The 55217-nt window shown below is 67.1% G+C and carries 56 protein-coding genes, 1 pseudogene and 1 riboswitch (1 of these 58 cut by a window edge); of the genes and pseudogenes, 27 read left to right on the top strand and 30 right to left on the bottom strand.

Annotated features, from left to right (window positions below):
- Window positions 1-14: 14 nt before the first annotated feature.
- Window positions 15-617, bottom strand: coding sequence for a lysophospholipid acyltransferase family protein (locus FQS62_RS01035; protein WP_049447249.1), 603 nt, complete (start codon window positions 615-617; stop codon window positions 15-17).
- Window positions 618-621: 4 nt separating this feature from the next.
- A complete protein-coding gene (gene arfB, locus FQS62_RS01030) occupies window positions 622-1053 on the bottom strand; it encodes an alternative ribosome rescue aminoacyl-tRNA hydrolase ArfB (RefSeq protein ID WP_032130467.1) in 432 nt (143 codons plus the stop codon).
- 133 nt (window positions 1054-1186) lie between these two features.
- On the opposite strand from arfB, the gene FQS62_RS01025 reads away from it, so the two are divergent.
- Window positions 1187-1714 carry a DUF2059 domain-containing protein gene (locus FQS62_RS01025; RefSeq protein WP_057499624.1) on the top strand — a complete coding sequence of 176 codons (528 nt, stop codon included), beginning with the start codon at window positions 1187-1189 and terminating at the stop codon, window positions 1712-1714.
- A gap of 81 nt (window positions 1715-1795) precedes the next feature.
- Here FQS62_RS01025 and FQS62_RS01020 read toward each other — a convergent pair whose 3' ends face one another.
- The 4 genes from FQS62_RS01020 to FQS62_RS01005 all read right to left on the bottom strand — a co-directional run bounded on the left by FQS62_RS01020 (window position 1796) and on the right by FQS62_RS01005 (window position 5517).
- Window positions 1796-2536, bottom strand: coding sequence for a pseudouridine synthase (locus FQS62_RS01020; protein ID WP_049447245.1), 741 nt, complete (start codon window positions 2534-2536; stop codon window positions 1796-1798).
- Window positions 2537-2645: 109 nt separating this feature from the next.
- Complete coding sequence (locus FQS62_RS01015; RefSeq protein WP_049447243.1) at window positions 2646-3224, bottom strand: O-methyltransferase; 579 nt, start codon at window positions 3222-3224, stop codon at window positions 2646-2648.
- A gap of 5 nt (window positions 3225-3229) precedes the next feature.
- On the bottom strand, window positions 3230-4885 hold the full coding sequence (gene ubiB, locus FQS62_RS01010; protein WP_049447241.1) for a ubiquinone biosynthesis regulatory protein kinase UbiB: 1656 nt from the start codon (window positions 4883-4885) through the stop codon (window positions 3230-3232).
- On the bottom strand, window positions 4882-5517 hold the full coding sequence (locus tag FQS62_RS01005) for a ubiquinone biosynthesis accessory factor UbiJ (protein ID WP_049447239.1): 636 nt from the start codon (window positions 5515-5517) through the stop codon (window positions 4882-4884). The genes ubiB and FQS62_RS01005 overlap by 4 nt, the downstream gene beginning before the upstream one ends.
- Before the next feature lie 457 nt (window positions 5518-5974).
- Between FQS62_RS01005 and ddlA the strand changes: the two genes are divergently transcribed.
- A complete protein-coding gene (gene ddlA, locus FQS62_RS01000; protein WP_226053498.1) occupies window positions 5975-7069 on the top strand; it encodes a D-alanine--D-alanine ligase in 1095 nt (364 codons plus the stop codon).
- Between the two features lie 177 nt (window positions 7070-7246).
- Here the strand turns inward: ddlA and FQS62_RS00995 are convergent, their stop codons facing one another.
- From FQS62_RS00995 to oleC, 3 genes are all read right to left on the bottom strand, one after another.
- Complete coding sequence (locus FQS62_RS00995; protein WP_005407633.1) at window positions 7247-7402, bottom strand: DUF1328 domain-containing protein; 156 nt, start codon at window positions 7400-7402, stop codon at window positions 7247-7249.
- A gap of 81 nt (window positions 7403-7483) precedes the next feature.
- A complete protein-coding gene (gene oleD, locus FQS62_RS00990; protein WP_154348328.1) occupies window positions 7484-8476 on the bottom strand; it encodes a 2-alkyl-3-oxoalkanoate reductase in 993 nt (330 codons plus the stop codon).
- Complete coding sequence (oleC, locus tag FQS62_RS00985; protein WP_049446168.1) at window positions 8473-10131, bottom strand: olefin beta-lactone synthetase; 1659 nt, start codon at window positions 10129-10131, stop codon at window positions 8473-8475. Before oleC ends, oleD begins: the two co-directional genes overlap by 4 nt.
- Before the next feature lie 104 nt (window positions 10132-10235).
- Here oleC and FQS62_RS00980 point away from each other — a divergent pair, with 104 nt between their 5' ends.
- Entirely contained in the window at window positions 10236-10667 is a 432-nt protein-coding gene (locus tag FQS62_RS00980; protein WP_029380125.1) for a YkgJ family cysteine cluster protein, read from the top strand.
- Between the two features lie 115 nt (window positions 10668-10782).
- On the opposite strand, the gene FQS62_RS00975 is transcribed toward FQS62_RS00980, so the two are convergent.
- The 4 genes from FQS62_RS00975 to FQS62_RS00960 form a co-directional block, all read right to left on the bottom strand.
- Complete coding sequence (locus FQS62_RS00975) at window positions 10783-11673, bottom strand: alpha/beta fold hydrolase (RefSeq protein WP_208043962.1); 891 nt, start codon at window positions 11671-11673, stop codon at window positions 10783-10785.
- A 127-nt stretch (window positions 11674-11800) separates the two neighbouring features.
- Complete coding sequence (locus FQS62_RS00970) at window positions 11801-12817, bottom strand: 3-oxoacyl-ACP synthase III (RefSeq protein WP_004135358.1); 1017 nt, start codon at window positions 12815-12817, stop codon at window positions 11801-11803.
- 103 nt (window positions 12818-12920) lie between these two features.
- On the bottom strand, window positions 12921-13238 hold the full coding sequence (locus tag FQS62_RS00965) for a DUF4156 domain-containing protein (RefSeq protein ID WP_005407628.1): 318 nt from the start codon (window positions 13236-13238) through the stop codon (window positions 12921-12923).
- A 139-nt stretch (window positions 13239-13377) separates the two neighbouring features.
- The gene (locus FQS62_RS00960; protein ID WP_088480027.1) at window positions 13378-16227 is read right to left on the bottom strand and encodes a M16 family metallopeptidase; all 2850 of its coding nucleotides are present in this window, start codon (window positions 16225-16227) and stop codon (window positions 13378-13380) included.
- A 416-nt stretch (window positions 16228-16643) separates the two neighbouring features.
- Here FQS62_RS00960 and FQS62_RS00955 point away from each other — a divergent pair, with 416 nt between their 5' ends.
- Both FQS62_RS00955 and FQS62_RS00950 read left to right on the top strand, forming a co-directional pair.
- Window positions 16644-17120, top strand: a complete 477-nt coding sequence (locus tag FQS62_RS00955) for an XAC0231 family protein (RefSeq protein WP_049446162.1) — start codon at window positions 16644-16646, stop codon at window positions 17118-17120.
- A 69-nt stretch (window positions 17121-17189) separates the two neighbouring features.
- The gene (locus FQS62_RS00950) at window positions 17190-17669 is read left to right on the top strand and encodes a tRNA (cytidine(34)-2'-O)-methyltransferase (RefSeq protein WP_005407625.1); all 480 of its coding nucleotides are present in this window, start codon (window positions 17190-17192) and stop codon (window positions 17667-17669) included.
- A 190-nt stretch (window positions 17670-17859) separates the two neighbouring features.
- Here FQS62_RS00950 and FQS62_RS00945 read toward each other — a convergent pair whose 3' ends face one another.
- Window positions 17860-19023: an acyl-CoA dehydrogenase family protein gene (locus FQS62_RS00945; protein WP_049446160.1), complete on the bottom strand. Its 1164-nt coding sequence runs from the start codon at window positions 19021-19023 to the stop codon at window positions 17860-17862.
- Between the two features lie 257 nt (window positions 19024-19280).
- On the opposite strand from FQS62_RS00945, the gene FQS62_RS00940 reads away from it, so the two are divergent.
- Together FQS62_RS00940 and FQS62_RS00935 are read left to right on the top strand one after the other, a co-directional pair.
- Window positions 19281-20957 carry an electron transfer flavoprotein-ubiquinone oxidoreductase gene (locus tag FQS62_RS00940; protein ID WP_049446158.1) on the top strand — a complete coding sequence of 559 codons (1677 nt, stop codon included), beginning with the start codon at window positions 19281-19283 and terminating at the stop codon, window positions 20955-20957.
- A gap of 65 nt (window positions 20958-21022) precedes the next feature.
- The gene (locus FQS62_RS00935; RefSeq protein ID WP_049446178.1) at window positions 21023-21424 is read left to right on the top strand and encodes a c-type cytochrome; all 402 of its coding nucleotides are present in this window, start codon (window positions 21023-21025) and stop codon (window positions 21422-21424) included.
- Here FQS62_RS00935 and FQS62_RS00930 read toward each other — a convergent pair.
- Window positions 21418-25017: an ATP-binding protein gene (locus tag FQS62_RS00930; protein WP_208043803.1), complete on the bottom strand. Its 3600-nt coding sequence runs from the start codon at window positions 25015-25017 to the stop codon at window positions 21418-21420. The two genes, FQS62_RS00935 and FQS62_RS00930, sit on opposite strands and share 7 nt — an antisense overlap.
- A gap of 75 nt (window positions 25018-25092) precedes the next feature.
- On the opposite strand from FQS62_RS00930, the gene FQS62_RS00925 reads away from it, so the two are divergent.
- The 7 genes and pseudogenes from FQS62_RS00925 to pnuC all read left to right on the top strand — a co-directional run bounded on the left by FQS62_RS00925 (window position 25093) and on the right by pnuC (window position 33861).
- Window positions 25093-25731: a response regulator gene (locus FQS62_RS00925; protein WP_049446154.1), complete on the top strand. Its 639-nt coding sequence runs from the start codon at window positions 25093-25095 to the stop codon at window positions 25729-25731.
- 376 nt (window positions 25732-26107) lie between these two features.
- Window positions 26108-26878, top strand: a complete 771-nt coding sequence (locus FQS62_RS00920; RefSeq protein WP_129550594.1) for a hypothetical protein — start codon at window positions 26108-26110, stop codon at window positions 26876-26878.
- 111 nt (window positions 26879-26989) lie between these two features.
- Window positions 26990-28981 carry a peptidoglycan-binding protein gene (locus FQS62_RS00915; RefSeq protein ID WP_154349910.1) on the top strand — a complete coding sequence of 664 codons (1992 nt, stop codon included), beginning with the start codon at window positions 26990-26992 and terminating at the stop codon, window positions 28979-28981.
- Window positions 28982-29227: 246 nt separating this feature from the next.
- A complete protein-coding gene (locus FQS62_RS00910; RefSeq protein ID WP_049446151.1) occupies window positions 29228-29635 on the top strand; it encodes a glycine zipper 2TM domain-containing protein in 408 nt (135 codons plus the stop codon).
- 125 nt (window positions 29636-29760) lie between these two features.
- A pseudogene (locus FQS62_RS00905) lies at window positions 29761-30884 on the top strand (phosphotransferase).
- A 43-nt stretch (window positions 30885-30927) separates the two neighbouring features.
- A riboswitch (TPP riboswitch) is annotated at window positions 30928-31023 on the top strand.
- 70 nt (window positions 31024-31093) lie between these two features.
- Entirely contained in the window at window positions 31094-33283 is a 2190-nt protein-coding gene (locus tag FQS62_RS00900) for a TonB-dependent receptor (protein WP_208043805.1), read from the top strand.
- An 8-nt stretch (window positions 33284-33291) separates the two neighbouring features.
- The gene (pnuC, locus tag FQS62_RS00895) at window positions 33292-33861 is read left to right on the top strand and encodes a nicotinamide riboside transporter PnuC (RefSeq protein WP_208043806.1); all 570 of its coding nucleotides are present in this window, start codon (window positions 33292-33294) and stop codon (window positions 33859-33861) included.
- 59 nt (window positions 33862-33920) lie between these two features.
- Here the strand turns inward: pnuC and FQS62_RS00890 are convergent, their stop codons facing one another.
- Both FQS62_RS00890 and FQS62_RS00885 read right to left on the bottom strand, forming a co-directional pair.
- The gene (locus FQS62_RS00890) at window positions 33921-34337 is read right to left on the bottom strand and encodes a hypothetical protein (RefSeq protein ID WP_208043807.1); all 417 of its coding nucleotides are present in this window, start codon (window positions 34335-34337) and stop codon (window positions 33921-33923) included.
- Window positions 34338-34518: 181 nt separating this feature from the next.
- Entirely contained in the window at window positions 34519-35493 is a 975-nt protein-coding gene (locus FQS62_RS00885; protein ID WP_208043808.1) for a Dyp-type peroxidase, read from the bottom strand.
- Window positions 35494-35696: 203 nt separating this feature from the next.
- Here FQS62_RS00885 and FQS62_RS00880 point away from each other — a divergent pair, with 203 nt between their 5' ends.
- On the top strand, window positions 35697-36629 hold the full coding sequence (locus tag FQS62_RS00880) for a DUF6624 domain-containing protein (protein WP_208043809.1): 933 nt from the start codon (window positions 35697-35699) through the stop codon (window positions 36627-36629).
- Between the two features lie 21 nt (window positions 36630-36650).
- Here the strand turns inward: FQS62_RS00880 and FQS62_RS00875 are convergent, their stop codons facing one another.
- From FQS62_RS00875 to FQS62_RS00860, 4 genes are all read right to left on the bottom strand, one after another.
- A complete protein-coding gene (locus FQS62_RS00875; protein WP_088480019.1) occupies window positions 36651-36977 on the bottom strand; it encodes a hypothetical protein in 327 nt (108 codons plus the stop codon).
- A 59-nt stretch (window positions 36978-37036) separates the two neighbouring features.
- The gene (locus FQS62_RS00870) at window positions 37037-37405 is read right to left on the bottom strand and encodes a VOC family protein (protein ID WP_088480018.1); all 369 of its coding nucleotides are present in this window, start codon (window positions 37403-37405) and stop codon (window positions 37037-37039) included.
- A gap of 67 nt (window positions 37406-37472) precedes the next feature.
- Entirely contained in the window at window positions 37473-38240 is a 768-nt protein-coding gene (locus FQS62_RS00865; RefSeq protein WP_154348319.1) for a helix-turn-helix transcriptional regulator, read from the bottom strand.
- A 123-nt stretch (window positions 38241-38363) separates the two neighbouring features.
- Window positions 38364-38939, bottom strand: a complete 576-nt coding sequence (locus tag FQS62_RS00860; RefSeq protein WP_004153562.1) for an OmpO family porin — start codon at window positions 38937-38939, stop codon at window positions 38364-38366.
- 323 nt (window positions 38940-39262) lie between these two features.
- Here FQS62_RS00860 and FQS62_RS00855 point away from each other — a divergent pair, with 323 nt between their 5' ends.
- The 3 genes from FQS62_RS00855 to FQS62_RS00845 all read left to right on the top strand — a co-directional run bounded on the left by FQS62_RS00855 (window position 39263) and on the right by FQS62_RS00845 (window position 41051).
- Window positions 39263-39610 (top strand): hypothetical protein, encoded by a 348-nt coding sequence (locus tag FQS62_RS00855; RefSeq protein WP_208043810.1) that lies wholly within the window; start codon window positions 39263-39265, stop codon window positions 39608-39610.
- A gap of 310 nt (window positions 39611-39920) precedes the next feature.
- Window positions 39921-40193: a hypothetical protein gene (locus tag FQS62_RS00850; protein WP_010487149.1), complete on the top strand. Its 273-nt coding sequence runs from the start codon at window positions 39921-39923 to the stop codon at window positions 40191-40193.
- Window positions 40194-40358: 165 nt separating this feature from the next.
- A complete protein-coding gene (locus FQS62_RS00845) occupies window positions 40359-41051 on the top strand; it encodes a L,D-transpeptidase family protein (RefSeq protein WP_208043811.1) in 693 nt (230 codons plus the stop codon).
- A gap of 34 nt (window positions 41052-41085) precedes the next feature.
- On the opposite strand, the gene arsH is transcribed toward FQS62_RS00845, so the two are convergent.
- Window positions 41086-41826 (bottom strand): arsenical resistance protein ArsH, encoded by a 741-nt coding sequence (gene arsH, locus FQS62_RS00840; protein WP_208043812.1) that lies wholly within the window; start codon window positions 41824-41826, stop codon window positions 41086-41088.
- Window positions 41827-41843: 17 nt separating this feature from the next.
- Between arsH and FQS62_RS00835 the strand changes: the two genes are divergently transcribed.
- The 4 genes from FQS62_RS00835 to FQS62_RS00820 all read left to right on the top strand — a co-directional run bounded on the left by FQS62_RS00835 (window position 41844) and on the right by FQS62_RS00820 (window position 44617).
- Window positions 41844-42173, top strand: a complete 330-nt coding sequence (locus FQS62_RS00835; protein ID WP_057501315.1) for an ArsR/SmtB family transcription factor — start codon at window positions 41844-41846, stop codon at window positions 42171-42173.
- A gap of 37 nt (window positions 42174-42210) precedes the next feature.
- Window positions 42211-42714: an arsenate reductase ArsC gene (locus tag FQS62_RS00830; protein WP_208043813.1), complete on the top strand. Its 504-nt coding sequence runs from the start codon at window positions 42211-42213 to the stop codon at window positions 42712-42714.
- 8 nt (window positions 42715-42722) lie between these two features.
- On the top strand, window positions 42723-43754 hold the full coding sequence (gene arsB / locus FQS62_RS00825) for an ACR3 family arsenite efflux transporter (RefSeq protein ID WP_057501317.1): 1032 nt from the start codon (window positions 42723-42725) through the stop codon (window positions 43752-43754).
- A gap of 488 nt (window positions 43755-44242) precedes the next feature.
- Window positions 44243-44617 (top strand): hypothetical protein, encoded by a 375-nt coding sequence (locus FQS62_RS00820; protein WP_208043814.1) that lies wholly within the window; start codon window positions 44243-44245, stop codon window positions 44615-44617.
- Between the two features lie 60 nt (window positions 44618-44677).
- On the opposite strand, the gene FQS62_RS00815 is transcribed toward FQS62_RS00820, so the two are convergent.
- Window positions 44678-45313: an Ivy family c-type lysozyme inhibitor gene (locus FQS62_RS00815; RefSeq protein ID WP_208043815.1), complete on the bottom strand. Its 636-nt coding sequence runs from the start codon at window positions 45311-45313 to the stop codon at window positions 44678-44680.
- A gap of 114 nt (window positions 45314-45427) precedes the next feature.
- On the opposite strand from FQS62_RS00815, the gene FQS62_RS00810 reads away from it, so the two are divergent.
- Window positions 45428-45901, top strand: a complete 474-nt coding sequence (locus tag FQS62_RS00810) for a YybH family protein (protein ID WP_226053497.1) — start codon at window positions 45428-45430, stop codon at window positions 45899-45901.
- 145 nt (window positions 45902-46046) lie between these two features.
- On the opposite strand, the gene FQS62_RS00805 is transcribed toward FQS62_RS00810, so the two are convergent.
- From FQS62_RS00805 to FQS62_RS00785, 5 genes are all read right to left on the bottom strand, one after another.
- Window positions 46047-47072, bottom strand: coding sequence for an NAD(P)H-dependent glycerol-3-phosphate dehydrogenase (locus tag FQS62_RS00805; protein WP_021204061.1), 1026 nt, complete (start codon window positions 47070-47072; stop codon window positions 46047-46049).
- A gap of 20 nt (window positions 47073-47092) precedes the next feature.
- Window positions 47093-47611: a protein-export chaperone SecB gene (gene secB / locus FQS62_RS00800; protein WP_005407596.1), complete on the bottom strand. Its 519-nt coding sequence runs from the start codon at window positions 47609-47611 to the stop codon at window positions 47093-47095.
- A 100-nt stretch (window positions 47612-47711) separates the two neighbouring features.
- Window positions 47712-48149, bottom strand: coding sequence for a rhodanese-like domain-containing protein (locus tag FQS62_RS00795; protein WP_004134671.1), 438 nt, complete (start codon window positions 48147-48149; stop codon window positions 47712-47714).
- 57 nt (window positions 48150-48206) lie between these two features.
- Window positions 48207-48632: a hypothetical protein gene (locus FQS62_RS00790; protein ID WP_014035526.1), complete on the bottom strand. Its 426-nt coding sequence runs from the start codon at window positions 48630-48632 to the stop codon at window positions 48207-48209.
- A gap of 32 nt (window positions 48633-48664) precedes the next feature.
- Window positions 48665-49132 (bottom strand): YiiD C-terminal domain-containing protein, encoded by a 468-nt coding sequence (locus tag FQS62_RS00785; RefSeq protein ID WP_008266702.1) that lies wholly within the window; start codon window positions 49130-49132, stop codon window positions 48665-48667.
- 34 nt (window positions 49133-49166) lie between these two features.
- Here FQS62_RS00785 and FQS62_RS00780 point away from each other — a divergent pair, with 34 nt between their 5' ends.
- The 3 genes from FQS62_RS00780 to FQS62_RS00770 all read left to right on the top strand — a co-directional run bounded on the left by FQS62_RS00780 (window position 49167) and on the right by FQS62_RS00770 (window position 52359).
- Window positions 49167-49976, top strand: coding sequence for a uroporphyrinogen-III synthase (locus FQS62_RS00780; protein ID WP_049446118.1), 810 nt, complete (start codon window positions 49167-49169; stop codon window positions 49974-49976).
- 103 nt (window positions 49977-50079) lie between these two features.
- Window positions 50080-51057: a uroporphyrinogen-III C-methyltransferase gene (locus tag FQS62_RS00775; RefSeq protein WP_049446117.1), complete on the top strand. Its 978-nt coding sequence runs from the start codon at window positions 50080-50082 to the stop codon at window positions 51055-51057.
- Window positions 51058-51063: 6 nt separating this feature from the next.
- Complete coding sequence (locus FQS62_RS00770) at window positions 51064-52359, top strand: heme biosynthesis HemY N-terminal domain-containing protein (RefSeq protein ID WP_049446115.1); 1296 nt, start codon at window positions 51064-51066, stop codon at window positions 52357-52359.
- A 172-nt stretch (window positions 52360-52531) separates the two neighbouring features.
- Here the strand turns inward: FQS62_RS00770 and FQS62_RS00765 are convergent, their stop codons facing one another.
- Window positions 52532-53827, bottom strand: coding sequence for an acetyl-CoA C-acetyltransferase (locus FQS62_RS00765; protein WP_012478738.1), 1296 nt, complete (start codon window positions 53825-53827; stop codon window positions 52532-52534).
- Between the two features lie 93 nt (window positions 53828-53920).
- Between FQS62_RS00765 and FQS62_RS00760 the strand changes: the two genes are divergently transcribed.
- Window positions 53921-54808, top strand: a complete 888-nt coding sequence (locus tag FQS62_RS00760; protein WP_049446113.1) for a hypothetical protein — start codon at window positions 53921-53923, stop codon at window positions 54806-54808.
- 214 nt (window positions 54809-55022) lie between these two features.
- Here FQS62_RS00760 and FQS62_RS00755 read toward each other — a convergent pair whose 3' ends face one another.
- On the bottom strand, window positions 55023-55217 hold the 3' end of the coding sequence (locus tag FQS62_RS00755) for a superoxide dismutase family protein (RefSeq protein ID WP_208043594.1). 414 nt of this gene lie beyond the right edge of the window; the window shows 195 of its 609 coding nt (coding positions 415-609); its start codon lies beyond the right edge, outside the window; it ends in the stop codon at window positions 55023-55025.

Here is a 55217-nt window from a genome sequence, read left to right as displayed (position 1 = left end):
GGCCTGTGGCAGGCTCAAACCGTACCGCGGGTCTTGCCGATCCAGGGCCGGTAGAACTCGCGGATGGCGGCCATGTCGGCGGCGTCATCGCCGCTGGGCGTGAACAGCGGGCCGATGCCGATGGTCTTTTCCGGGTAGTGGAAATACGCGGCCAGGATCGGTACGTCGGCCATCCGGGCGATCTTCAGGAAGCCGGCCTTCCAGTCCTTCACCGCCTTGCGGGTGCCCTCGGGCGTGATCGCGAACCACATCTTCTCGTTGTTGCGCAGCAGGTCCACCGCCTGCCCCACCGTGCCCTGCGGCGAACTGCGATCGAGCGGGATCACGCCCAGCTTGTGCAGCAGCGGGCCCAGCGGCCACCAGAACAGCGATGCCTTGCCCAGCACCTTGACCTTCATGCCCAGCGCGATCTTGGCCGCCATGCCCCACAGGCCATCCCAGTTGGACGAATGCGGGGCGATGATGAAGACCAGCCTGGGGATGTCAGGCAGGGTACCGGTCACCTTCCAGCCGCCCATGCGCAGGGTGCAGCGCGCCAGCCAGCGCAGGAAGGCGTTGGGTTTGACCTGCGGCATCTGCGGCGGCACGGCCGGCAGCAACGAAGTCGGGTTGTTCAAGCAATCACTCCCAGTCACGTGATGAGCGCCCGCGCTTGATCTGCGCGCGCCCGCGTTTGGCGTCCAGACGACGCAGTTTCGACCCGAGGGTCGGCTTGGTGGCCTTGCGCGGTTTGGGCACGCTCAGCCCGGCCTGGATGAAGGCCGCCAGCCGATCGCGCGCATCCTCGCGATTGCGATCCTGGGTCCGGAAACGTTGCGCGTCGATGACCAGCACGCCTTCGCCGGTCATGCGCCGGTCACGCCGCGCCAGCAGGCGCGCGCGCAACGGTTCGGGCAACGAGGGCGAGTTGGCCACGTCGAAACGTAGTTCCACCGCGGTGGAGACCTTGTTGACGTTCTGGCCACCGGCACCACTGGCACGCACGAACCGCTCGACGATCTCGCCGTCGGGGATTTCAAGTTGCGCGCTGATGGTGACCGGTCCACTGCCCATCCGCGCATTGTAGCGGCAGCCACGTGCCGGAGTGCGGCATCGCGCACCGTATGCCGCCGATCAGGTACCGAACACGCCGCCTTCGCCTTGGCTGCGGGTATGCTGGCCGTCCCATGTACCGCAGGAAGCCCGCATGACCCGCTTCGTACCCGCCCTGCCGCCCCTGCTGCGCCGCGCCGCCCTGCTGCTGGCGCTGGCCGTGGCCAGCGTTCCGGCCCTGGCCGCGCCACCGACCGATGGCGACATCAACCGCCTGCTGTCCGCGTCGCGGGCGCAGAGCATGATCGACACCATGCTGCCGCAGATCGAGGCAATGCAGCAGCAGCAGTTCCAGCAGGTGGCCGCACAGCGCCAGCTCAATGCCCAGCAGCAGGAACAGCTGAAGCGGATCCAGGCGCGGACCAGCCAGACCCTTCGCCAGGCCCTGTCGTGGCAGCAGCTGCGGCCGATGTACGTGGACCTGTACAAGAAGACCTTCAGCAAGGAAGACGTGCTGGCGATGGCCGAGTTCTACGAGAGCGCGGCCGGCCAGAGCCTGCTGGACAAGACCCCGGCCCTGATGCAGAACGTGATGGTGGCCATCCAGGCCCGCATGCAGCCGCTGTTCGCGGACCTGCAGAAGGACCTGGAAGCGATCGTCAACGAGCCGGAAAAGAAGTGACCGGGATTTCCGTAGCGCCCGAGCCCATGCTCGGGCGGCGGCGCGCAGCGCCGTGAAGCGCAGCCGAGCGTGGGCTCGGCTCTACAGGTCCTGGTGCCAGCCGAACAGGTCCAGCGCCTTCTGGAACTCGCGGTCCAGCGGCGCACGTACATCCACCATGCCACCATCGGGATGCGGGAAGCGCAGGCGCTCGGCATGCAGCAGCATGCGGTGCACGCCCTGCATGCGGAAGATGCGGTTGTGGCGGCCATCACCGTGGCTGGTGTCGCCGATCATGTGATGCGAAAGATGCTTCAGGTGCCGGCGGATCTGCCGGAAGCGCCCGGTCTGGGGCTGGCAGCGCAGCAGCGCGTAACGCGAGCTGGTGAATTCACCGACCGGCACCGACAGCTCGCCGGTGGCCAGGCGCTGGAAGTCGGTGACCGCCGGCTTCTTCACCGGCTTGCCCGGGCCGCCATCCAGATCATGGTCGACCTGCCAGGCGAGTTCGGCCGGCCAGCCACGGCAGACGGTCAGGTAGTCCTTCAGCACTTCGCCGCCCATCAGCGCCTTGCCCAGCGCGCTGGCGGTCTCGCGGTCGAACGCCAGCAGCAGGCAGCCGCTGGTCGCCCGGTCCAGGCGATGCACGAGGAAGATCGGTCGGCCCAGCTGCTCGCGCAGGCGGTCGGCCAGGAAGTCGTCTTCGCCACGGGCCAGCTTGCTGTCGTGGACCATCAGCCCGGCAGGCTTGTTGACCACGGCAAGGCGCTCATCCAGGTGCAGCAGCTGCAGGGGCGCGGTGTCGGTCTCGACCGCGGCGAGGGTATCGGGTTCGGTGCTCACCGCGGGATTATAAGGGCCTGCTTACTGTAGAGCCGAGCCCATGCTCGGCTGCTCTGCGCGACCGGCAACAGCGTGCCAACCAAGGTTGGCACCTACCGATGTAGAGCGGTCAGGCGCTGCGTACGGCCAACAGCTCGCCATTGCCCACCGGCACCAGGCTGGTGCTGAAGTCCGGATCAGCGTCCAGCAGCACACGCAGCGGTTCCATCTCTTCCGCATGCGAGGTGGCGTTGTCCACCACCAGCAGGCCCCCCGGGCGCAGCACGCGGCGCAGCTGCGGCCACCAGCCGGCGTATTGCCCGCGGTCCGAATCGAGGAACAGCAGGTCAATGCTGGCATCGGCGGCCTGTGCCAGCCATGGCCCGGCATCGTCGTGGACCAGCGTGATGCGATCGGCCAGGCCGCTGCGCGCGAAGGTGCCACGCGCCATCGCCGCCTTGTCCTCGGCGTATTCCAGCGTGGTCACGTGGCCGTCGATGGCGGCGGCAGCCTCGGCCAGCCACAGCGTCGAATAGCCGTTGGAGGTGCCGATCTCCAGCACCCGGCGCGCAGCGCCGAAGCGGACCAGCACGGACAGGAATTCCCCCGTCTCCGGCGTGATGTTGAGCATGCGGCGGCCACGCGCGCTTTCGCGGGCGTCGTTGTCGGCGCCGAAGCGGGCCAGTTTCTCCTTGAGTGCCTGCAGCATGGGGCCTACTTCCACCACGCGCGCAGCAGCGCCACTGCGCCGACCGCACCGGACAGCCAGCTCCACGCCGGCACGTCGCCCCAGTACCAGCCCGGCGGCTGCAGCACATACATCAGTGCGGCGATGGCCAGCAGGCCGACACCGGTGATGGCACCCACCGCGCGCGTCTGCAGGCGCTGCACGCTGGCATCCAGTGCGGCCAGGTCGCGCGAACGCATCGACAGTTCGTGGCGGCCTTCCACCTGCTGGGTCAGCCAGGCGTGCACCAGGCGCGGCATGTCCGGCGCGTGGGTCATGATTTCCGGCAGGCGCTTGCCGATCTCGCGCACGACCCGGCGCGGGCTGTAACGCTCGCGCAGGATCTTCGCCAGCACCGGCTTGGCCACCGCCCAGATGTCGATCTGCGGATCGAGCTGGCGGCCGACGCCTTCGATGTTCAGCAGGGTCTTCTGCAGCAGGATCAGCTGCGGCTGCAGGGTCAGCTGGTAACGCTGGGCCACGCGGAACAGCTTCATCAGCACTTCGGCCAGCGAGATCTGCGACAGCGGGCGGGTGAAGTACGGCTCGCACACCGAACGCACGGCCGCTTCCAGATCGTCGATGCGCACGTTGTCCGGCATCCAGCGCGCCTGCACATGCAGTTCAGCGATGCGGCGGTAGTCGCGGTTGAAGATGGCCATGAAGTTCTCGGCCAGGTAGTACTGATCTTCCTGCGACAGCTGACCCATGATGCCGAAGTCCAGCGCGATGAAGCGCGGGTTGGCGCGACGCGACGGATCGGTGTCGACCCAGATGTTGCCGGCGTGCGCATCGGCATGGAAGAAGTTGTCGCGGAACACCTGGGTGTAGAACACCCGCACGCCCTTGGCGGCCAGCGCCTTGCGGTCGATGCCGGCCTTGTCCAGTGCAGCGATGTCATCGGACGGAATGCCCCACACCCGCTCCAGGGTCAGCGCGCGCTCGGCGGTGTGGCTCCAGATCACTTCCGGCACGTACAGGTCGTCGGAGTTTTGCCAGAAGCGGCGCAGCACGCTGGCATTGGCGCCTTCGCGCTGCAGGTCCAGCTCGGCGGCCAGGGTGTTTTCGACCTCGGCCACCACTTCGCGCGGACGGATCTTGTCGGCGCGCGGATGGGTGCGCTCGACCAGGGCGGCCAGCGAATTGAGCAACGCGATGTCGGCATCGATCTGCTTCTCGATGCCCGGGCGCAACACCTTGACCACGACCTGGCGGCCATCGGCCAGCGTGGCCGCATGCACCTGCGCGATCGAAGCCGAGGCCAGCGGTTCGGTATCGAAGCTGGCGAACGCCTCGCTGACCGGCAGGCCAAGTGCTTCCTCGACGATGCGGCGCGCGGTCTCGCCATCGAACGGCTTGACCCTGTCCTGCAGCAGGGTCAGCTCATTGGCCACATCCGGCGGCACCAGGTCGCGGCGGGTGGACAGGATCTGGCCGAACTTGACGAAGATCGGGCCGAGATCCTGCAGCGCCAGGCGCAGGCGCGCACCGCGCGACTGTGCGGCGATGTCGGCCGAGGCGCGCGGCACGAACGGCTTGGCCAGGCGCAGCCAGCGTTCGGCCGGTGTGCCCTGCAGCAGGTCGTCGAGACGGTAACGCAGGATCACCCGGCCGATGCGGCTTGCCCGCAGCACCGCCTTCATGCGGCACCCCGCAGGCGCTGCACGCGGGCACCGAGCCGCTCGACGTCATCACGCAGCACGTCCACGTCGTCGTGGAAGGCATCCAGTTCAGCGCGCGGCACTACATCACGCGATTCCTCGGTGAGGAACTCGGCGGCGCTGTGGGCCAGGTCGACCGCGCCCTGGCGCGCGTGCTGCAGGGCACTGCGCAGGGTATTGGCGACCTGCACGCCCAGTACCTCGCCGAACACGCTGACGAACGGTTGCTGCCAGTCGGGATCGAAGCCCTTGGCCAGCTGCTGCAGGCGGCGCGCCAGTTCGGCATCGCCGGCCACGCGCACGCGGCCCTTGCCGTTGTTGTCACCGCGCCGTGCGTTGGCCAGCAGCGGCAGCTGCGCGAGCACGCCGGCCAGGCTGCTGCGCACGGCCAGGTCGGCTTCCTGCGCATCCACCGGGCCGACCCGCAGCTGGTCGCCGTCGACGCTGATGCGCATGGCCAGCGACGGCGCTTCCAGGGTCAGGTCGATATGCCGGCCGTCGAGGCTGGCCAGTGCATGGCGGGTATCCGGATCCAGCGCCAGCGCGCGGTTCAGGGCGATCTGCAGGGCGCGGCCAGCGACCGGCTTGAGGGACTTGAGCAGGGAGAGAGCCATGTGTGCATTCTACCTGCGTGGGTGGGGGGCTTGGGCCGGGCTGCTGCCCGGCACCCGCAGAGGCCACTGCCAGAGCAACATCAAAGGCTGGCTTCCTGTGGGAGGCGGGGTGGGGCCGGTTGCGGGGGACGCTGCAAGTACGTCCATGTAAGCTCGGTCGCCGCATCCATGCGGCTCACGCCCCCGCAACCGGACCCACCCCGCCTTCGACAGGTTCCTGCGATCTGTCAGGCTATCCGGGGTCGGATCCCGTTGCTGCGCAACGGGCTCTGACCCCAATGCTGATGGCATCTCGCGTTGGTAGATGCCGACCTTGGTCGGCGCTGGATTTCCGGGAGCCAACCAAGGTTGGCCGCTACTTGAGCCGGCCGCCAGGCGGTTCATCTGTGCCTCACCTGAGCGGCAATGGAAGGTTCATGCTGTACGGCCACGCAACGCACAGGACATCGCACTCCCCATGGCACGGACCCGGGTCGGCATCATCTTCGGGGGCAAGTCCTCCGAGCACGAAGTTTCGCTGCAGTCGGCGAAGAACATCCTCGATGCGCTTGATCGCGAGCGCTTCGAGCCGGTGCTGGTCGGTATCGACAAGCAGGGCCAGTGGCATCTGAGCCAGCCGGATACCTTCCTCATCAATGCCGATGATCCCTCGCGCATCGCGCTGCATGGGTCCGGCACGTCGCTGGCGGTGCGCCCGGGTGCGGAACAGGCGCAGCTGCAGCCGTCCGATGCGGCCAGTGCACTGGGCCAGATCGATGTGGTGCTGCCGATCGTGCACGGGCCGCTGGGCGAGGACGGTGCGCTGCAGGGGCTGCTGCGCATGGCCAACCTGCCCTTCGTCGGCTCGCCGGTGCTGGGCTCGGCGGTAGCCATGGACAAGGATGTGACCAAACGCCTGCTGCGTGATGCGGGCCTGCAGGTGGCTCCGTGGATGTGCATCCGTCGCCATGAAGCCGATACGGTCGATGTCTCAGCGCTGATCGCTGCACTTGGCCTGCCGCTGTTCGTGAAGCCGGCCAACCAGGGTTCGTCGGTGGGTGTGAGCAAGGTAAAGGATGCAGGCGGTTTCGCCGAGGCACTGGCATTGGCGCTGCGCTACGACCACAAGGTGCTGGTGGAATCGGCCGTGGTCGGCCGCGAGATCGAGTGTGCGGTGCTGGGCAACGCGCATCCGCAGGCCAGTCTGTGTGGCGAGGTGGTGGTGCACGACGAGTTCTACGCCTACGACACCAAATACATCAACGAGGATGGCGCAGAAGTAGTGGTGCCGGCGGACATTGATGCTGCAACCCAGGCGCGCATCCAGCAGATCGCGCTGCAGGCCTACCAGGCGCTGGAGTGTGCGGGCATGGCGCGCGTGGATGTGTTCCTCACCGCAGAGGGCGAGATCGTCATCAACGAGGTCAATACGCTGCCGGGCTTCACCCGCATCAGCATGTACCCGAAGCTGTGGGGTGCCAGCGGTGTCGACTACACGACGTTGATCACGCGCCTGATCGAACTGGCGCTGGAGCGTCACCAAGCCGATCGCGGATTGCAAAGCGCAGTGTAGGGCCTCTCTGTGTAGAGTCGAGCCATGCTCGAAGATCCTCTGTAGAGTCGAGCCAAGCTCGACTCATGAGAAGCAGTCGAGCATGGCTCGACTCTACTAAAGAGGCGTGCCGACCAACGGTCGGCACCCACCGGAAAGAACAGTGCCGGCCACCGGCCGGCACCACCCTGCGGTCTTCTATCCGCGCTTGCGGAACATCGAAATCACCGCAAGGATCAGGAACACCACGAACAGGATCCAGGCGATGTTCGTTGCGGCACCGGCGATGCCGGAGAAGCCCAGAACGGCGGCGATGATGGCGATGACAAAGAAAATGATGGCGTAATGCAGCATGGCGCTCCTCGCGGGTGGTCGAGCCTTGGATGGCGTGGGTCCATCCTCCCGATCCTGCGGTGTGCAACCAGTGATGGCGATCTATGCAGCAGATGAAGCCTTCAGCCTTCTCAGCCCTTCTTCAATGCTGACCTGCGGCACGTAGCCGAAGTCACGGCGCGCCGGCGCCATGCTGTACCAGTGCGGCGTGCACAGCTGCTCGGCCAGGAAGCGGGTCAGCGGCGGCTCGCCACGCAGGCGAAGCAGCGGCCACAACCGCTCGCAGACAGCGCCGATGCGGTAGGCGGTCTTGAAGCTGATCGCCTTGTCCACGGTGGGTGCGCCAACAGCGGCCAGCAGCTTGTTGACCAGCTCGCGCATCGGCAGCGGTTCGCCGTTGGAAATGAAGTAGGCCTTGCCCGCACACGCGGCGCCCGGCGCCAATGCCTCGAAAGCGAGGAAGTGCGCGAGCGCGGCGTTGTCGATGTACGTGGTATCCACCTTGTTGGTGCCATCGCCCACCAGGCGCAGGCGGCCCTGCCGCGCACGTTCGGCCAAGCGTGGCACCAGCTGCTGGTCGCCCGGGCCCCAGATCAGGCGCGGACGCAGCGCCACCGTCGCCAACGAGGCGTCATTGGCTGCCAGCACGCGTTGTTCGGCAATCGCCTTGGTCGCCGCATACGGTGCCTGGAAATCCTCGCCGTAAGGCACTTCGTCGGCGCCGAGGCCTTCCACCGGGTGGGTGGCGCGATGCGTCACGCTGGGCGTGGAGGTGTAGACCAGCCGGCCGATACCGTGCGCACGGCAGGCGGCGATCACGTTGTCGGTGCCGACCACGTTGGCCTGGTGGTAGCTGTCATAGCTGCCCCACGCCCCGGCCTTGGCACCGTTATGGAATACCGCGTCAACGCCGGCCACCGCGTGCAGCACCGCCTGCGCATCGGCCAGGTCGCCACGGATCTGGCCCACGCCCATCGCCTGCAGCTCCGGGTAATGGCTGCGGTTGAACGCCAGGACCTGGTGGCCACGTTCGACCAGCCCGCGGCACAGCGCCTGGCCAAGGAAACCACCACCACCGGTGACCAGGATCTTCATGCGCGCTTCTCCAGTTCAGCGCTGGCCCAGACGGCGAGCTTCTCGCGGCCGATCTTGGCGTTGTGACGGATATCGACGGGGAACGATGGATGCACCAGGAAGTGCTGCAGACCGGCGTCTGCCACACGGGCTGCGGCATGCGCACGCAGCGCTTCCTGCAGTGCCGGGCTGTCGGACTGGCCACGCTGCAGTTCCACGCACAGCACCGGTACCTGCGCACCCGGGGCACCAACGCCGACCAGTGCGGTACGTGCCACGCCTGCGACGGTGTTGAACACCGGCTCGACCTGTTCGGTGTACAGGGGGCCGTGCGCGGTTTCCACGCGCTGCGTCTTGCGCCCGCAGAACCACAGGCGGCCCTGCGCATCGAAGTAACCGACGTCGCCCATGCGATGCACCACGCGCGTGCTGCCATCGGCCAGCGTCTCGCGGATCTTCGCCGCGGCCGTGGCCTGCGGGCGGTTGAAGTAGCTGTCGGTGGCGGTCGGTCCGGCCACGGTGATCTCGCCCACTTCGCCGGTGGCCAGCACGCGCACCTGCGACCAGTCCGGCAGCGGTGCGTCATCGATGGCGATGATGCGCACCTCGTTCGGCTCGACCACGCTGCCCACGCAGGTCCCGGCGCCGGCTTCGGTAGCGGCACGGGTGCGCTCCAGCTCGCGGCCCTCCACCACTGCCACCGGCAGGCACTCGGTGGCGCCATAGGGCGTCCAGAACTGTGCGTCGGCGGGCAGCAGGCTGCGGATGGTGGCGACCACGTCCGGCGGCACCGGCGCACCGGCCGACGTCACCCGGGTCACCGTCGGCAGCGGCCGGCCATGCTTCGCCAGCACCCGCATCAGCGCGGGCGAACCGAACAGCTGGGTCACGCCAAAACGCTGGATGGCATCGTGCAGGCGTGCCGGGTCGGCCTGCGCCGGCCGCGTCGGGTCCATGTCCGGGATCACCGAGGTCAGGCCCAGCGCCGGGTCGAACAAGGCAAACGGCGGGAAGGTCGGCAGGTCCACCCCGCCCGCTTCCATGCCGAAGGCACTGCCCAGCAGCTGGATCTGGCCGACGAAATGGCGGTGGCGGTAGACCACGCCCTTGGGCACGCCGGTGGAGCCGCTGGTGAACAGGACCGCGGCCATGTCCTCGCCGTCGGTGGCGGCCAGCATCGGCCCCCCATTGGCGCCGGCGCGCTCCAGCGCGGCCAGGGTGGTTCCGCCCCAGCCGAGGCGGCGGCCGACGGTCACCAGGCGAGTCGCCGAGGGCGCCCAGCGCAGCACCAGCCGTGCCACATGGGCCAGCGGAATGCCGATGAAGGCTTCCGGCTGCGCCTCGTCCAGGCACTGCTTCAGCGCGCGCCTGTCGATGCCCGGGTCGACCAGCACCGGCACCGCGCCCAGCTTGAACAGCGCGAACATCAACAGGAAGAACTCCGGCGAGGGCCGCACCATCACCACCGTGCGCACCCCGCGGCCGATCCCGTAGCCGGCCAGGCCGGCGGCCATGGCGTCGCTGCGGGCATCCAGCTGGCGGTAATCCAGGGTGACGTCGTAGGCGGCCATGCCGTTGCCGGCGCCCCGGCGGCCGGGGCAGCGGATGGCGATCTGGTCGGGGCGTTCACGCGCCAGTTCAGGCAAACGGGCCGCAATATTGCAGGGTCGGTTCATCCGTTCATTGTCGCCGCTTACGGAATTTCTTGCGCGGCGGCCCACTTCGTGGAAAATCCGCACCCTCGTTCCTGATTCCGACTGCCGCCCGAGGCGGCTTGCCCATGCAACATCCCTGCATGACCTGCGGCGCCTGCTGCACCCAATACCGCGTGGCCTTCCACTGGATGGAATCAGACGAGGTCACCCCCGGCGGCGTGCCGCACCAGCTGACCGAGGTGCTGGACCCGCACCGCCTGTGCATGCGCGGCACCCATTCCAAACCGGTGCGCTGCGTGGCACTGGATGCGCAGATCGGCGTGTATTCACGCTGCACCATCCATCCCAACCGGCCCAGCGTGTGCCGCGAGGTGGATGCATCGTGGGAGTACGGAAAGGCCAGCCCGCAGTGCGACAAGGCGCGCATCGCCTATGGCCTGGATCCGTTGACGCTGGCCGACTGGCGCTGGCGCGATGACGCCGACAATGATGACGACCATCCCGATGACAACGGCAACAGCCCGTCTTCGCCGCCGCAGGCACCGGTCGCAGCGTAGTGGTCGTGCCGACCGCTGGCCGGCAACCTCATGAACCCGGCCGGTGTGCCGACCAACGGTCGGCACCTACCCATTACCTCTTCCGGTGGGTGCCGACCGTTGGTCGGCACACCGCTCAGATCGGGTTCTTGTCCAGGAACGCGCGGATCTCCGGCACCAGCACCTCGTGCTTGTCTTCCAGCACGTAATGCCCGGCATCCTCGAAGACATGCACCTGCGCCTTCGGCAACGCGGCCTGGAAACCCTTCAGGAAGTGGTGGTCGAACACGAAGTCGCGCAGACCCCAGCCGAGGAAGGCCGGGCGGTCGGCGAACGACGGCAGCGCCTTGCCGGCGCGTTCCAGCAGCGACCAGGCCTTGTCGGCCGGCGACAGCGGAATGTCCTGCATGAAGCGGATGGTGCTGATGCGGTTGGCGTAGCTGTTGTACGGCGACACGTAGGCGCGGCGCACATCGGCCGGCATCTTGCGCTCCACGCCCAGCCACGACGCACCGGACGAGAACGCATTGAAGGTGCGGATGATCCACTCGCCGATCTTCCAGTGACGGCCCAGCGCGATCTGCCACGGCATCTTCTTCGCCGCCGGCATCGGGAACGCGGCCGTGTTGAGCACCACCAGGCGCTTGACCTGGTCATGGTGCGACAGCGCCCAGCCGAAGCCGATCATGCCGCCCCAGTCGTGCACGGCCAGGGTCACCGGGCCGGTGATGCCCAGGTGCTTGAGCAACGCGTCCAGATCATCCACGCGCGACTGCAGCGTGTACTCGTAGCGGCTGTCATCGGGTTTGTCCGACAGGCCCATACCGATATGGTCCGGCACGATGCAGCGGTATGTGTCCGACAGGCCGGCCACCAGCGTGCGCCAGTAATAGCTCCACGACGGGTTGCCGTGCACCATCACCACCACCTCGCCGTCGCGCGGGCCTTCGTCGAGATAGTTCATCGACAGGCCCGGGCGAACCTCGAAGCGCTGCGGGTGGGCGGGGTAACCGGGAAGATCGCGCATGCGGAGTACCTGGAGAGAATCGCGGCGCGGTGTAGAGCCGAGCCGATGCTCGGCTGTTCTCCGGTCCGCTGCGGAAGAGCCGCGCTGCGCGCGTGAGCCGAGCATGGGCTCGGCTCTACAGGGGGTCTTACCAGACCACTTCGGCCATCGAGCAGTTCAGGCCGGAACCAATGCCCAGAAGCGCGATGCGATCGCCCTTCTTCAGCTTGCCCAGCTGCTTGAGCTTGCTCAGCACGATCGGCACCGAGGCCGGGCCGATGTTGCCGTGCTCACCGAAGATGGTCATGACCTTCTTCGGGTCGATGCCGAAGTTCTTGATGAACGCAGCCGTGTGCGGCTGGCTGACCTGGTGGATCACGAACTGGTCCAGCTCTTCCACGGCCCAGCCCAGGGCGATCTTGGCGGCGGTGAAGGTCTTCTGCGCCAGCTTGATGCCTTCGATCAGCAGCAGGCGGGTGTCGGTGACCATGCGGTCCAGGTTGCCCAGGCACAGCTGGTTCCACTCGGTGGCCGAACGGGTGACACCGCCCTTGTAGCGCGGCGCGTCCGGCACCAGCTCAGAGCGCGCCATCACCATCGCCGCAGCACCCGAACCGGTGGTCAGCGCCGCCAGTTCGTTGCGGAAGTCGTCGGCGGTGACGTCCGGGGCAGTCATGCGCTCCAGGGTCTTCTCGTACACCAGGTTGGCGGTCTCGCCATCCACCACCAGCGCGTAGTCGATGTCGCCGCGCTCGATCATGCGCGCCGCGATGTCCATGCCGTTGATGAAGGCCAGGCAGGCATTGGCGACGTCGAAGGTCATGCACTCGTCGCTGACGCCGAGGTTGCCCGACACGATGGAGGCGGTGGACGGCTCCAGGTAGTCGCGGCTGACCGAGGTGTTGACCAGCAGGCCGACCTGCGTCGCATTGATGCCCGCGTCTTCCAGCGCCTTGCGGCCGGCCATGGTGGCGGCATCGGACGCCAGCACGCCGTTGTCCCACAGGCGGCGGGCATGGATGCCGGCGATATCGCCGAGCACGTCGGTGCGGATACCGAGGCGATCCAACGTCGGCTGCAGCCGCTCGTTGATTTCCTTGGTCGTCAGCGTATGCGGCGCATCAACGTGTGCCAGGCCGGCGATCGAGACATTCTTGAAGAGCATCGAGGTTAGCGCCAAGGCTCAGGCAAAAGGGGGCGCTATTCTATAACCCCCGGGGCCTTCACCGCATCTTTACGAATTCAGGCTTGGCCGTATGGTGAAGCGTTCAGCGCGGCGGGCACTGGAAAGCGGCAAAGCGCTGGCTGCCATCGGCGGGGGCTGCGGCGGCCTGCACGGCATTGGCGCCGGCGCTCGGGGCCTCGTTGCGGGCCAGGGTTTCCAGCTCTTCCTGCACGCGCAGCGGGTTGCGGTTGTAGAAGCCGACCTTGCTCTTCACGGTGACCACTACCTCGCCCTTGGCGATGCAGCCGGCCGGAACCGGACCTGCCGGCAGCACGCGGGTCGCCTTGCCGGCCGGTTCGATCGGCACCCAGGTACAAGCGGTGACGGTGAGCAGCAGGGAGGAAAGCAGCAGAACGCGCATGGGCAGATCCTGGAAGGGTATGGGGAGATTCTGCCTGAACAGCCTGAATCGAGGGTAGCCGGGTAGGGATCACGGAGTTGCCGGCCAGCGGCCGGCACTACCGGGGAGGCCTGCCCGCCGGGGCGGGCAGGCACATCCCTTATTTCTTGACCGGGTTGCCTTCGGCGTCGATCACCGTCACCTCGCCCAGGTTCAGCGCACGCACGGCCGCTTCGGTCTGCTTGAGGTCACCCACCACCACCCAGGTCAGCGCCTGCGGCTTGATCTCGGCGGCGGCCTGCTGCACCTGCGCCGGGGTCATCGCCTCGATCTCGGCCTTGCGACGCAGCACGTAGTCGTCAGGCCGCTTGAACTGCACGATCGAGCCGATGGTCGATGCCACCGCGCTGGCGGTCTCGTAGGCACCGGGCAGGCTCAGGGTCTGGATGTTGCGGATGCGGTTGACCTCGGCGGCGGTGGCCGGCTTGCTGCCGTCGGCGAACGCGGCGATTTCCTTGCGCATTTCCGCCAGCGCCGGGCCGGTCTTGTCGATCTGCACCGGCGCGCTGGCCATCCACGGGCGCTGACCCACCGAATTGACCGCGCTGCTGCGCGCACCGTACGACCAGTGCTTGTCCTCACGCAGGTTCATGTTCAGGCGCGAGGTGAAGTCGCCGCCGATCACGCCGTTGGCGATATCGAAGCGGGTCGAGCTGGTAGCGCTGGACGGCGCCACCACCTGGCCGGCGAACAGGTTGGCCTGCACCGCGCCCGGCTGGTCGATCAGGAACACGCGCGGGCCCTTCGGCAATGCGACGTCGGTGGCCGCCTTCACCTGCGGGGCATCGCCGGCAGCCTTCCAGTCGCCCAGCTGCTTGTCCAGCAACGGCACGATCTCGGCCAGGGTGGTGTCACCGACCACGATCAGGGTGCCGTTCTGCGGGCGCAGCCAATCGTGGTGGAAGTCGACCAGGTCCTCGCGGGTCAGGCCGTTGATCGCTGCTTCGTCACCGCTGCCGGTGAACGGGATGGCATACGGGTGGCCCTTGCCGTACAGCAGCGGCGGCAGCACGCGCATCGCCACCGCACCCGGGTTGACCTTTTCCTGCTGGATGCCGGCGATCCAGGTCGCCTTGACCCGGTCGATCTCGCCCTGTTCGAAGCGCGGCTCGCGCAGCAGGTCGCGGTACAGCGCCAGCGACGGTGCCAGGTTTTCCTTCAGTGCCGACAGGTCCACGCTCATCGAATCCAGGCCGGCCGAAGCATCCAGGCTGGCACCCAGTGCGTCGGCGGCATCGGCGAAGGCCAGCGAGCCGAGCTTGCCGGCGCCTTCGGTCATCAGGCTCATGGTGAAGTTGGCGGTGCCCGGCTTGCGGCCCTGGTCGGCGCTGAAGCCGCCCGGGAACTGGTAGCTGAACTGCACCACCGGAATTTCATGGCGTTCGGCCAGGATCACCTGGGTGCCGTTCTTCAGCGTGGCGCGCTGCAACGCCGGGAACTTCAGCTGCGGGAACTCGCGGGTCTGCGGCACGCCCGCCTTGCGGTCGACCTGCTCCGGCAGGGTGCTGTACTTGGGGTCCACTGCCGGCACGGTGAAGGGCTTCGGCGACTGGCTCGGGTCTTCCTTCAGCGCCACGCGCTCACCCGGTGCGATCACCAGGGTGTGGCTGCCCTTGTCCAGCCACTGTGCGCCCAGGCGGCTCAGGTCGGCGGCACTGGCCTTCTCGATATTGGCCAGCGAGGTGCGGAAGCAGCCCGGGTCGCCAGTGAACACCGCGCACTCGGCCAGCGCATCGGCCTTGCCGCCAAAGCCTCCGATGCGCTCGATGCCACGGATGAAGCCGGCGCGGGCGCCGGTCTTGGCGCGTTCCAGCTCGGCCGCGGTCGGGCCCTGCTTGATCAGGCGATCCAGTTCCTCGTCGATGATCTTCTCGACCTTGGCCGGGTCCTGGCCCTGCTTCACGGTCGCCACGATCACGAAGTTGGAGCCCAGCTGCGAGGTCGACAGGCCCGAGCCGATGCTGTCCACCAGCTTGTCCTGGTGCTGCAGGCGCTGGCTCAGGCGCGAGGATTTGGCGCCGCCCAGCACTTCGGCGAACAGCTGCAGCTGGTCGATGTCAGTGGTGCCGACCTGCGGCACGTTCCAGGCGCGGTAGATGCGTGCCTGCGGCACCTTGTCGGTCATCGTCTCGCGGGTATCGGCACTGCGCTTGGCCACGTTCACCGCCGGCTGCGCCATGGTCGGGCCAGCGGGGATGCTGCCGAAGTAGCGGGCGACCTTCTCCTTGGCGGTCGCAAGGTCGATGTCACCGGCCAGCACCAGCACCGCGTTGTTCGGGCCGTACCAGGTGCGGAACCAGGTCTTCACGTCGTCCAGCGAGGCCGCGTTGAGATCGTTCATCGAGCCGATCACGCCGTGGTGGTACGGGTGGCCAACCGGATACAGCGCCTTGTTGATCTGGTCCCAGGCCTGGCCGTAGGGCTGGTTCTCGCCCTGGCGCTTCTCGTTCTGCACCACGCCGCGCTGCTCGTCCAGCGCGGCCTGGTCGATCGCACCCACCAGATGGCCCATGCGGTCCGACTCCATCCACAGCGCCATGTCCAGCGCGGTGGTCGGCACGTTCTCGAAGTAGTTGGTGCGGTCGGTGTTGGTGGTGCCGTTCTGGCCGGTGGCACCGACCTGCTTGAACGGCTCGAAGTACTCGCCGTCGTGGTTTTCGCTGCTCTGGAACATCAAGTGCTCGAACAGGTGCGCGAAGCCGGTGCGGCCAGCCGGCTCATCCTTGCTGCCTACGTGGTACCAGACATTGACCGCAACGATCGGCGCCTTGCGATCGGTATGCACGATCACGCGCAGGCCATTGGGCAGGGTGAACTGCTCGAACGGGATATCGACCTTGGCCGGTGCCGCCTGCCTGGCGGCCAGTGCAGAGGTGGGCGCGAGCGTGCCCAGGGCGGTGCTGAGGGCGACAGCCAGCAGTGCAGCGCGCGGGCGAAGGGCGAGAGACATTTCCGGATCCTTGGTCACATAGGTGAACCCCGATCCTAGCCTGCGCGCGCAACGGCAGGAATCGGCCAGCAGTCACTGGGGGTGTTTTGCCCCGAGGCCCATCCGGCCGGGCTCCAACGGGGCTCCTGAACCGTCACATGCGTCGGCTGAAGGCGTCCGGACAGTGTCCGCAGCGCGAGGAATGGACAGGTGTCCGCCCACCGGACACTTTCGAATCGAAATAAAAGCCTTGTAAATCAACAACTAAAAGTTGGCACGGGGATTGCTTGGTACTTCCTGCGCCAAGAAGGGCTTCAGACGAAAGCTGACTGAAGACTGAACAAATGCAGGAAATCGAAAATTTTCCTTGCAAGCCCAGAATTGGTGTACTACATTACTACCACACCACCGCTCACCAACACTAAACAGGCCCCGTCATGAACGCCAAGACCATTGCCATCGCCATCGCCCTGATCGCCGGCACCGCGGTTGTTTCGTCGGTGCAGGCCTCCGAATCCATCAAGACCCTGTCCACCGTGCAGGTTCGCCCGGCCGCCGACCAGCTGGCCCAGCAGGCCTGGGAACAGGCCAGCGGCATCCCGACCCTGGCCACCGTGGAAGTGCGCCCGAGCGCCGACCAGCTGGCCGAGCGCAGCGGCTACGTCGCCGCCCCGGTCGCCGCCGCACTGCCGATCACCACCCTGGCCTCGGTGGAAGTGCGCCCGAGCCTGGAACAGCGCGTCGCCCTGGCCGCCGAGCTGGAAGCCCAGCGCTACGCCGCCACCCTGGCCGCAGCCGCCACCAGCGTCGCAAACCAGGTCATCACCAACCTGCCGGCCCTGCAGGTGCGTCCGAGCGCTGCAGACCTGCAGGCCCTGGCCACCGAAACCGCCCAGGTCCTGCTGCGCCCGTAAGCGGTGCCGCCCTGCCCAGCGCAGGGCGTGCGCCGTAAAGGCGGCGGCCGTCGCAGGTACACTGCGCCGATGAATGCCGCGCCCCAGTTCCACGTGATCCTGTTCCAACCGGAAATCCCGCCCAACACGGGCAATGTGATCCGGCTCTGCGCCAACACCGGCGCGCAGCTGCACCTGGTCGAGCCGCTCGGCTTCGCACTGGAAGACAAGCAGCTCAAGCGCGCCGGCCTGGACTACCACGAGTACTCGCGCCTGCAGGTGCACCCCGACCTGGACACCGCGCTGGCGCGGATCGCACCGAAGCGATTGTTCGCCCTGAGTACGCGTGCCAGCGTCCGCTATGACAGCGTGGCGTTCGAAGACGGTGATGCCTTCCTGTTCGGCCCCGAAAGCCGTGGCCTGCCGCAGGACGTGCTCGATGCGCTGCCCGATGGCCGCCGCCTGCGCCTGCCGATGCGGCCGGACAACCGCAGCCTCAATCTTTCCAACACCGTTGCGGTGGTGATGTACGAGGCGTGGCGCCAGCACGGGTTTGCCGGCGGGGCGTAAACCGCTTCTGGTGGGTGCGGACCTTGGTCCGCACCGATGCCCGGTCGCGCGCTGAAGAAATGTGCCAACCAAGGTTGGCACCTACCACAGGCAGGTCGGAGCACCCACCCGGTAGATCCACGCCATGCGTGGATGCCTTTCGCGTGCGCCCGAAGTGCCAACCAAGGTTGGCACCCACCGGAACCAGGTTTCAGAACGCGTTGATGCCGGTCAGTTCGCGGCCGATCACCAGCTGGTGCACGGTCTCGGTGCCTTCATAGGTGATCACCGATTCCAGGTTCAGTGCATGCCGGATCGCCACGTGTTCGGTGGTGATGCCGGCCCCGCCCAGCAGGTCGCGACACTCGCGGGCGATGTCGATGGCCATGCGGCAGTTGTTCCACTTGGCCAGGCTGACCTGCTGCGGCTGCAACTGACCGGCTTCCTTCAGGCGGCCCAGCTGCAGCGCCAGCAGCTGCGCGGTGGTGATGCGGCGGGCCATTTCGGCCAGCTTGATCTGCGCGCTCTGCGTGGCCGCCAGCGGGCGGCCGAACAGCACGCGCTCCTTGGCATAGCCCAGCGCTTCATCCAGGCAGGCGATGGCCGCACCGATCGGCCCCCAGCTGATGCCATAGCGGGCCTGGGTCAGGCAGCCCAGCGGGCCCTTCAGGCCCTTCACGTTCGGCAGGCGATGGCTGTCGGGCACGCGCACGTCATCGAAGAACAGCGCACCGGTCAGCGACGCGCGCAGGCTCATCTTGTGCTTGATTTCCTGCGTGGTGAAACCGGCCATGCCCTTTTCCAGCACGAAGCCCTGGATGCCGTCCTCGGTCTGTGCCCAGACGATGGCCAGGTCGGCCACCGGGCCGCTGGTGATCCACATCTTGCTGCCGGTGATGCGCCAGTCGCTGCCATCGCGCACCGCGCGGGTCTTCATGCTGGCCGGGTCGGAACCACCATGCGCCTCGGTCAGGCCGAAGCAGCCGATCAGCTCGCCGCGCGCCATCGCCGGCAACCACTGCTGGCGCTGTTCCTCGCTGCCATAGGCGTAGATCGGGTACATGCACAGCGAGCTCTGCACCGAGACGAAACTGCGCAGGCCCGAATCGCCGCGCTCCAGCTCCTGGCAGATCAGGCCGTAGCTGACTGCGCCGAGGCCACCGCCGCCGTACTCGGTCGGCAGGGTCGCACCGAGCAGGCCCAGTGACGCGATCTCCGGCACCAGTTCATCGGGGAAGCGGGCCTGGTCGAAGGCATCGCCGATGATCGGCAGCACGCGCTCGTTGGTGAAGCGGGCGACGCTCTCCTGCACCGCGCGCTCTTCCTCGTTGAGCAGGGAACGGACATCGAACAGATCGTACGGATGCAAAGCCATGGCACTCACGCGCAGTCAGGACCTGAGCATTGTCGGTCATCCGGACAGAGCGTGCCGACCAAGGTCGGCACCCACCAGAGCTGCGGCCCTACGCTGCATCGCAGCAATCCGGGTGTGAACATCGGCGATCTAGCTCGATCACGCGCGGCCCGGTACCCTGACACATTCAAACAACCGTTTCGCCCGTGGCCGCACGCGCGATTCCCAGGCACCGCCGGTGGCCCCGATGCCGGCACTACCCACGAGTCATGCAATCGATGAGTGCTGAAGCCAACGCCCTGCCCCCGCGTGAAGTCATGGAATTCGACGTGGTCATCGTCGGTGCCGGCCCCGCCGGCCTGGCCACCGCGATCCGCCTGCGCCAGCGCGCGATCGAAGCCGGCCGTGAACTGTCGGTCTGCGTACTGGAAAAGGGCTCCGAGCCGGGTGCGCACGTCCTGTCCGGCGCGGTGATGGACCCGCGCGCACTGACCGAACTGTTCCCGGACTGGGCCGAGCGCGGCGCACCGCTGAAGCAGAAGGTCACCCGCGACGAATTCCTGTTCCTCAGCGAAACCGGCGCACGCAGCACGCCCAACGCGCTGCTGCCGGAGTGCTTCCACAACGAAGGCAACTACATCATCAGCCTGGGTGAAGTGACCCGCTGGCTGGCGCAGCAGGCCGAGGCGCTGGAGGTGGCGATCTTCCCCGGCTTCGCCGCCGCCGAAGTGCTGTTCGGCGACAACGGTGAAGTGATCGGCGTGGCCACCGGCGACATGGGCATCGAGAAGGACGGCAGCATCGGCCCGGCCTTCGAGCGCGGCATGGCGCTGCAGGCCAGGTACACGATCTTCGCCGAAGGCGCGCGCGGCCACCTCGGCCGCCAGCTGATCGCCCGCTACACGCTGGACGAAGGCAAGGACCCGCAGGCCTACGGCATCGGCATCAAGGAACTGTGGCAGATCGACCCGGCCAAGCATGAGCCGGGCCTGGTGGTGCATGCCGCCGGCTGGCCGCTGGACAGCGACACCTACGGCGGCGCGTTCCTGTACCACGCCGACGGCGGCAAGGTCGCCATCGGCTACGTGGTCGGCCTGGACTACAGGAATCCCTGGCTGAGCCCGTTCGAGGAATTCCAGCGCTTCAAGACCCATCCCTCCATCCGCAAGCATCTGGAGGGTGGCACCCGCATCGGTTACGGCGCGCGTGCGATCACCGCCGGTGGCCTGCTGTCGTTGCCGAAGACGGTGTTCCCCGGTGGCGCCCTGGTCGGCTGCGAGGCCGGCTACCTCAACGCCAGCCGCATCAAGGGCAGCCACGCCGCGATCAAGACCGGCATGCTGTGCGCCGACGCCGCGTTCGACGCGCTGGCTGCCGATCGCCAGCACGATGAACTGAGCGCCTACCCGAAGGCCTTCGAAGCCAGCTGGCTGTTCACCGAACTGCAGCAGGCCAAGAACTTCAAGCAGTGGTTCAAGAAGGGCCAGACCGTGGCCACGCTGATGACCGGTGTGGAACAGTGGCTGCTGCCAAAGCTGGGCGTGCGCAATCCGCCGTGGACCCTGCACCGCACGCAGCCGGATCATGTCTGCCTGGAACCGGCAGCCAAGCACACCCGCATCGCCTACCCGAAGCCGGATGGCGTGCTGACCTTCGACCGTCTCAGCTCGGTGTTCCTCAGCAGCACCAACCACGACGAGAACCAGCCCAGCCACCTGACGCTGAAGGACCCCAGCATTCCGGTGAAGGTGAACCTGGCCGAGTACGCCGGTCCCGAAGCCCGCTACTGCCCGGCCGGTGTGTACGAGTTCGTCGGTGAAGCCGACAACGCACGGCTGCAGATCAACGCGCAGAACTGCGTGCACTGCAAGACCTGCGACATCAAGGACCCGACCCAGAACATCGTCTGGGTGACCCCACAGGGCGGCGGCGGCCCGAACTACTCCGGCATGTGATCGCCGCGGGCTGCGACCGCGTGTCGCAGCCCGTCCGCTCCACCGCGCCGCTATCCTGCCCGCCCATGCGTGCTCTCCGCCTGCTCATCGCCGTTGCCGTGGCCCTGGCGGCCACGGCCTGCCAGCGTCCGCCTGCAGCACCGGCCACGCCGGAACAGGCGCACCAGCAGGCGATGCAGCGCGCGTTTGAACTGTGTGCCGGCTGCCATACCGTGCAACCCGGGGGCATCCACCGCTTCGGGCCGAACCTGCACGGCGTGATCGGTCGTCGCGCCGGCAGCCTGCCCGACTACGGCTACTCCGATGGCATGCGCCGCGCCGACATCACCTGGACCGCGCAGACGCTGGATGCGTTCCTGCAGTCGCCCACCCACATGGTGCCCGGCACGCGCATGTACAACGCCTTCCCCAGCGCCGAACGCCGCGCGCTGGTGATCGCCTACCTGCAGCAGCAGTCGGCTCAGTGAGCCAGGCGCTGCAGCTGTTGCTGCAGCCGCGCCACGAAGGTCGCCACTGCCGCGAACAGCGACGCCACATCGGTTTCCGCCGCATCCTGCAGGCGCTCGACCAGTGCATTGGCCTGCGCGGCCAATCCCGTTGCCCCCACCGCGCCCAGTCCGCCGGCCTGCCGATGCAGGTGCAGCGCGGCAGTCTCGCGATCACCGGCCTGCACGGCGTGCTGTACGGCCGCCAGATCGCCTTCGCTGGCCTGCAGCAGGCTGTCACGCAGCTGCTCGGCCACCGCGCGCGAGCCGAAGCGCTGCTGCAGGGCCGCCAGATCAGGCAGCGTATCGCCATCGTCGGCCGCCACCTCGACCACCGGCACCTCGAACGACTGGCCCTGCGCCTGTGGCAACCAGCGCAGCAGCGCGGCGCGCAACGTTGCCAGTGACAGCGGCTTGGCCAGCACCTCATCCATGCCCGCCTCACGGCAGCGACGTGCATCGTCATCCAGCACGCTGGCGGTCAGCGCCAGCACGGTCAGCCGCGGCTGGCCATTGCGGCCTTCGCGTTCGCGCAGCAGCCGGGTGAAGCCAAAGCCATCCAGCACCGGCATCCGGCAGTCAGTGATCACCAGATCGAAGCTCTCCGACGACAGCCGATCCAGTCCCTGCTGGCCGTCACCGACCATCACGTGCGGCACGCCCAGCTGCTGCAGGCGCCAGGCCATCATCGCCTGGTTGGTCGGGTGGTCCTCGATCACCAGCACCCGTGCCTCGCGCAGCGGCGCAGGCAGCAGCGCCATCTGATCCTGCTCGGCCACCAGGGCTTCGACATCGCCACTGCCGGCCTCCACCAGCGACAGCCGCACCTCGGCGCGGGTGCCCTCGCCCAGCGTACTGTGCAACGCCAGCTCGCCGTCCATCATCTGCACCAGACGCTGGCAGATGCTCAAGCCCAGCCCGGTGCCGCCGTGGTCTCGCTGGATGTAGGCACCGGCCTGGGTGAACGGAGCGAACAGGTGCTGCAGCTGTTCCGGTGCAATGCCGATGCCGGTATCGGTGACACTCAGGCACAGCGGCTGAGCCCCCTCCTCGCTGGTCGGCCCCAGCACCTCCAGCTGCAGGCGAACCTCGCCCTGCGCGGTGAACTTGATGGCGTTGCTGAGCAGGTTGAACACGATCTGGCGCAGGCGTACGCCATCCACTTCGTGGGCCGGCGCCAGCTGCGGGTCGATCTGCACGTGCAACGCCAACCCACGTGCACTGGCCTGTGCGGAGAGCAGGCGGCACACGCTCTCCAGCAACGGCCGCAGTGGCTGCGGCACCGGCTCCAGGCGCAGTGCGCCAGCCTCCAGCCGTGAGTAGTCGAGGATGTCGTCCAGGATCTGCCGCAGCATCTGCGCCGAGTCCTCGATCACCCCAAGGATGCGCTGCTGTTCGGTGTCCAGCGGCGAATGCGCCAGCACTTCCAGCATGCCCAGCACGCCACTCATCGGCGTACGGATTTCATGGCTCATGGTCGCCAGGAAGCGCGACTTCGCTTCCGCCGCCTGCTCGGCCTCGGCCTTGGCCGTGACCAGGGCGTCGGCCTGTGCACGCGCTTCGCTTACATCCACCCAGTAGCCACTCCAGGTCACCGCACCGGCTTCGGCGGCATACGGATGGGCCTGGCTGCGCACCCAGCGCGCGCCTTCGCCCCCGGCGCGCAGGCGGAACTCGAGGATCAGCGGCGCGAACTGGCGCGCGGCCTGTTCGACGGCCTGCAGGATGTGCGCGCGATCGTCTTCTTCAATGCGTTCCAGCAGCATGCTGGCATCCTGCTCGGCCTGCTGCGGGCTGATCCCGAACAACGCCTGCAGATCACCGGCGATGAACGGAAAACTGAGCACGCCATCAGCGCTGCGGCGTGCCTGGTAGACCACCGCAGGCAGGTTGTCGGTGACCTCGGCCAGTCGCTGTTCCAGATGACGCCGGCCGGTCACTTCGCGGCGCAGGCGCCAGTAGCCGATGCCATGCACCAACAACGCGGTCAGCAGTACCAGCGCCAGTGGCAGGCCCCAGTGCAATGCGCTTTTCCAGTCAACGCCAGTGCGATACTCCACCGCCAGCCAGTCGCCACGCAGCGCCTCATGCTTGCGCGGCGTCATCTGCAGCAGCAGGCGGTCGAAGGTGGTCGCCAGTGCGGCATGCCGCCGCTCCACCGCCAGCACCAGCTGATCATTGAAGCCTGCCGGTGCAGCGACCTGCAGGCGGCCGGGGAAACGACTGCGCAGCAGGTAGTCGACCAGCGCCAGATTGCCCACGTAGGCATCGGCCTCGCCATCAAGCAGTCGCTGCATCGCCTGTTCCGCACTGCGTGCCGCCATGATCCGCGCCTGCGGTGCCTGCTGCAGCACGTAGCCCCGCACACGCTCGGGATCGGACAGCAGCACGCGCTTGCCCTGTAGGTCCGACATGCCCAGCAGGGCTGGGCTGTCGACGCGGCTGACGATCACGTTCGGCACACTGATGAAGGGCTGGCTGAACACCCAGTCCGGCCCCAGGTAGCGCGAATCGGCCGGGATTCCCATCACCGCCTGCAACTCGCCGCGGCGGGCCTTCTCACGCACCTCATACCAGTCGTGGCTGCTCTCCGGCTGCAGGTTGGCGCCAGCCTGCATCAGACGGCGCAGGTACTCACTGGCCAGGCCGCTGGGCTTGCCCTGCTCGTCGGTGAACGACAGCGGCGCCGCGTTCGGTGCGAAACCGATCTTCAACGGCTGTTCCAGCACCCGCTTCTCTGCCCGGCTCAGCGCCAGCTGCGCCGATGCCGACCACTGCGGCGGCGGCAGCCAGCGTTGTGCCAGCGCCTCCCGTTGCGACTGGCTGGTTGCCGCCAGCGCGAGGTCCAGCGCTTCGGCCAATGGCTGCTTGCTGTTGGGTACACCGAAGTGCAGGCGTTCGGGAGGCAGATCGCTCGGCCGCAGCAACACCACGCCCTGCAGGCGCTGGGTGGCGATCAGTTCGGTGGCGACATAGGCATTGCCGATATAGACATCAGCTTTGTCGTCTCTGACCATCTCGAGTGCCGCCAACGAGCTGTTTGCGACAAGCTGACGGGCCTGCGGAAAACGCGCGCGCACCTGCGGACCGGTCAGGAAGTCCTGCTCGATCACCACCCGCAGTCCATCCAGATCGGGATTGTCCGAGGCACGCAGGTCGTCGGGGCGGCCCACCAGAGCCAGCGGTGCCTCGCCATAGGCGGCGGTATAGACCATGCAGCGGGTGCGGTCGGCACTCAGACCGACATTCATCACCACATCGATCTCGCCACGACATGCCGCATCCAGCACGGAGGTCCAATCCGGAAAACGACGGGCCTCGACCTTCACACCCAACTGACGGGCAAGAAGCGACAGATAATCCGGGCCCAGACCCACCTGCTGGCCATCACGGAGTGACTCGAATGGTGGCCAGCCGCTGTCATACTGCCCCACGACGATGCTCGGATGGGTGGCCAGGTACTCGCGCTGCAGGGGACTGAGCGGCAGGAGGCCAGGAACGGCCTGCGCCAACGCTGCCGGCAGCGCCAGCAGGACCAGCAGCAGGACCAGTCCGCGAACAGCCCAGCTACGCATCGGCGACGATCTCCTAGAATCCTGCCAGGGACCGCGATGGTCGCGGCCCAGCCAGCCCGGTGGCCATACTAGAGCATGAGCTTGCGCATCATCATCGCAGACGACCACCCGGTGGTCCGTATCGGTACCCGCGCCGTCATCGAATCGAGCGGGGTAGGCCGCGTGGTCGGCGAAGCCGACAGTGCACAGGCGCTGATGGCCCTGCTTGGCAGCCAGCCCTGCGACCTGCTGGTCACCGACTACTCCATGCCCGGCAGCCCCCAGGCCGATGGCTTCGCCATGATCGGCATGATCCGCCGCCGCCATCCCGACCTGCCGGTATTGATGCTCAGCGTCTCCAACAACCTGGCCATCCTGCGCATGGTGCTCGACAGCGGCGTGCTCGGCCTGGTCGACAAGAGCTCGTCGATGGACGAACTGCCGCAGGCCATCCAGGCGGTCTATCGTGGCCAGCCCTATATCAGCCGCAGCCTGCGCGAGCGGGTCGAGACCGCCGGCAGCTGGCGCATGCGCGAGGGCGACGGCAAGCCGCTGTCGCCGCGCGAGGTGGAGGTGCTGCGGCTGCTTGGCACCGGCATGACGGTGAAGGAAATCTCGCTGCAGCTGCACAAGAGCGTCAGCACCATCAGCCGGCAGAAGGGTGACGCCATGCTCAAGCTGGGCCTGAAAGGCGACGCCGAACTGTTCGACTACCTGCGTGACGGCAGGATCTGAGAGCCGGCTCACACGCCGGAGGCCAGCCACCGCCCTCTTTGATGTGCCGCGGATCTGTGCCAAGATGGCCCGGCATGAGTTCTCAATGCGAGGTCGAAGGAATCGACCGGCTCATGTCCTCGCTCCCGTCCCTGGTGGATGGGGTGCGGTTTCCTGCCGGCCGTCTGGCCCGGCAACGCTGACCATGGAGAGGCGCATGCATCACCCCCCTGAGCTACGTTGGACCCTGCCGTTGCGGCCCCTGCGCGCATTCGCGGCGTGCCTGCTCGTCTCTCTTTCCGCTGCCGCCTGCAGCGCCGCCGATCCGGCCCCCTCGTCCTCCCAGCCTGGCGCCCCTGCGCAGGCTGCCAATGCGCCCCGACAGGATGTTGCCCCGATGCAGACCCCCACCCCCGATGCCGCCGTCATCCCGCCCGACGCGCCGACCGTGATGTATTTCACCTACCAGGTGGACGGCGATGGCGCGACCTCCTACGAGGTCCAGAACGGCAGCGTGGCGACCTTCTGGTTCGGCCACACCTTCACTCTTGATGGCACCACGTACTACACGGGTTTCTCCTGGGATACCCGCGAGCACTACGGCAAGCCGGGCGAGCAGACGCCGGCCGGTCCGGACGACCGCGCCAACCTCGCCGAGGCCACCTTCGTGCTGGCCGGCACCGACGCCAGGAAGCCATGGAAGTTCCGTGGCCAGGAATGGACCATCGGCGCACTGGGCGCGTACGACAAGGCCGACGATGTCGATACCCGGCGCAAGCCGCTTGAACATCGCACCACCGACGGCCGCCTGCTGCTGGCGGTGCCGACCAGCAGCTTCGACCGTGGCATCAGCAGCACCGGCTATGCGCTGCTGCTGTTCAACCCCAAGCGCAGCGAAGACGACGTGGACAGCAAGGTGTGGCGCTATGTCGGCTCGGTGCGCACCGGTGAGGACAACAGCGCGGCCTGCGACGAAGGCAACGTGATGCCCTGCACCGACAGCGATGGCGAACTGGCCTTCGTTGCCGACGGCAACGGCCTGCCGCGACTGACCGTGACCTTCAAGGGCACCACCATCGAAGCCCCCGGCAAGACCCGCGCTCTGGGTGCCGGCGACGCCGTGCACTACACCTTCGACAGCGCGACCCAGCAGTACGTCGCGCCCTGATAGCACCCGCCACGCGCGGGTTACCTGTTGACCGACATGTTCTTGACTCACGGATGAGTCCGGTTGGCGATTCGCGGCATGCGCCGCTCCATCAACCCCGAGGAAAACGTCATGGCACAGCATGACTACAGCAGAAAGGAAGTCCTGGACATCGTCGAGCAGGTTGCCCGGCACAAGGGCATCCCGGTCGATGACTTCATGCGCTTCGCGCACATCGAGACCGGCGGCAGCTTCAACGAGCGCGCCCACAACACCTCGTCCGGTGCCAAGGGCCTGTTCCAGTTCGTGCCCGGTTCCGCGCGCCAGTACCACCTGACCGGCCACGAGTTCGACCCCACCCGCAACACCGAAGCGGCCGCGCAGATGTACCAGGACAACCTGGACTCGATGGCGCGCCGCAACGAACGCACGGGCCAGCCGTACCTGTCCGGCGGAGCGACGCCAACCGGCCTGGATCTGTACCTGGCCCACCAGCAGGGCAGCGCCGGCTATGGCTCGGTGCAGACGGCCATCGCCACCGGCACCTTCGGCGTGGTGCGCAACGGCCATGGCGAAGAGATCAACATGCGCCGCAACGTGCTCAACCAGATCGGTTCCGATGCCAAGGCGCTGACCGGCCACACGCTGGCCGAGATGCGCGGCATGAACGACGGCGACCTGGCGCGGACGTTCTCCAGCTACTACATCCACAAGTACGCGGCGATCAGCATCCCGGAAAAGAACATTGCCCCGCAGACGGTGGCGCAGGGCCAGGGCCAGTCCCCGGCAGCGCCTGCACAGGCCAGCGCAGCTGTGGCGGCGGGCGCAGCCGCGCTGGCGGCAACCGCAACGGCGGCCGCCGCGCCGAAGCCGGGCATTGAACTGCAGGCCGCCTACGACGCAGGCCTGAAGTACGACCACGTGAAGTACGCCATCAACATTCCGGGTCACGCACTATACGTACCGGGCAAGACCGGCAAGAACGTGGAGCAGGGTTACATCGACTGTTCCGGCTGGGTCGGCACGCTGCAGAACCGGACCATGGACGAGATCAACCAGAAGGCCGGGCACGCGGTGTTCAGCAAGGCCGACCGCATCGACCTGGGCAACCTGGGTTCCGGCGGCATAGTGCGCAAGGCGTTCGACCAGTCCGGCGTGCTGCTGGACCGCGACGCGGTCCTGAAGCCCGATGCGCTGAAGGAAGGCATGATCATCGGCCTGGATACGGCCAGGACCCGCCACGAGCACTGGAACGGCATCGACCACATCGTGATGGTGGTGCGCGACCCCAACACCGACAAACTGCTGATCAGCCAGTCCACCGGCAGCAAGGGCGTGCACACCATGCCGGTGGAGGACTACCTCAAGCAGGTGAAGGACCACCCGAACTGGAAGCTGTACGCCTCCGATCCGCTGTCCAAGGCGCGCGACCTGCTGGAAAACCGCACCCAGTCGCACGAGCAGACCCAGGGCAAGCCAGCGGCCGAGCACAAGGCCGCTGCCACCCCGCACGCCGAACTGTACAAGCAGGGTGCGCACAGCGAAGGCGTGCGCAAGGTGCAGGAGCAGCTGGGCCACCTCGGCTACGTCGGTGCCGACGGCAAGCCGCTGGTCGAGGATGGCCGCTTCGGCCGCAACACCGACGCGGCGGTGCGCCAGCTGCAGAAGGACAACGGCCTGGTGGCCGACGGCATTGTCGGGGCGAAGACCCTGGAAGCGATCAAGGACGCACGCGAACGGCCGTTGCTCAACGACGAACGGCACCCACGCAATCCGTTGTTCATCCAGGCCAGCAAGGGTCTGGAGCTGATGCCGGCAGGCACCTTCAAGGATCGCCACGCGCTGGAAAGCGCCGCCGCAGCCCTGACCAAGGAGGCGCATGCTGCCGGCCTGCAGCGTATCGACTCGGTGGTTCCCAGCCCGAACGGCGAGCGTCTGTTCGCCGTGCAGGGCACGATCGGTGACCCGGCGGCCAGCCGCGTCGCGGTGGAGACGCGGGCGGCCAGCGAACAGAGCCTGGCGCTCAGCAGCGGCGCGGTGCAGGGTGCGCCGAACGTGCTGCACCCGCAGCAGGACGCCCAGCAGGAGCAGGCCCGGCAGGCACAGAAGGCGATGGGCGTCTAAGCCCGCAGCGCCTTGGCAGAGAAGGGAGGGCCACGCCGGCGTGGCCTTTTCCCTTTCTGCCAGCTGAGCGGCCGGGGCCGCTTTCAGCCTTGCTTCATGCCGCCTGCCGCTAGATGAATGCGCAAGCCGCACGGTGGACCAGGCAATGTTCCGGCAATGTTGGAACGCCAGCGTGGACACCACGGCAGCCGGGGCGCCCCGCGCCCTCCCTGCCCAGCGTGGCATGCACCTCACAGGAGAACGAACATGCTCAGTACTTCCGCACTCAGCTTCCGTGGTCTGGCGATGGCTCTGGCTCTGGTGGCCGGTGTGGCCGTGGTCAGCGATGCCAGCGCGATGTCGAGGAAGGACAAGCGCACCCTGGTCGGCGCCGTGGTCGGTGGCGTGGCCGGCAACCTGCTCTCCAACGGTGATCCCGCCGCCACTGTCGGCGGTGCCGTGGCCGGCGGTGCGATCGGCAACCTGACCACCTCCGATCGTCGCGACCGTCGCTATTACGACAACCGCTACTACAACGACCGTTACGACCGCCGGTACGATCGTGGCTATTACCGCAGCGGCTACTACGACCGTGGCGACGACCGCCGCTGGCAGCGCGAGCGTTACTACGACAACCGCTACTACCACGACCGCGGTCGCCATCGCGGCTGGTAAGCAGGACGGCATCCTCCATGCCGATGCACGGACGGGCGGGTCGATGACCCGCCCGTTTGCGTTGGCCGCGTGCATGGCGTTGAATGCGCAGCCTTGGATGTGACTTTCCCCACCGGGGCTGCGGCATGACGTCTTCCTCCCATCGCGTGCAGGGCCTCAACAACGACGAGGTCCCTGCCGACTGGCCACCGATCAGCGCGGCGGACATCGCGTGGCTGAGTACGCGTTACCCGCAGCTGGGCGGGCACAGCCAACCGCGCTGGCACAGCCCACGGCCGCTGTCGGCCGCCGCCATCGTCGACGGCGTGGACGGTGCGGTGTTCATCAAGCGCCACCACCACAGCGTGCGCAGCGCGGCCTGCCTGGAAGAAGAACACCGCTTCATCGCCCATCTCGCCGCCGCCGGCGCGCCGGTGGTGCAGGTGCTGCCGGCGGTTGATGGCCACACCGCGGTCGAACACGGCGAATGGACGTTTGAACTGCACGATGTCGGCGTGGGCGACGACCTGTACCGCGACGCGGTGTCGTGGTCGCTGCTGACCGATGTTGCGCAGGCCCGCGAAGCCGGGCGCGCACTCGCACAGCTGCACCTTGCCTCGGCCAGCTATCACGCGCCCCAGCGCAGCACCCATGTGCTGGTCGCGCGCGACGATCTGATCCGCGCCGACGATCCGATCGCGGCCATCAAGGCAGGGCTGCATGAGCGCCCCGGGCTGGCCCGCTATCTGGCGCGCATTCCGTGGGAAGTGCAGCTGCAGCGTGACGTGCTGCCATGGCATGCCGGCCTGGCCCAGCGCCTGCGCGACGAGCCACGGCTGTGGGCGCACAACGACTGGCACGTTTCCAACCTGCTGTGGCGCGATGGGCAGGTCGGTACCGTGCTGGATTTCGGCCTGGCCTCGCCCACCAGCGCACTGTTCGACCTCGCCACCGCGATCGAGCGCAATGCGGTGGCGTGGCTGGAACTGGAGCGCGGCATGCAGGCGGTGCGCATCGATATCGCGCTGGCGTTGCTCGACGGCTATCGCCAGGCGCTGCCGTTGTCGGCGGCACGCGTGCACCTGCTGGCCGACCTGCTGCCGATGGTCCATTTCGACTTCGCACTGTCCGAAGTGGAGTACTTCGAAGGCATCATGGTTCGACCGCGAACGCGGATGTGGCCTGGCAGCCCTTCATGCTGGGGCATCCGGCATGGTTCCACAGCGCGCCGGGGCAGGCACTGCTGCAGGCGCTGCACGCGGCAGCCTGAAGGGCACCGACTCGCAAATCCGTACCATTTGTAGTGAAATGGTCACCTGAAGCGGGGGTGCCTGGATCTGCCAGGCTGAGAGAGTCCCTTGGAACCTGATCCGGTTTGCACCGGCGTAGGGAGCTTTGAGCCGCAGCCACACCCCCGTCATGGGCCGGTGCACCTGCGCGCCGTCGCTTCGTCTCCCTTGTTGTCCGAAGACGAACCGAATGAACCGCTGCCTGCGCCCCACCCTGCTCTTCCTCGCCCTCTGCGCCGCGCTGCCGCTGCATGCCCGCGAGGCCGAGGCGTCCCCTGATGTGGCTGCCACCGGCGCCGAGCGCTCGCCCACCGAGCTGGCGGCGGTGCGCGTGCAGGCCGGCAAACCGAAGGCCGATACCTCGCGCGTAAACGCCTTCGGTGGCGGCAGCTGGAAGGACACGCCGGCCTCGGTGAACGTGCTCGAGCGCGATTACCTCGACCGTCGTCAGGTGCGTTCATTGTCCGAGCTGGCCAGCAACGATGCCTCGCTGGGTGATGCGTATGCACCGGTGGGTTACTACCAGAACATCGCCATCCGTGGCTTCGCCCTTGACGCCGCCACCGGCTATCGCTTCAACGGCCTGTCCATCGCCGGCGAACAGCGCCTGGCGCTGGAGAACGTGCAGTCGGTTGAGATCCTCAAGGGTGAAGCCGGCCTGGCCGCAGGCGTGATGGCACCCGGCGGCATCATCAACTACATCGGCAAGCGCCCGGCCGAAATGCGCACCGCCACGCTCGGTACCGACTCGGAAGGCTCGCGCTACGTCGCTGTCGATGTCGGCCACTGGATCACCCCGCGCTTCGGCCTGCGCCTGAATGCCGCATGGGATTCCAGCAATTCCTATGTCGAGCACGCCGATGGCCGCCGCAATTTCTATTCGCTGGCCGCCGACTGGCTGATCGGCGAGCGCGGCAAGCTGGAGGTGGACGCCAACTACCAGACCAGCTCGCAGCGTTCGGTGTCCGGTTACCAGCTGCTGGGCGCACGCGACCTGCCGCGCGGCGTCGACCGCGAGCACCTGCTCGGCTACCAGCCGTGGCAGCGGCCGGTGGATATCGCCAGCACCAACATCACCGCCCTGCACACCTACGACTTCAACGAGACCTGGCAGTCGCGCGTCTCGGTCGGCCACAGCCGCTCGGTGATCGATGACAACGTCGCCTTCGCCTACGGCTGCTACTACGCCGTGCAGTGCGCCGATGGCAGCGTGCCGGGCAACTACTTCGCGCCCAACGGCGACTACGACGTCTACGACTACCGCAGCCCGGACGATACCCGCCGCAACCAGCAGGCCCGTGCCGAACTGCGTGGCCGCTTCGAGACCGGCAGCGTCGGCCATGAGCTGACCCTCGGCGCCGACTACTTCCGCCGCACCGTGGACAGGCGCCCGAGCGTCAACGAGTACGTTGGCACCACCAACATCCACGACGCACCGGTGCCGGTGTTCGCGCCGTCGCCGAAGATGCCGGGCCCGTCCGCACGTCGCCTGGACAGCGGCCAGACCGCGTTCTTCGCGCTGGACCGGATGAGCTTCGGCGATGACTGGCAGTGGCTGGCGGGTGGCCGCTTCGTGCGCCTGGACGAGCGCGCCTACGACAAGCGTGGCACCCCGCAGCGGCACAGCCGCCTTTCTCGCTTCCTGCCGCAGACTGCGGTGGTGTGGAAGGCCACCGACCAGCTCAATGCCTATGCCAGCTACGTGCGCGGCATTTCGCTGGGCCAGGAAGCGCCGTTCTGGACCAGCAACGCCGACACCTTCCTGCCGTCGGTGCAGTCGCGGCAGCTGGAAGTGGGCGTGAAGTACGTGCCGGTCGAGGCGCTGACGCTGGGCGCGGCGGTGTTCCGCATTTCGCAGCCGTACCAGTACGCCAAGCCGGACAACAGCGACGTCGGCTACACCTTCATCGAAGAAGGCACGCAGACCCACACCGGCCTGGAGCTGACCGCCAACGGCCAGCTGACCGATGCGCTGCAGATCGTGGCCAGCGCCAGCGTGCTGCAGGCGCGCGCGCGCGACACCGGCACGCCGGCCTATGAAGGCCATCAGCTGGTGAACGTGCCGAAGGTGCGCGCCAGCGTGCACCTGGCCTATGCGCTGCCGTTCGTGCAGGGCCTGGATGTGACCGGTGGCTGGCGCTATGCCGGTGCCAATGTCGCCCGCGCCGACGGTGGGGTGCGCGCACCGGACTACTCGGTGTTCGATGCCGGCCTGCGTTTCCAGCATCGCCTGCATGAGCGCGCAGTGACCTGGAACCTGTCGGTGGACAACGTGTTCAACCGCTTCTACTGGCGCGATACCGGCAGCAGCGGTGGTGACTACTACCTGTTCCCCGGTGCACCGCGACAGGCCCGCCTGTCGGTGACGTTCGCGCTGTGAGCGGCGTGATGCTGGAGTGGACCGCCGCGCTGAGCAGCATCCTCGGCGTCTGGCTGATGGCCCGGCGCCGGCTGGCAGCGTGGCCGGTGGGCCTGCTGTCGGTGACGCTGTACGGTCTGGTGTTCGCCGAGGCCAAGCTGTACTCGGACACCCTGCTGCAGGTCGCCTTCGGCGGCTTCCTGGTCTATGGCTGGCTCAACTGGCGGCAGCACGCCGCCGATGAAGGCAGCATCCGCATCGTGCCGCTGGCGCGCGGCAAGCTGCTGCGCGACCTGGCCATCGGCCTGTGCGGTGGCGTGGCGCTGGGTGCGGCCATGCACACCTTCACTGATGCCGCACTGCCCTGGCTGGACGCGATGCTGACCGCGCTGAGCCTGGTCGGCCAGTGGTGGCAGGCGCGCCGCCACGTGGCCTGCTGGTGGGTGTGGATCGCGGTGGACGTGGTCTATGTGGGTGCGTACCTGTTCAAGTCGCTGCACGTGACCGCCGCGCTGTACGTGTTCTTCCTCGGCCTGGCCGTATTCGGCCTGCGCGCATGGAGCGCCGCCGCGCGTGAACCGCAGGTGGCAACCCGGTAGAGCCACGCCATGCGGGGCTGTTAGGGGCAATCGGCGCGCCATCCACGCATGGCGTGGATCTACGGGGTCAGGGCCAGACCCAGCCGCAGCGGCTGGCGCATGTCGGCCGGTGGGGCCGCCTGCAACGGCGCGGCCTGCAGCGTCGCGCGCAGGTCGGCGTCGACCTGGGCATCACCCAGGCTGTCGAATTCCAGCTTCGAGATGCGGCCATCCGCCGCGATCCACACGCTCACCGATAGCGGCGTCGGTGCGTCCGGATGTGCCTGCAGCCATTCCAGCACGCGCTGCGCCTGCGGGTCCTGCTCCTGCTGCAGGCGCTGCTGCAGCTGCCCCCCCACGGCGGCGGCGTAGGCCATCCAGTGCGCAGGGGCTTCCTGCGCGGACACCGCAGCGCTCCCCAGTGCCAGCGCACCGAACAACGCGGCCAGCCGCTTCCACCCGCGGCGTGCGCCGCTCCTGTTTCCGGTCATGGCCATCGCCCGCCTCCTGCACTCGCATCCAACGGCAGATGGTCGGCGCGGTAGATGACAGGCAGATGGCGGCACAGTAGAGCCACGCCATGCGTGGCTACTACGGGCAACGTGTGCGCCATCCACGCATGGCGTGGATCTACTGGAACAGAGCGGCCAGTAGCATGCGCAAGAACGAGAGGCGCGATCAATCGCCCAGATCGGCCAGCACCTTGCGCGAGGGCGCGAAAAAGGTCACGCCGGTGGTGGCGGTGGAGAAATCAAGGATGCGGTCGTGCAGTGGCGCGGGATTGCCGATGAACATGCGCTCGAGCATCTTCTCGATCACCCACAGGCGGCGCGTGTAGCCGATGAAGTAGGTGCCGTACTCGCCGCGACCCGGGTTGGCGAACGGCATGTTGTCGCGCAGGATCTCGTGCTCGCCGTCAGCATCCTCGATGGTGCACAGCGTCTTGTGCGACTTCTGCGCATCGGCCGGCGCATCATCCAGCTCGATGTTGTCGTGCTTGGTGCGGCCGATGATCGCTTCCTGCGCCTCGGTCTTCTGTGCGCGCCAGGCATCAAGATTGTGCAGGTACTTCTGCACCACCACGTAGCTGCCGCCGGCATGCTCCGGGTCTTCCTCACCCACGATGGTGGCTTCCGGCAGCGACAGCCCTTCCGGGTTGGCGGTGCCATCGACGAAATCGAGCAGGTCGCGGCCATCGAAATAGCGGAAGCCGGCCACGTCATCGACCGTCTCCACCGCATCGCCGAAGGCCATCAGCAGGTTGCGCTCGAATGCCACGATCAGATCCATGGTGCGTGCGCGGATGTGATACAGCAGGTCGCCGGGCGTGGACACGGCGGTGTGGGTCGCGCCCTTGATCTCGCGGAACGGTTGCAGCTCACGCGGCGGCGTGGTGCCCACCAGCGGCTGCCACACGCGGTAGCCAATGGCCACGTTGCAGGTGAAGGTGCGCTCGATCTCGCGGATGGCGGTGTTCTTGATCAGGTCATCGGTGCTGGCCAGGACCTCGCGTGCCTTCGCGATCGACGCCTCGTCGTCCTTCACCTTCAACACCAGGAACGCCGCCGAATGGGTCAGTGGCGCGGTGATCTGCTGCGGCTCGTTGTCGAGCGTGTGATTGAGAGCGGTGATCGGTGCGGGCTGGGAGTTCACGGCGGTTCCTGCTGGCTTGAGGCGGGCGCATCGCGCGTGGCGATGTGCGGGCGATCATAGCCGAAGCTCCTGATCGGCGACGGAGCGGTTCTCAGGTTGCGGCGGATACCGCGTGCGTTTGAGACAGCACCATGACACTGCTAGCCTGCGCCATGAGGCCGGCAGGACGTGGCCATCCCTGCACTTCACGGAGGAAGACGCTGATGTCCCATACATCGATGCAGTGGCTGCGCGCATCCGCCACAACCGTGGCCCTCGCTCTGGCGCTGGGCACACCGCTTGACGCGCACGCCGCTGCCGAGGATCCCTTCTTCGCCGCCCTCGATCGCTACGGCGCCGATGACTTCAGCGGATGCGCGCGACTGCTCGGCGAGCTGTTGCAGCGTGGTGGCCGCTTCCCCGACGGCGGCGAGCTGCTGCTGGTGGAATGCACGGCCGCTGCCGGCGACCGCAGCCAGGCAATGGACTACGTGAACCAACTGCTGCCCCGCGGGCGCCTGTCATTCGATGATCTGCTGCACAAGGATCGACCGGGCCTGAACGCCCTGCGCGCCGATCAGGCGTGGCCGGACATGCAGCGGCGCGTGGAAGCCGCCGAGCAGCAACGCCTCGCGCAGCTGGACGCGCCGTTGCGCAAAGAGCTGCTGGAGCGCGCCGCACGTGACCAGGCCGCCCAGCATGTGGCCATCGACGCGGGGGGTGGCAATGCGTTCAAGGGCGTAGCACCGGTGGCCCAGGCCAATGCCGATTGGTTGAAGACCATGATTGCCGACAAGGGCTGGCCGACCTATTCGCGGGTCGGCCATGACGGGGCCAAGGCGGCCTGGCTGATCGTCCAGCACGCCGATCACGATCCCGCGTTCCAGGCACAGGTACTGCCGATGATCGAACATGCGGCGAAGGCCGGCGAGGCCGATCTTCCCGATCTGGCGTTGCTGACCGATCGCGTACTGCTCGCGCAGGGCAAGCCGCAGCGTTACGGCAGCCAGTTCACCACCGCCGGCGACGGCACGATGGAGCTGCGGCCCACCGAAGACATGGACGGACTGGACGCACGGCGCCAGGTCATGGGGCTGCAACCGCTGGCGCAGTACAAGGCCACGCTGTCGGAGGCGTATCGCAAGCCGGTCCGCTAGGGCCGTATCAGCCTGGACGCATCACGGGTCGATGCAGACAACGTACTGCTGTGGGTCGGTCCAGGCGATGCGCAGATACGGACCTTCGAGCAGACCGCGGTCGCGAAGCCAGGCAAACACCTCGGCCGGGCTCCATTCGCGACCGGCCAAGAACGCTACGCCCCGGTCACGCAGGGCAGCGAACAAGCGGGCTTTGCCGATGTCGTCGCCCACTTCGGCGCACAATGTCGCCGCCTGCCCCGCCATGCCGAGTGCCTGCAACGCCGCACGCGCGTCTGCGTCCAGCACCACCACCTGCACGGTATTGCCGTCGGCCTGCTGCACATACGCGGAAATGGGGATCAGCATGCGCTGGACTCTGCCTGGCTCGGCCCAGTATGCATGCTCCGCGGCGGGTATCAGCAGGTTCAGGTCGCATCACTCCAGACCGCCAGTTCGTAGCCGTCCAGATCACGGAAGTGGAAGCGGCGGCCACCGGGGAACGCGAACACCGCCTGTACGACTTCGCCACCGGCAGCGATTACACGCTGCTGTGCATCGGCCAGGTCCGCGCAGTAGAGGATCACCAGCGGCCCCCCGTGGGCACGCACCGGCGCGTCGGCCACGAAGCCACCTTTCAGACGGCCGTCGTCGAACTCGGTGTAGGCCGCGCCGTAGTCGGTGAAATGCCAGCCGAACACCTCGCCGTAGAAGCGTTTGCTGCGGGCAATGTCGGCGACGTTGAATTCGATGTTGTCGATGCGGCGTTCGGCATCGTGAGTAGCGGCATGGCTCATGGCGTGGCTCCTGGGTGGGAGCCCAGCTTCAATCAGCGCGGCATCGCGGTCTTGAACGAAACGGCCATCATTGGCCCCATTCGAGGCGCAGTTCGCGTGCGGTCATGCTGGCAAGCTCGCGCGCCTCGCGGCTGAGATGGGCCTGGTCGGCATAGCCGGCCTCTGCGGCCAGCATCGCCAGCGAGTGCTGCGGCAGCGCACGGCTGTGGCGCAGGAAGCGTTGCAGGCGCAGGATCCGCTCCAGCGTCTTGGCGCCGTAGCCGAACTGCAACTGGCTGAAACGTCGCAGGCTGCGCGGGCTCAGGCTCAAGTGCGCCGCCAGCGTATCCAGCGTGGCGTCACCCGCGGCGAGCGCCCGGAACAGGACATGTGCACGCTGCGCCGAAGTATCCAGCGCGGACGCACCCATATGCTGCTGCAGGCAGTGCGCCATCCGCTGCAGGCGCAGTGCAGGCGCGGTGTCGCCGATGGAGGCCGCAGCCTTCTTCGCCCACGTGCCCTTCAGATCGGCCAGTGGCACGGCCTGGCCGATGATCCCGGCCAAGGGCAGGCCCAGCGCGGCCAATGCCTGGCCGGGACGGAAGCGTGCGCCGAGCACCTGTGCACCGGGTGCCAGCGCCGGGTGCGCGGCCACGCGGTCCGGGCCGACCACGAACAACGCACCGTCGCGCCAGAGGATATCCACGCAGCCATCGGGCAATACGGTGATGTGCCCATCGGCATCGGCAGGAAGCTGGCTCTGCCAAAGCTGGCCAAAGTGGCCGCGCAGCGGCGCAGGCGCCAGATGCTCCTGGTAGGCCGTGCCAGTACCTGCGAGGGAGGAAGGGTCGCCCATGCCGCATTGTGGCGCCACAGGGCCCATAAAAGTGAAGCCCGGCGCGAGGCCGGGCTTCGGTTGGCGTGTGGGAGAGAGAGAGAGTCACACGCCAGCACAACACGCACTAACGACAGGCGTTTGTTACCAGGTGAAGCGCGGACCCACGAACCACTCGCGGTCGCCGGCCTTGGCCAGCTTCACTTCGCCGCTCAGGCCCCAGTTCTGGTTGAACTTGGCGGTGGCGCCGACACGGCCGTAGAACTCGCCGTCCGGGTTGTAACCGTGCTTCTTGCTGAAATCTTCGTAGCCGGCCATCACGTAGCCTTCCACGTATGGGTTGAACGCGGTGCGCACGCCCACTTCGGTGGAGTAGCCGTTGAAGTCCAGGCCGCGCTTCTCGTCGTACTTCTGGTACGCAACACGGGCCACCAGGTCGGTGTTCGGTGCGATGCCATAGTTGTAGCCGACACCCAGGCGCCACTGGTCGACGTCATTCTTGAACTTGTCGGTTTCCTGGGCGCTGTAGTCGCCGAAGATGTGGAAGTTCGGGTGCACCGCCACGGAACCCTTCACCTTCCAGCCATCGGCGTCGCCGCCCTTGGCATCGGTGTTCACGTAGCCGCCTTCAACGTAGTTGTACGACAGGCCATCGGTTGCCGATGCAGCGAACGGCAGAGCAGCCAGAAGACCCAGGGCGAGCAGCGAATTCTTGTTCATCGGGACACACCTTTAATTATTTTGGTTTCGTCGGCCGCCTCCCGGGAGGGGGAGAGAGAGGAGGCGGTCGACAGGTGTGAATTATCCGTTAGGGGGTCTAATCGACCCTGAATATTGAACTGACTGGTGTATAAATATGGTTCCCGTTCAGGGAACTCTGCATGGCCGCATTTCAAGATGCGATCTCCCCCGCACTTGCTGCGCAGGAGTGCGTGGAGCACGCCTACTTCGAATTGCCTTCGCATCAGGGCGAATTGCAACTTTTCCAATAGCGGCTCACTGGCACCGTCCCTATCATCCGCGGCCACCATCGCTTCGAAGTGTTGAACCTGGAAGTCGTGATCAATCTCGTCCATACGAGCGTGGTCGTCTCGCTGCCGGATTGGGCCGCCTACTCGTACTCAGAGGAGGTGGGGGACAGTGAGAATTACGGACCGCCGAAGTACTCAGCCTACCAACTCGCGCCAGGCGCGGAAGCCCATGCCACGCAGTTCCAGCACAACATTTTCGAAAGCAACCAACCGTACGCCCGGCGACTGCACGTGCTGGCCGTCAAGCGCTGCAGCGTGGAGTGGTACTGCTACGCCTCTACCCGGACGTTGAGCGCAAATCGCAAAGCCGCGGAAGCGGGCATTCGAAAGATCATGGAGAGCGTGACGTTCGCGGACTGAGCGATTCCGTGCTGCGCGCGCCCCGCAATCGCGCGTGAGGCGAGCCGATGCCTGATGGCGGGTGCTGCCGACAACGGCACAGAAGTGCAATCAATGTGACATCGGCTTCATACAGATGAATTGGCTGTTCTGAACAGGCACAAGGCGATCGGCCGGCGTACATCAGCTCGCCTGATCCCGCTTGTTAATGCTGAGTCAGAAAGCGACTTCACAGTGCATCCACGTATTCAAATTCCAGCTGAAAGCGTTTGGTAGCGCCGGGAACAAACGCCGCTATATTCCAGCTTCCCCAGACGAAGGAGGGAGTGCAATGAACCTGAACCCGCAACACATGAAGACGGCCCGCGCACTTGCTGTAGCGCTCATCGCCACCGTCAGCCTTGGCGCCTGCGCCTCTTACAAGAACGAGTTTGCAACCATCAACTCGCGTCTCGATCAGCTCGACGTAAAGGTGCAGGGTGCCGCGCAGAGCGCGGAGTCCGCCAACCAGTCCGCACAGCAGGCCAACCAGCGCCTGGACCAGATCGAAGGCCGCGTGCAGCAGCTTGAAAGGGCACCTGCCGGCCGCAAGCCGCGCGGGTAATCGCTCCCTCACCGTTTGAATTGATCCACCTCTGTATCGGGTGTATCGGGACCCAGTGGCCTTCGCCGGCCACTGGCATCCTTCCACCAAGATTGCATTGCAAGGAGTCGTCCCATTCGCACTTCCTCCTCCCCTGCACGCCGCGCCCTCCATGCCGCACTGGCCATGGCACTGATCGTCGCGTGCAGCGGCGTAGCCAATGCCAGGGACAAGGACAAGGACGCGTCTGAAACACCTGTGGCCGCCGTTGATGAGCTTCCGCCCGACCAGAGCGTGTCCGAGACAGTGATTGAACTGGCTGGCTGGGTCGTTGCCAGCAAGGACAACCAGGGCTATCCGTTCGCGATCATGGACAAGGCGGCGGCACAGGTACTGGTCTTCGGTGGCGACGGCAAGCTGCGCGGTGCAGCACCGGCACTGTTCGGTTCGGCCATCGGCGATCACTCGGCCCCGGGCGTTGCCAAGCTCGCACTGAGTGCGATTCCAGGCCATGACCGCACCACCCCGGCGGGCCGCTTCATTGGTGGCTACGGCCCCTCCGACGATGCCGGGCGCGTGCTGTGGGTGGACTACGATTCCGCCGTCTCGATGCACCCGCTGCCGCCAGGCACCCCGAAAGAGAAGCGCGCCCAACGGCTGGCAACGCCGACGCCGGACGACAACCGCGTCACCCACGGCTGCATCAACGTCTCGCCCGCGTTCTACGACCAGATCGTGCAGTCCACGTTCGAGAAGGGCGGTGTGTTCTACATCCTGCCGGACAAGGATTCGATCGCGAAGACGTTCCCGGAGTTCGCGCAGAGCCGCGGGGATGCAAAGGACGAAGACGAGAAAGGCGCGCGGCGCGCAAGCAAGTAGAAGTGGGTAGTGGAGCGCGTTTGCGTACTGGAAGTCAGGAAGCTGCAGCGCCCGCGGCCCATGCCATTGCAGCGGCATGCGCATCGCCCTTCCGCTCGCTGTAACGGTCCACCAGGTAATCCGTCCTGCCACGCGTCAACAGCGTGAACTTCACCAGCTCCTCCATCACGTCCACCACCCGGTCGTAGTACGGCGAGGGCTTCATTCGCCCTTCGTCGTCGAATTCCTGCCAGGCTTTGGCCACCGACGACTGGTTGGGGATGGTCAGCATGCGCATCCACCGGCCCAGCACGCGCAACGTGTTGACCGTGTTGAACGACTGCGAACCGCCGCTCACCTGCATCACGGCCAACGTGCGGCCTTGCGTGGGCCGCAAGCTGCCATCCTCCAATGGCAACCAGTCGATCTGGTTCTTGAACACGCCGGTGACCGTGCCGTGCCGCTCCGGACTGACCCAGACCTGGCCTTCCGACCACTGCGACCACGCACGCAACCGCTGCACTTCGGGGTGGCTTGTGTCCACGCTGTCCAGCATGGGCAGCGCATGCGGATCGAACACGCGGGTCTCGCACCCCAGGTGACGCAGCAATCGCTCGGCTTCCAGCGCCAGCTTGCGACTGAACGACTGCGGCCGAAGCGAACCGTAGAGCAGGAGGATGCGTGGCGGTCCCGGATCTGCCGCGGCGAGCTGGTGGTGATCGGGCTGGGGCAGCGAGGCGTGCACCAGATTGGGCAGGTGGGAGCTCAGGTGGGAGCTTGTGTTGGGCTTGTTCATTCGACTATTATAGAAATATGGAAACGTTGAATGCAATTGCCGCCCTGACTGCGCTGGGTCATGCCACCCGCCTGGCTGCCTTCCGCCTGCTGGTAGAGGCTGGCCCGGCAGGTCGCATGGCAGGCGATATCGCCACGGCCCTGCAGGTGCCCCCAGCCACGCTCAGCTTCCACCTGAAGGAGCTGGTGCAGGCCGGCCTGGTGGAGAGCGAAAGCCGGGGCCGCCATGTCTGCTACCGCGCCAACTTCGATGCGATGAACGGCTTGATCGAGTACCTGACGCACAACTGCTGCGCGGGCTCGCCAACCGAGCAATGCGTGCCCACGGCGCCTGCCTGCAAGTGCTGACCCCACACAGATCCTCTCCTCTCAAGGCAATTGCTCCATGACCCGCAATGTCCTGTTCCTCTGTACCGGCAACAGCGCCCGCAGCGTGCTTGCTGAAGCCACCCTGCGCGCCTGGGGCGGCGATCGCTTCACGGCATTCAGTGCGGGCAGTCAGCCCACCGGTCAGGTCAATCCATTCGCGCTGGCCCAGTTGCAGGCCGAAGGAATGCCCATTGAAGGGCTGCGCAGCAAGTCGTGGGATGAGTTCGTGGATGCAGCGCCCATGAATCTGGTCATCACCGTATGCGACTCAGCCGCAGCGGAGGCCTGCCCGGTGGTGTTCGGTGACTTCATCCGCAGCCACTGGGGCCTGCCCGATCCAGCGGCCGTGGCGGGCAGCGATGCCGAGAAAGCCGCGGCGTTCGCGCTGGCGCATGCCATCGTGAAAGCGCGCCTGCGTGCATTGCTCGCCCTGCCCGAATCATTGTGGTCCGACCGCGAGGCGCTGCAGCACACGCTGGATCGGATCGGACAGCTGCCGCCAACTGATCGCATGCCGTGACTGCCCCCATGAATCTGTTCGAGCGCTACCTGACGCTCTGGGTCGGGCTTTGTATTGCGGTCGGCACGCTGCTGGGCCACGTCCTACCCGCTGCTTTCGCGGAGTTGGCCTCGGCCGAAATCGCCAAGGTCAATCTGCCGGTTGCCGTGCTGATCTGGTTGATGATCATCCCGATGCTGCTGAAGGTCGACTTCAGCGCAATGCGCCAGTTGCAGCAGCACTGGAAGGGCATCGGGGTGACACTGTTCATCAACTGGGCGGTCAAGCCGTTTTCGATGGCGCTGCTGGGCTGGCTGTTCCTGCGCCATGCCTTCGCGGACTGGCTGCCCGCAGCACAGATCGACAGCTACATCGCCGGGCTGATCCTGCTGGCAGCGGCGCCCTGTACTGCCATGGTGTTCGTGTGGAGCAACCTGTGCCGCGGTGATGCCAACTTCACTCTGAGCCAGGTGGCGTTGAACGACGCGATCATGGTGGTCGCATACGCACCGGTGGTTGCGCTGTTGCTGGGCCTGTCGGCGATCACCGTGCCGTGGGACACGCTGCTGTTGTCGGTGGGTCTCTACATTGTGGCGCCCGTGCTGGTCGCTGCACTGCTGCGGCACTGGATCCTTTCGCGCAGCGGCGAGGCGGGGCTGCAACTCGCGCTTCGAAGGTTGGGGCCGCTGTCCCTGTCCGCGCTGCTGCTGACGCTGGTGGTGCTGTTCGGATTCCAGGGCCAGCAGATCGTGAAGCAACCGCTGGTGATTGCATTGATTGCAGTGCCGATCCTGATCCAGGTCTACTTCACTTCAGGCCTGGCCTACCTGCTCAATCGTCGTTTGGGCGTGGCGCACTGCGTGGCCGGCCCTTCAGCGCTGATTGGCGCCAGTAACTTCTTTGAGCTGGCGGTGGCAACAGCGGTGGGGCTGTTCGGTGTGCAGTCGGGAGCGGCGCTGGCCACCGTGGTGGGCGTGCTGATCGAGGTGCCGGTCATGCTGTCTGTGGTGCGGATCGTGAATCGTACTCAAGACTGGTACGAGAGACGCGAAGAGCGCTGACAGATCAGAGTGCATCGATGTCGATTTACGTTCTTCGCTCCGCACTGTCGTCATCGGCTTGGTCGGGTACCCATACGCCACGTCATCAACTTCGATCCGTGTCGCATATTGCCCAAGCCGCTGCGGCCATTGCGGCGCCTCGGTCTGCGGCTACTTAACAGCATGCAAGAATGCCGAAAGCGTCTTCGATCGAACGCTGTTTGCAACTTGTCTGATTGGCGTTGCGCAGCGACGGCGGTACAGATGACGTGCCACCGGAAAAGGGTGGCCGGGCATCGAAAACCCGTGGCAATGCGTACGTTGTTTGCGCCTGCCCGTCGGCGTCACCCAGTGTGGCGCGACGGGCAATTCGTCTGCCGGTCATGGTGGGCGGAGCGTGGAGGCCTTGTGCCTGCCGGCCTTGTACGCACTGTCCCGGTTTTCGAGCCACGTCTCCGCCCGCCACCTTTGCGTGGCGGCTGCCGTCTGTCCTGCACGGAGCCTTTGCCATGAGCACACCCGAATCCTCTCGACTACGCACGCAGTACGTGCCCGCCAACGCGGACGTGCCTTCGGAAGCGGCGCACGCGCACGATCCTCTCGGTTTCATCGCCACGCTCGACCGCATCCGCAAGGGCGCCGCCGCCGACGGCCAGCCCTGGCCCGAACGTCATCAGATGCCGGGCCGCCGCATGGCGCTGGCCGACGCGGATTGCGCATTGACCGGCCTGCGCGTGGCGCTGGAAATGCTGCTGGCTGCCGAGCGCGTGCGCCAGAACGGTCCCGACGAGGAGTACGTGGGCGACCGCGTGATGGAGGGCCTGATGATGGCCGGTCTGTCGCTGACCGCACAGGTCAGCGCACGCATGCGCCCGGAAGGGTGACACGGGGAACAACGCTCACTGCAACGCCGGGCACGGCCCGGCGCTGCGGAGCGCGTCACATCACTCGCAGGGCGCGCTGTCTTCCTTCAACGCGGCATCCTGCAGTGGCTGGCGCTGGTCGATCTGCGCACGTTGTTCCGCCGTCGGCTCACCCAGCCACCACACACGGCAGCGCGCGGTAAGACGGCCGACCATCTTCGACTGATCGGGCGAGTACAGCATTGCCAACGCGGTGCCGGGACAGTCGTGGGCCTGGCAGGCGGTGTAGAACCACCACGGCTCGCCCTGCAGCACTACCAGTTCGCCAGGCCCGCTGGGTCCGCTCAACAGGCGTTCGCGCAGCGAGGGAATCTCCTTGTCGGCGGATTCGGCCGCCGCCGTGTTCTTCATCAGGGCGTTGAACGCGGCAAGAACCTTCGGATCCTTGCGACCGCAGTCGTCCACGGCGTTGCCACCCACCAGGGTGAAGAAATGCGTCGCCAGCGGATTGTCCGCGCAGGTCAGTTCGCCGCCGGCGCTCGGGTCTTCCGGTTCGCCTTCGTTGTCCCATACCGCGGGATCCACACCGTCTTCGATGGACGGTTCCTTTTCGACCACTGTTGCTGCGGCGGCCGGTGCTGCATCCGGCGCCGGTGCCTGCCCGCAGGCCGCCAGCAGCGCGACCATCATCGCCATCCCTGTGATTCGCATCTTCATCGCGTGTCCTTGTCTGATCTGCGCTGCATCGTCCGCGTCGACGGCCGCGTGATTCTAACCAGCACCGCGCTAGGATGCGTTGACAGCTTCCCGTCATCGCCTGGAGCCGGACGCATGCGCCGTACACCACTCGCCATGATCTTCCGCAGTGCCCTGCTGCTGGCATCGCCGGCAATGGCATTCGGAGCTGAAGGCACGACGCCTGCGCGCCTGCCCGATGCCGCCCTGCCCGCGCCGCTGGACCGTGTACTGCGCGACTATGAGCAGGCGTGGCGCAACGGTGATGCCAAGGCACTGGCTGCGCTGTTCGCCGAGGATGGCTTTGTGCTGCAGAGCAACCAGCCGCCGGTGCGCGGCCGCAGTGCGATCGAGGCTGCGTATGCCGGCCAGGGCAGCAGCCCGTTGCGGTTGCGTGCCCTTGCGTATTCGATGGAGGGCAACACGGGCTACATCATTGGTGCCTACAGCTACGGCAACAACGTGGTCGATACCGGCAAGTTCACGCTCACGTTGAAGCGCGTGGGCGATGGGCCGTGGTTGATCTTCTCGGACATGGACAACACCAGCGCGCCGCCGCGGGCGCGGTGATGAATGCCGGCGGGCATGGCCCGGCGCTACCGGGCGCCAACCAAGGTTGGCAGCTACCAGAAGCGGGGTCCGTCGTAGATCCACGCCATGCGTGGATGGGGCGCGCACAAAAAAAAAACCCGGCACTGGGCCGGGGTTTTTCGATTCACTTGAACAGCGTGTCCGGGTATTCCGGTTTCTGTTCCCGCGCCAGCAATGCACGCAGGCCTTCTTCCGGCGTCTGCTCGCCGTGCAGCACGGCACGCACGCGGTCAGAGATCGGCAGGTCGATGCCATGACGGCGCGCCTGTCGCATCACTTCGTCGGCGGTCTGCACCGACTCGACCACCTGGCCGATTTCGCGCACGGCATCCTGCAGCGTCTGGCCACGGCCCAGGGCCAGGCCCAGGCGGCGGTTGCGCGACAGGTCGCCGGTGCAGGTCAGCACCAGATCGCCCAGGCCGGCCAGGCCCATCAGCGTTTCCGGCTTGGCGCCGATCGCAGCGGCCAGGCGCAGCATCTCGTTCAGACCACGGGTGATCAGGCCGGCACGGGCGTTCAGGCCCAGCTGCATGCCATCAGCCACGCCGGTGGCCACGGCCAGCACGTTCTTCATCGCACCGCCCAGCTCGGCACCGACCATGTCGTCGCCGGTGTAGGCACGGAACGCCGGGCCGTGCATCGCCTCAGCCACCGTCTGCGCGAACTCGGGCACGTCGCCGTGCACGGTGATCGCCGTCGGCAGGCCCTGGGTCACTTCCTTGGCGAACGACGGCCCGGTGACAACGGCCAGCGGCACGTCCTCACCCAGCACTTCGCGCGCCACTTCATGCAGGAAGCGGCCCGAACCGGGTTCGAAGCCCTTGGTGGCCCAGGCCACGCCGGCACCGGCCGGACGCAGCGGCGCCAGCGCACGCACGGTTTCACCGAAGGCATGCGACGGGGTCACCACCAGGATCCAGGCCGCGCCCTCCACCGCCGACGCCAGGTCGGTCGTGGCACGCAGGCTGTCCGGCAGCGGGATGCCCGGCAGGTAACGCGGGTTCTCGTGGCGCTGGTCGATGGCGTCGACCACGGCAGCATCGCGCCCCCACAGCACGGTCGGGTGACCGTGCCGCGCGAGCAGGCTGGCCAGCGCGGTTCCCCAGGAACCGGCGCCCAGCACGGCGATCTTGTCAGCGGGAGTGCTCATCCGTGACGTCGCGGCAGGAATCAGGCGTTGCCAGCCGGCTCGGAGTCAGCCAGCGACGGTGCGTCGCCCTGCTCCTGGCGCTGGCGCAGGGTTTCTGCGTACAGGCCTTCGAAGTTGATCGGCTGCAGGAAGAACGGCGGGAAGCCGCCGGCCTGGATCAGGTCGCTGATCAGCTGGCGCACGTACGGGAACAGGATGTTCGGGCACTGGGTGCCGAGCAGCACGTCGATCGACTGCGGGTCCAGGCCGACCAGGCCGAACACGCCGGCCTGCTTCACTTCGGCCACATAGGCGGTGCGCTCACCGGCCTGGCAGGTCAGGGTCACGGCCAGCACGACTTCGAAGGCGTTCTCACCCAAGCGCTGCACCTGCTGGTTCAGGTTCAGCTGCAGCTCCGGCTGCACCTGGTCGTTGAAGATGGTCGGAGCGTTCGGCGACTCGAAGGAGACGTCCTTGACGTAGATCTTCTCGACGGTGAAAGCAGGGCCGGTGGCGGCATCGACCGGCGCAGCGGCGCCGTTGGTGATCTCTTCGGACATTTCCAGTAACTCCAGGTGAATGCAATGAAAACGATAGTCGAATTACTGCGATGGGGGCGGCATCAGGCCCATACAAGGCCGGATCCGCCACCTGCGGCAATCAGTTGCGGCCCTTGACCAGCGGCAGCTCGGCCTGCTGCCAGGCGGGAATGCCGCCGTCGAGCACGTAGACCTTTTCGAAGCCGGCCTTCTTCAGCGCCTTGGCGGCGGTTTCCGAGGCGTTGCCGCTGCGGCACACCAGCACCACCGGCGACTGCTTGGCATTGGCCACCAGCTTGTTGTCCGGGCCGAAGGCACTGGCCTGGGCATTGCGGCTGCCGGCAATGTGGCCCTTCTCGAAGTCACCGCTGGCCGACAGGTCGACCACCACCGTGCCGCCCGCGTTGATCAGCTGGGTCAGTTCGGCGGGCTTGATGCCCTTGAAGCCCCGGAACAAGCGGCGGATTTCGGTGACGATGATGGCCACGGTCAGGCCGACCAGGGCCGCGGACAGCATCGGGTTTCGGCCTGCAAAGGCCAGCAACTCTTCGTAATTCACTCAGGTCACGGGTCGATTAAGCGGGCGCCGATTGTCGCACAAGCCGGACGCGGCCCGTCACTGCCCTTTCCACAGGTCCGGCAGGCCGGCGGTCTGCCACCAGCGCTTGGCTTCCGGGTCCCAGCGCCAGCGCTCGACCACGACCACGGTGCGCTCGGCCTGGGTGTTCTGGTTGATCACCCCGATTTCGACGCGGCGCTCGACCAAGCCCCCGTCCAGCGAGGCGCTGCTGCGCTCGCGGTAGGACGACACGCGCAGCTGCGCGTAGCGGTTGAGCTCGAACTCGGTGGGCGGCTTTTCCTTGCGCAGCTTGGGGTCGAGATAGCCGATGGCATCGTCCATGCTGCCCCAGCGGATGGTGGCGCCGTAGGCGATCTGGGTCTCTTCCAGCAGCTTGCGCTGCTTGCGGCTGAGGTCGTCGGCCGAGGCCACGGCGCTGGCCAGCAGCAGGGAACAGATCAGGAACTGGATGAGGCGGCGCATCGGTGGTTTCCCCAGAACGTCAGCCTGCCATCCTACCCTTTGGCGAAGGCAACGAAGCGACCGCTGAACTCGGCGGCGGGCTTGCCATCGGCCCCGGGCTGGGTGGCGATGATGCTGATGCGCGCCTTGCGGCGCTGGCGGAAGGTATTCAGGAACGCATCCCAGCCGCTGGCCTCGGCCGCTTCGGCATGGGCGTGCAGGTCTTCGTAGACCGGGGCCAGGTAGCGCAGGTTGCTGTCGGCCACGTAGACCTCGGCATCGTGGCCGGCCAGGCGCAGGCGCAGGCTGACCAGCGCCCAGCCGGACAGGGTCAGCACCGAGGCCAGGCTGCCACCGAAGGCGTTGCCCTTGTCGTTGACGTTGGCGGCCAGCGGCGCGGTGATGCGCAGCACGCCGTCGGCATAGCCGTCGAGCTGGATCTGCATGGCGCGCACCGCCGGCATGCAGTCCAGCACGTCCTGCAGGGCGGCCAGCGAGGAAGTCAGAGCATCAACGGACATCGGAGCAGAGACCAGACAACGAAGGGCCCGCATAATGCAGGCAATGGCCGACCATACGATACCCACTGGCGCCGCCGGTTCCGACGCGGGCTGGACCCTGGTTTCACTGCGCCCGCAGGGCCAGCATGTGGCGCTGCGCCGCGCCGTTGCTGGGCTGGGCGGGCATGTGCTGGCCCTTTCGCCGTGGCGCCTGCAGCGCCTGAAGGGCACGCCAGTGGTGCGCCAGCTGCAACGCGCGCTGAACTGCGATCGGGTGGTGTTCACCAGCCCGGCCGCCGTTGCCGCAGCCGCGTCCCTGCTGCCGCTGGCCGAGGCGCAACGCAGCCCGTGGCTGACCGTGGGCGAAGGCACCGCGCGTGCGCTGCAGGCGCTGGGCGTCGGCGAGGTGCACGCACCGCAGCGCATGGACAGCGAGGGGCTGCTCGCGATGCCAGTGCTGGCCGACGTACAGGGCCTGTGCATCGGCCTGGTGACCGCGCCCGGCGGGCGTGGCCTGATCGCTGCGCAACTGCAGGCGGCGGGTGCCACGATCGAACGCGCCGACGTCTACCAGCGCCGATTGCTGCGCCTGCCGCCCCGCACGTTGGCTCGATTGCCGCATTCAGCGCAGCCGTGGGTGCTGGCGGTGAGCAGTGGCGAAGCGCTGCAGCATTTCTGGCAGCAGCTTCCAGCCGCATTGCAGCAGCGCCTGCAGGCACACGCAACCGCAGTCGTAGCCAGTGATCGCCTCGGCGAACAGGCGCGGGCGCTGGGCCTGCAACACATCGTGCGCGCCGCCGGCCCCACCACCGCGCAGCTGGTGGCGGCTGCACACGCCACGCTCACCGTCCCGGCAGCGACCTGAACAGGGACGTGGGTCACGCTTGCCGCTGTGGTCGGCAACAGTGATGCTGTGCACAACGCGGCCTGCCGGAACCGACTGGCAACACAGCCGACAAGGAAGCCCGATGAACGACACTCCGCCCACTGCTTCACCCCATCGACCCGTGCGCTGGCTGCTGCCGCTGGCCGGGGTGGTCGTGCTTGGCGTGGGCGGCTATGCCGGCTGGTACGTCTGGCAGCAGCAACAGGAAGAACAGCACGCGCAGGCACAGACCATGGCCGTGCAGCTGCAGGGCCTGGAGGCGACGCTGGACGCATTGCGCCGCGACCAGCGCGCGACCAGCCAGCGCCTGCAGGATGCGGCGACCACCAACCGCGTGCTGCGCGACGAGATGCTGGGCCTCTCGCAGCGCAGTGCACTGCTGGAAGAGAACCTGGCCAAGCTGGCCGACAGCGCCAACCAGGGCCGCCAGGCGGTACAGCGCGATGAGGCCGAACTGCTGTTGACCCAGGCGGCACAGCGCCTGAATTACGCGGATGACGTGGAGGGCGCGCGCCGCCTGTATGCACAGGCCGCCACCGCACTGGCCGATCTGCCCGACAGCGAAGGCCTGAATCTGCGCCAGGCACTGGTACAGGAACGCGATGCGCTGGATGCGCTGGGTACCGGCCCGCGTGTGCAGTCACTGCAGCGGCTGGATGCCGTGGCCCGCGCGCTGCAGGGCCTGCCCTCGCAGATCACCGGCACGACCGGCAGCAGCACCGCCAAGCCGTGGTGGCAGGCCACGCTGGCGCCGTTCGTGGACATCAGCCCGAGCCGCCAGAACGGTCCGCTGACCGCCGCCGAACGCCGCAATGCCGACGATGCACTGCAACTGGAACTGACTCTGGCGCGCGCCGCGATCGAGCGTGGCGACCGCACCGGCCGCGATACCGCGTTGGCGCGCGTGGAACACTGGGCACAGCGGCGTTGGCCGGATTCACCGGCCCTGCGCGCGCAACGTGCTGAACTGAAGGCCTTGCGCGAGCTTCCGCTGCAGGCGAGCAACGCTGTTCTTGGCAGCACCCTGCAGCAGCTGCGTACCCAGACCGACCGGAGGTAATCCCCCATGAAACCCCTGCAATCCTTGGTCGTGCTGTTGCTGGCCGTGGCCATCGGCGTGGTGGCCGCGCAATGGCTCGGTGCCGATGACCTCAACCGCTTCGGCGAAGTGACCCTGCGCTACGGCGGCTACGACTACCACAGCAACCTGCCGAAGGTGGCGCTGCTGTCGGTGATCGCGGTGCTGGTGCTGTGGCTGCTGTGGAGCCTGATCGCTGCACCGTTCCGCGCCTGGGGCCGCTACCGCCGCAAGCAGGGCCGGGTGCGCCTGATCGACGGCCTGCAGGCCTATGAGCACGGCCAGTGGCAGCGTGCCGAGAAGCTGCTGGACGGCGCCGCCAAGGATCCGGAAGTGAGCGCGGTGGCGCTGGCCAACGCCGTGCGCAGTGCACAGGCGCGTGCCGATGGCCCCGCCAGCGAGGCGCTGCTGCAGCGTCTTGGCGAGAGCGATGCCACCCTGCAGGCGCTGCTGCGCGCTGAACAGCTGCTGGCGCGCGATCTGCCGGTGGATGCGATCAACGCGTTGGATGTGGCGGCGATCCAGCCGCTGCCGCCGCGTGGTCTGTGGCTGCGTACCGAAGCGCTGGCACAGGCCGGTCGCGCCCACGAGGCGTATGGCCAGCTGGGTGCACTGCGGCAGAGCAAGGTGCTGCCGGCCGACGCGAACAGCGAGCTGGAAGCACGCCTGGCGGCACAGGCGCTGCTGGAAGCGGCCGACGTCAATGCGCTGGCTGCGCAGTGGGAAGCCACGCCCAAGGCGCTGCGCCCCACCCCGGACGTGGTTGGCGCCTATGCCAGCCGCGCGGTGGCACTGAACTGGGACGAGCCCGCGCTGCTGGCGCTGGAGCAAGCGCTGGACCATCGCTGGGACGACGAACTGGTGGCGCTGTATGGTCGCCTTCCCGCCGAACGCCTTGCCACCCGCCAGAGCAACCTGGCGCGCTGGCGCAACGTGCATGACGACTCGGCCGCGCTGCGCCTGGCACAGGGCCGCGTGGCCCTGGCGCAGCAGCAGTGGGACGCTGCCGATGCATTCCTGCACGAGGCCATCGCCGCGGGCGCCGGTGCCCCGGCGTGGGAGGCATTGGGTGAACTGTTCGCGCAGCGTGGCGAGCACGCGCTGGCCGCGCAGTGCCTGGCCAATGCACTGCGACTGCAGCGCGGCGAGGACAGCGTGGAACTGGTGCGTGGCACCGAGACTCCGCTGCGTGCCACGGTGGAAGAGCAGCCGATCGCGGTGCAGCCGCCGGTGTATGACGCCAACGAAGAGCGCGACGAATTCGGCAACCCGCGGTTGCCGTGAAGCGTGCCGACCAACGGTCGGCACCCACCCAGTAGATCCACGCCATGCGTGGATGCTTTCCGCACCGTGCCGACCAACGGTCGGCACCCACCGGAACAAGAAAAAACGCCGCCCATCGGGCGGCGTTTTCGTACCAGCGCTTGCCGGCCAGCGGCCGGCACTACCGTCATGCTCAGCGTTCGACGATCGCCACCACGCCCATGCCGCCGGCGGTGCAGATCGACACCAGCGCGCGGCCACCGCCGCGTTCGGCCAGCTGCTTGGCTGCGGTCGCGATCACGCGGGCGCCGGTGGCGGCGAACGGGTGGCCGGTGGCCAGCGACGAGCCCAGCAGGTTGATCTTGTCCGGGTCGATGCGGCCCATCGGTGCATCCAGACCCAGGCGGTTGCGACAGTAGTCCTCGCTCTCCCACGCACGCAGGGTGCACAGCACCTGTGCAGCGAAGGCCTCGTGGATCTCGTAGATGTCGAAGTCCTGCAGGGTCAGGCCGTTGCGCTTGAGCATTTCCGGCACAGCCACGGTCGGTGCCATCAGCAGGCCTTCGCCATGCACGAAGTCCACCGCAGAGACATGCGCATCGCGCAGATAGGCCTGCGGCTCATGGCCGTGGGCACGCGCCCACTCTTCGCTGGCCAGCAGCACGGCGGCGGCGCCGTCGGTCAGCGGGGTGGAGTTGGCAGCGGTGAGCGTGCCACGGCCGGAGACCTTGTCGAACGCCGGCTTCAGCGTCGCCAGTTTCTCCAGCGAGGTATCCGGGCGCAGGATGTTGTCGCGCTCGACGCCACGGAACGGTGCGATCAGGTCGTTGAAGAAGCCACGCTCATAGGCGGCAGCCAGCTTCTTGTGCGACGACACCGCCCACTCATCCTGCGAGTCGCGCGAGATGTTCCACTCCTTGGCCATGTCCTCGCAGTGGTCGCCCATGCTCTTGCCGGTGCGCGGCTCGGCCACGCCCGGGAACTCGGGCTTGAGCTCGGAGAACTTGAAGCCGGAAGTAAGTGCACGGATCTTGTCGCCGGTGCTCTTGGCACGGTTGGCGGCCAGCAGGCGCGCGCGCAGCTTCTTGCCGTAGACGATCGGCACGTCGGAGGTGGTGTCCGAACCGCCGCCGATGCCCGATTCGATCTGGCCCAGCGCGATCTTGTTGGCAACGGTGATGATGCTGTCCAGCGAAGTGCCGCAGGCGCGCTGCAGGGTGATGCCGGGGGTCAGCGGCGACAGGCCGGAGGACAGCGTGGCTTCGCGGCCCAGGTTCCAGTCGCTGGAGTGCTTGATCACCGCACCCATCGCCACTTCACCCAGCTGCTGGCCGTGCAGGCCGAAACGTTCGACCAGCGCCCCCAGCGTACGGACCGACATGCCGAGGTTGCCGACATCCGAATACGCGGTGTTCTGGCGGCAGAACGGAATGCGGACGCCACCGAGGATGGCGACGGGACGAGCGTTGGGCATGGAGATACCTGGCATGGATGAGGGTGTCTGCAACATGGCCTGCACGGCGGAGCAGGCATAATGGAGCCAAGTGTAGCTGCCGCCCTGTGATGGGCCAACCGTGGAACCATGAGCAAACCCGACCCCGCGATGAATGCCCTTGGCGTGCTGGCCCTGGAACTGGCCGGCGGTGAAATCCCCCGCCAGGCGGTGCTCAGCGCTGAACAGGCCGGTGAACTGGCCGAACGCGTCGGCCGTGACCTGTCCAAGCTGGTGCCGCAGGTGGCCGAGCTGGACCTGGTGTTCGCCGCCGCGCATTTCGACCCGGCCGAAGTATTGCGCCCGGGCTGGCCGATCCACCGCCGCCTGGAAGAACTGCAGATGCGTGCGCCGGGCCGCAACCAGGGTCCGCGCCTGCTGGCGTTCGGTACCGATGCCAACGGTGATGTACCGCTGCCGTTCCAGGCCGATGCCGGCCTGGTGGGCGGTGGCCTGCGCGTGGTGCCGTTCCTGCTGACCGGCAGCGACGTGGCCACCACCCATGCGGTGGCCGAGGCGCTGGAAGACACGCTGCTGGCCAACGGCATGGCCCATGCCGACACCGCGTTGATGGCGCAGAACACCTTTGGTGCGCGCATCGAGCACGCGCGCTATTTCACCGTGAACGACCTGGCCGCGATGATGTCGATGCAGTACGACAACCAGGGCCTGGCCGCGCTGTGGCCGCTGATCGAGACCGCGATCATGGCGCCGGGCGAGGACGAATGGCTCAACGCCGCGCCCGAGCCGCTGCTGCGCTACACGCATGGCGAGGCGCGCATGGCGTTGTTCGACCCGGCCGGCTGGTGCGCGCACTACGACCACAGCAAGAACGACTGCGACCGCCTGAAGGGCATCTACGAGCAGTTCCTGATGCGCCAGCGGCAGATGGCCGCCGTGCTGGAAGCACATGGCGTGCCGGTGTTGTTCGTGCACTGCGAAGCCGGGCAGGACGCGCGCGAGCTGCTGGCGCGCTGATCTGCGGATGCGTGCCGCCGGGCGTGGCCCGGCGCTACCGTGCAATTGCGTTTCGCCGGGGCGCGACCGCCGTGCGTATTGCTGCTGTAGAGCCGAGCCCATGCTCGGCTCAGGTCCACCGAAAAGCAGCCGAGCATGGCTCGGCTCTACAGGAAGCGATGCACAGAAAAACGCCGGTTTGCACCGGCGTTTTTCGTTTCCAACAGAAGCGCCCTTACGGGGCCTTCTGGATCACCGCACACGCCAGGCGCGCGCCGGCGTTGCCGGTCGGCTGGGTCTTGTAGTCATCCGCATCGGCATGGACGATCAGGCCACGTCCGATGATGTCGAAGTCATCACCCTTGCCGATGTTGACGTTGCTCGACACCGGGCCGTCGATGGTGGCCACGCCCTTGTCGTCGGCCTTGAT

It is taken from the genome of Stenotrophomonas sp. SBJS02 (assembly GCF_020428325.2).
GTDB lineage: Bacteria > Pseudomonadota > Gammaproteobacteria > Xanthomonadales > Xanthomonadaceae > Stenotrophomonas > Stenotrophomonas africana.
The sequence above is the reverse complement of the archived record's forward strand: the minus strand, read 5'-3'. Positions and strand labels throughout refer to the sequence as shown.

Coding starts and splice junctions, on each gene's coding strand:
- FQS62_RS00975 (WP_208043962.1), bottom strand. CDS start 11,673: ATGCGCGATCTTCCCGGTTACCCCGCCCACCCGCAGCGCTTCGAGGTT.
- FQS62_RS00775 (WP_049446117.1), top strand. CDS start 50,080: ATGAACGACACTCCGCCCACTGCTTCACCCCATCGACCCGTGCGCTGG.
- FQS62_RS00760 (WP_049446113.1), top strand. CDS start 53,921: ATGAGCAAACCCGACCCCGCGATGAATGCCCTTGGCGTGCTGGCCCTG.
- FQS62_RS00780 (WP_049446118.1), top strand. CDS start 49,167: ATGCAGGCAATGGCCGACCATACGATACCCACTGGCGCCGCCGGTTCC.
- FQS62_RS00860 (WP_004153562.1), bottom strand. CDS start 38,939: ATGAACAAGAATTCGCTGCTCGCCCTGGGTCTTCTGGCTGCTCTGCCG.
- FQS62_RS00930 (WP_208043803.1), bottom strand. CDS start 25,017: ATGCGTAGCTGGGCTGTTCGCGGACTGGTCCTGCTGCTGGTCCTGCTG.
- FQS62_RS00995 (WP_005407633.1), bottom strand. CDS start 7,402: ATGCTGCATTACGCCATCATTTTCTTTGTCATCGCCATCATCGCCGCC.
- FQS62_RS00820 (WP_208043814.1), top strand. CDS start 44,243: ATGAGCACACCCGAATCCTCTCGACTACGCACGCAGTACGTGCCCGCC.
- FQS62_RS00770 (WP_049446115.1), top strand. CDS start 51,064: ATGAAACCCCTGCAATCCTTGGTCGTGCTGTTGCTGGCCGTGGCCATC.
- FQS62_RS00765 (WP_012478738.1), bottom strand. CDS start 53,827: ATGCCAGGTATCTCCATGCCCAACGCTCGTCCCGTCGCCATCCTCGGT.
- ddlA (WP_226053498.1), top strand. CDS start 5,975: ATGGCACGGACCCGGGTCGGCATCATCTTCGGGGGCAAGTCCTCCGAG.
- FQS62_RS00890 (WP_208043807.1), bottom strand. CDS start 34,337: ATGGCCATGACCGGAAACAGGAGCGGCGCACGCCGCGGGTGGAAGCGG.
- FQS62_RS00805 (WP_021204061.1), bottom strand. CDS start 47,072: ATGAGCACTCCCGCTGACAAGATCGCCGTGCTGGGCGCCGGTTCCTGG.
- FQS62_RS00915 (WP_154349910.1), top strand. CDS start 26,990: ATGGCACAGCATGACTACAGCAGAAAGGAAGTCCTGGACATCGTCGAG.
- FQS62_RS00960 (WP_088480027.1), bottom strand. CDS start 16,227: ATGTCTCTCGCCCTTCGCCCGCGCGCTGCACTGCTGGCTGTCGCCCTC.
- FQS62_RS00965 (WP_005407628.1), bottom strand. CDS start 13,238: ATGCGCGTTCTGCTGCTTTCCTCCCTGCTGCTCACCGTCACCGCTTGT.
- arfB (WP_032130467.1), bottom strand. CDS start 1,053: ATGGGCAGTGGACCGGTCACCATCAGCGCGCAACTTGAAATCCCCGAC.
- FQS62_RS00900 (WP_208043805.1), top strand. CDS start 31,094: ATGAACCGCTGCCTGCGCCCCACCCTGCTCTTCCTCGCCCTCTGCGCC.
- arsH (WP_208043812.1), bottom strand. CDS start 41,826: ATGAACAAGCCCAACACAAGCTCCCACCTGAGCTCCCACCTGCCCAAT.
- FQS62_RS00970 (WP_004135358.1), bottom strand. CDS start 12,817: ATGCTCTTCAAGAATGTCTCGATCGCCGGCCTGGCACACGTTGATGCG.
- secB (WP_005407596.1), bottom strand. CDS start 47,611: ATGTCCGAAGAGATCACCAACGGCGCCGCTGCGCCGGTCGATGCCGCC.
- FQS62_RS00935 (WP_049446178.1), top strand. CDS start 21,023: ATGCGTGCTCTCCGCCTGCTCATCGCCGTTGCCGTGGCCCTGGCGGCC.
- FQS62_RS00980 (WP_029380125.1), top strand. CDS start 10,236: ATGCAACATCCCTGCATGACCTGCGGCGCCTGCTGCACCCAATACCGC.
- FQS62_RS01005 (WP_049447239.1), bottom strand. CDS start 5,517: ATGGCTCTCTCCCTGCTCAAGTCCCTCAAGCCGGTCGCTGGCCGCGCC.
- FQS62_RS00875 (WP_088480019.1), bottom strand. CDS start 36,977: ATGCTGATCCCCATTTCCGCGTATGTGCAGCAGGCCGACGGCAATACC.
- FQS62_RS00850 (WP_010487149.1), top strand. CDS start 39,921: ATGAACCTGAACCCGCAACACATGAAGACGGCCCGCGCACTTGCTGTA.
- FQS62_RS00945 (WP_049446160.1), bottom strand. CDS start 19,023: ATGGCTTTGCATCCGTACGATCTGTTCGATGTCCGTTCCCTGCTCAAC.
- FQS62_RS00870 (WP_088480018.1), bottom strand. CDS start 37,405: ATGAGCCATGCCGCTACTCACGATGCCGAACGCCGCATCGACAACATC.
- FQS62_RS00925 (WP_049446154.1), top strand. CDS start 25,093: ATGAGCTTGCGCATCATCATCGCAGACGACCACCCGGTGGTCCGTATC.
- FQS62_RS00810 (WP_226053497.1), top strand. CDS start 45,428: ATGCGCCGTACACCACTCGCCATGATCTTCCGCAGTGCCCTGCTGCTG.
- oleC (WP_049446168.1), bottom strand. CDS start 10,131: ATGAACCGACCCTGCAATATTGCGGCCCGTTTGCCTGAACTGGCGCGT.
- FQS62_RS00835 (WP_057501315.1), top strand. CDS start 41,844: ATGGAAACGTTGAATGCAATTGCCGCCCTGACTGCGCTGGGTCATGCC.
- FQS62_RS00920 (WP_129550594.1), top strand. CDS start 26,108: ATGCAGACCCCCACCCCCGATGCCGCCGTCATCCCGCCCGACGCGCCG.
- FQS62_RS00910 (WP_049446151.1), top strand. CDS start 29,228: ATGCTCAGTACTTCCGCACTCAGCTTCCGTGGTCTGGCGATGGCTCTG.
- oleD (WP_154348328.1), bottom strand. CDS start 8,476: ATGAAGATCCTGGTCACCGGTGGTGGTGGTTTCCTTGGCCAGGCGCTG.
- FQS62_RS00830 (WP_208043813.1), top strand. CDS start 42,211: ATGACCCGCAATGTCCTGTTCCTCTGTACCGGCAACAGCGCCCGCAGC.
- FQS62_RS00785 (WP_008266702.1), bottom strand. CDS start 49,132: ATGTCCGTTGATGCTCTGACTTCCTCGCTGGCCGCCCTGCAGGACGTG.
- FQS62_RS00950 (WP_005407625.1), top strand. CDS start 17,190: ATGAATGCCGCGCCCCAGTTCCACGTGATCCTGTTCCAACCGGAAATC.
- FQS62_RS00940 (WP_049446158.1), top strand. CDS start 19,281: ATGAGTGCTGAAGCCAACGCCCTGCCCCCGCGTGAAGTCATGGAATTC.
- ubiB (WP_049447241.1), bottom strand. CDS start 4,885: ATGAAGGCGGTGCTGCGGGCAAGCCGCATCGGCCGGGTGATCCTGCGT.
- FQS62_RS00955 (WP_049446162.1), top strand. CDS start 16,644: ATGAACGCCAAGACCATTGCCATCGCCATCGCCCTGATCGCCGGCACC.
- FQS62_RS00865 (WP_154348319.1), bottom strand. CDS start 38,240: ATGGGCGACCCTTCCTCCCTCGCAGGTACTGGCACGGCCTACCAGGAG.
- FQS62_RS00790 (WP_014035526.1), bottom strand. CDS start 48,632: ATGCGCCGCCTCATCCAGTTCCTGATCTGTTCCCTGCTGCTGGCCAGC.
- FQS62_RS00815 (WP_208043815.1), bottom strand. CDS start 45,313: ATGAAGATGCGAATCACAGGGATGGCGATGATGGTCGCGCTGCTGGCG.
- FQS62_RS01015 (WP_049447243.1), bottom strand. CDS start 3,224: ATGCTGCAGGCACTCAAGGAGAAACTGGCCCGCTTCGGCGCCGACAAC.
- FQS62_RS01025 (WP_057499624.1), top strand. CDS start 1,187: ATGACCCGCTTCGTACCCGCCCTGCCGCCCCTGCTGCGCCGCGCCGCC.
- FQS62_RS00880 (WP_208043809.1), top strand. CDS start 35,697: ATGTCCCATACATCGATGCAGTGGCTGCGCGCATCCGCCACAACCGTG.
- pnuC (WP_208043806.1), top strand. CDS start 33,292: ATGCTGGAGTGGACCGCCGCGCTGAGCAGCATCCTCGGCGTCTGGCTG.
- arsB (WP_057501317.1), top strand. CDS start 42,723: ATGAATCTGTTCGAGCGCTACCTGACGCTCTGGGTCGGGCTTTGTATT.
- FQS62_RS00845 (WP_208043811.1), top strand. CDS start 40,359: ATGGCACTGATCGTCGCGTGCAGCGGCGTAGCCAATGCCAGGGACAAG.